Genomic DNA, 57671 nt, shown 5'->3' with positions numbered 1-57671 from the left:
GGGCGTCCCCGCGCCAGGCTCGGGGCGGCACGGTTGAATGCTTTTCCAGATGAGCCCCGGCAACACGGCACTTTCCAGCTCCAGCAACGCCAGTTGCAGCGTCGCCGGCAGGCTGCTGAACGCCGCTTCTTGCAGGTGGGGCTCAAGCCATCCGGCCAGGGTTGCGCTGTGGCACCGCCAGCGCAGTGCCAGGCCTTGCCAGTGAACATTCAACAGCACGTCCAGCGCGTCGGGTTGCGGCAGGATCGTCAGCCGGGCTTCACCGTTCGCGAGCGGGTAGCGACTGCGGCAACGACTGATTTTTTGTTGCAGGGCCAGTTCCGACGCCTCGACGCGGGGCAGCATCAGGCTGCTCATGAGTCTTGCTCCCACTCGTCATACACGTGCCGCCGCTGCCGTGAACCCTGGTCGCCCCCGTGTTGTTGCTGGGTAAAGGTCAATTGGATCGGTTGCCCGGGGTTCAGCCGTTGCAGGCGTTCCATCAGGTCGCCGCGGGCGAGTTGCAGTTGAAGCAGGCTGCCGGGGCTGGCCTGGATTTCGACGTGCAAGTGGCCGTGTGAATGGGCGAGCTGGACATCGACCTGGCCCAATTGCGCCAGGTTCACCTGAAGCAGCGTGGTGCTGCCATCGCGGGAAACGCCGGCCTGGATATGCAGTTGCAGCGTCTGCACCAGTTTGCCGAGGTCCTTGCTGAACGCCGGTTGCTCGGTGGTGTTCAACAGGCGTGCGAGCAGCTTGTCACCCGGGGTTTGGCCGGTGCTTGCCGACGGCTTCGGGTCTTCGACCAGTGAACCGAAGGGAGGCTGTTCGTCATGCTCGCCGGAGGAGTTGTGTTGGTCCGAGGGCGTTTCGGGGGCTAAACCGATGGCAGGCGCGCCCAGCATGATGGGCAGATGCTGTTCCGGGTTATTCACGGTCGCCGCGCTGCTGTCGCGGTGGCTTGTTCCGGGTTTTGGACGGTCGTTTGACGGCAGTGGCACCACGACAATGCCTGAGGGAGGTTGGGGCGTGGATGGTTGTTCGGGTGCCGGGCGTGTAGCGGGCTCATCGGGTTTGCCGGTCTCGGGCTGTTCGGCGGGCTCGTCGTTTGTGGCCTGTTCATCAGGCGTGGCGGTTTCTGGTGCGCTGCTGTCGCGGTGGCTTGTTCCGGGTTTTGGACGGTCGTTTGACGGCAGTGGCACCACGACAATGCCTGTGGGAGGTTGGGGCGTGGATGGTTGTTCGGGTGCCGGGCGTGCAACGGGCTCGTCGTTTGTGGCCTGCTCATCAGGCGTGGCGGTTTCTGGCGCGGTGCCAGGGAGGTGCGGCCTACGGATGGGTTCGCGGTCTGTGGCCGTGGAGGGTTCAGCCTGCTCGGCGTCATCGTCCAGTGGGCGCGAAGTGTCCCGAGGCGTTTTGCCCGGCTCACGGGTGTCGAGCTTGCGCCAAGCGTCGGTGCGGCGCTTCTCGCCCGCATCAGGTTTGCTGTTCAGCGCCCGTTCGAACTCAGCCTGGCTGGTTTTGTCGGCGGCCACGCGTGCCGGGGCTGGTGAACGTGCAAGGACATCTTGTGTGATGCCTGGTGGGGATATTCTGCTCATGAAACGGCCTCGACACGACGGAACTCTTCGAGCTCCTGTTCTTCTTTGAACTCAAGCAACATCCGCTCCTCGGCGAGGGCGTGACGGTTCAACTCGTTGAATTTTTCGACCTGCTGCTGAGCCTCCAGCAACTGACGCCGGTTCAGGCGAAGGCGTTCGCGCTCCTGGGTCAGGCTCTGGGCGTGTTCGGCAATGGTCTGTTCCAGCGCTGCTTCCTTTTCCCGCAGGCGGGCCACCTGTTGCTGCCATTGCTCAAGCTTTTTACGGTTCATGGGCTCAGCCTTGCAGAGGTCGAACAAACGGCTTTCTTCCGCCTGGCGCCACTGCCGGTACGCCTGGTGTTCAGCGCTCGCGGATTCATGGGCACGGTGTGCCTCGGCGACCCGCAGCTCCTGGCGTTGCAGCGCCTGTTCGGCGCGCTCCACGCGCAGGCTCTTGATGCGCAGCAAGGTGGGCAGGGTCATCGGGTCAGGCTCGCGAGTTGTTCAAGGCAGCGCGGCAGATCGCTGGGCTCATGCGTGCCCTGGCGCAACCAGGCACGGATCGCGTCCATTTTTTCGATGGCGCGGTCGGCCACGGGGTCCTGGCCTTTCTGGTATTCGCCGATCTTGAGCAGCAACTCGACTTCTTCGTACCGGGCCAGCCACTCGCGTAACTGGCCGGCGGCGTTGCGGTGTTCGGGGGTCACAATCTGGTTCATCACCCGGCTGACCGAACGCAGCACGTCAATGGCCGGGTAATGGTTGGACGCGGCCAGCTTGCGCGACAGGATGATGTGCCCGTCCAGGATCGAGCGGGTTTCATCCGCCACCGGCTCGGTCATGTCGTCGCCTTCGACCAGCACTGTGTACAGCGCGGTGATGGAGCCTTTGTCCGATTGGCCGGCGCGCTCCATCAACCGGGGCAGGGCGGCGAATACGGAGGGCGGATAGCCGCGTCGGGTCGGCGGTTCGCCCGCAGCCAGGCCAATCTCGCGCTGGGCCCTGGCAAACCGCGTGACGGAGTCCATCAGCAGCAGGACGCGTTTGCCCTGGTCGCGGAAGTACTCGGCAATCGTGGTGGCGACAAACCCGGCCTTGGCGCGCTCCATGGCCGGGCGGTCCGAAGTGGCGACCACCAGCACCGAGCGTTTGAGGCCTTGTTCCCCGAGGTCGGACTCGATGAACTCGCGGACTTCACGCCCCCGCTCACCCACCAGCGCCAGCACGATGACGTCGACGTCCGCACTGCGCATCAGGGTCGCCAGCAACGTACTTTTACCGCCGCCGGCCGCCGCGAATATCCCCATGCGCTGGCCTTCACCGCAGGTCAGCAGACCGTCGATGGTGCGCACGCCGAGGGAAATTGGCCGCTCGATCAGGTTACGGCTCATGGGGTCGGGTGCATCGCGGTACACCGGATACCAGGCCGCGGGTTCACCCAGGCTGATGCCGTTGAGCGGCTGGCCGAGGCCGTCAAGCACCTGGCCCAGCAAGTGATCGCCCACGCCGACCTGATGCATGGTGCCGGTCGGGCTGACTTCGGTGTTCGAGGAAATGCCGAGCATTTCACCCAGCGGGGTCAAGAGTGCCTGGTGCTGCTGAAAGCCAATGACTTCGGCCATCAGCGACAGCGAATGATCCGGGTTGCGCAGTTGGCACAGTTCACCCACGCGCACACCCGGCACCACCGCTTTGAGCAGTGTGCCGGTGACCTGGGTGACCCGGCCGCGAATCTGGATCAGCCGACATTTATCGATGGCCTGCTGCATCTGGCCGGTGATGTGTTCGAGTGAGAGGTGCATGGTCGGCTTGGGTATGGGACTGGTGGCCACTATAGATAAAGGCCCGCTTGGGTAATTTCAGTCCCGGTCGCAAGTTTTTAGAAATTGGTTGGCGCAAGGCCTAAAAAAATGCGACCGATTTTGGCAGAGCCCCCGGCGGACGAATTTCTACAATGGCCCCCACACCACCGTTGCCTGCAAGTGAGTGCCCCTATGGCCAATATTCAGAGTGTCGTCCCTGCGGCGTCGTTGCCGGATCGACAGACCGAACCGACCATTGCGCGCGACAGCCGGTTGACCGGCAGTTTCCAGGGCGAACGTGTGCAGTACATTTCCACCAGCCAGTCCATGGCTGACTCCGCTGAGGAGCTGACCTTCGTGTTCTCCGAGCGGGTCGAGAAGTCGCTGGCCAAGCGCAGTGTCAGCGATGGCCAGGCGCGGCTGAGTGAAATCCTCGAGATGCTGGAGGAGTACCTCAAGAAAGTCCCGGACCTGGAGTCCCAGCAAAAACTCGAAGCCCTGGTCGCGCACCTCGGCAGTGGACAGCTGAACAACCTGGCGCAGCTCAAGGCGTACCTCAAAGGGTTCTCCCGCGAGATCAGCCACCAGTTTGTTGCCCTCTCGCATGCGCGCCAGGAACTGGCCGGCAAGACCGACGCCCGGGCGATGGTCGAGCTGATTGACCAGGCGCTGCTGGAAATGGCCCAGGAACATGGCCACGCCATTGAACTGGGCTTGCAGATCGGGCCGCTGGCCAAGGAAGCGGCAGAGCAGGGAGTCGGCGACATCCAGTCACTGCGTGACACCTACCGCGATGCCGTCATGGACTATCGCGGCCTGGCCGCTGCCTGGAACGACATTCATGCGCGCTTCGGCAGTTCGACGCTTGAAGGCGTGACGGGATTCCTGATGAAAGCCTTGAGCGCCGACCTGGACAGTCAGCAGACCCGGCTCGACCCGATCAAGCTCGAAAGGGTCATGAGCGATATGCACAAGTTGCGCGTGCTGACGGGTATGTCGGACCAGGTCAATGCACTGTGGCAGGCGCTGGTAACGGGGGAACGAGGCCATGGCATACGGGCCTTCTGACCTGATGGGCGGGCTGATCGGCCTGATCGACAAACGCTGGGCGAATGTTCAGGACGTGCAGCGACTGATCGTGCCGCTGGCGATCAAGGACGCTGCGCGCCAGATCCATTTCTTTCGCGAGATCAAGCGTCTGATCCGGCTGATCCCCACGGAAATTTTCACCGATGAGGAGCAGCGTCAGAACCTGCTCAATGCCTGTCAGCTCGCGCTGGACCTGGCCATCGACCAGGAAGAAGACGAATGGCAAGCACAATGAGTAAACGACATGCACTGGATTGACCAAGCACTGGCTCAGTTTTGTCAGGACCTGGGGGTGGCCGTACCGGCTCCGGCCGGGGCGCTGATTCAGTTGGAGTTCGAGGAAACCGGCACGCTGCAACTCGAACAGCATGATCGCAAACTGACGCTTTGGCTGGCCGTGGACCTGGAATGGCACGAGATTCACCAAGGCGTGATTCGAGCCCTGGCGCTGACGTTCAGCCGCACCGGGCCGGAGTTGCCGTTGCGTTGCGGGTGGGCGGCCGACACGCGGCTGTTGCTGTTGATCACCCTGGATGAGCGGCGCGTCACCGCCCCGGTGTTGCACCAGGCGTTCCGTACCTTGAGCTCGGCGCGTCATGCGGTGCTTGAGCAGTGAGTCGGATCAGCGCCCCGCACATCGGCATCGAGCACCTGACCGAGGTCGGTGATCAGCATCAGGCATCGGGCTTGCCCGAGCGCTATGTGCTGCCGCCCGACGGCCACTCTATCGAGGCTCACCTCGACAATCTCTACCCGGCGGACCTCGCCGGGCGTCGGCTGCTGGCGTTTGCCTGTCCCCACGAGGGCTTTCACGAGTTGCTCCGGCCACAGGCATTTCGCCAGGCCCTGACAGACCTCAAGCAGCAGGTCTCTTCATCCGATGCGCCCGAGTTTCAGGCGGTATCGGCGCTGCTGCAAGCGCGCAGCGAAGATGAGTATCTGCTGCAGATGGCCCTCCATTTGCTGCACAAGGTATGACCCCCATGATGTTGAAACCGGTACAGCAAAGCCTGCTGCTACTGCTCGGCTGGCTACAGCTGCAGTGCGGCCAGCCAGGTCGTGCGCGGATATTCCTTGAAGCCCTGCTGGTCGTTGAACCGGCCCATCGCCAGGCGCGACGTGCGTTGGTGGTGGCGTTGTTGCAACTGGAAGAGGGCGAGCTGGCCGAGGGGCATTGCGACCGGTTGCTGGCTGAAGGCGAGGAAGACCTTGCGCTGTGGGGCTGTGTCAGCCGTGCGTGCCAGTTACAGGGGCGAATCGCTGATGCACGCGTTGCTTACGAACGATTTTTGAGCCAGCGGGAGTCCCATGAAGGAACTCTCTAGTTTTCTGAGGCGGGTGGGCGAACGCCAGGACATCATGCTGGCAGTGATGCTGCTGGCCGTTGTGTTCATGATGATCCTGCCGCTGCCGCCGTTCCTGCTGGACATCCTGATTGCGATCAACATCACGGTGTCGGTGGTGTTGATGATGATGTCGGTCTACATCAGTTCGCCGTTGCAGTTCTCGGTGTTCCCGGCGGTGTTGTTGATTACCACGTTGTTCCGGCTGGCGTTGTCGGTCAGTACCACGCGGATGATTTTGCTGGAGGCCGACGCCGGCCAGATCGTCTACACGTTCGGCAATTTTGTCGTGGGCGGTAATCTGGTGGTGGGTTGCATCATCTTCCTGATCATCACCATCGTGCAGTTCCTGGTGATCACCAAAGGCGCCGAGCGCGTCGCCGAAGTGAGTGCGCGGTTTTCCCTGGACGCCATGCCCGGCAAGCAGATGAGTATCGACGGCGACATGCGGGCCGGCGTCATCGACGTCAACGAGGCGCGCGACCGGCGGGCGGTGATCGAGAAAGAGAGCCAGATGTTCGGCTCGATGGACGGCGCGATGAAGTTCGTCAAAGGCGATGCGATCGCGGGCCTGATCATCATCTTCATCAACATTCTGGCGGGTATCACCATCGGCGTGACCCAGAAGGGCCTGAGCGCCGGCGATGCCTTGCAGCTCTATTCGGTGCTGACCATCGGCGATGGTATGGTCAGCCAGGTGCCGGCCCTGTTGATCGCCATCACGGCCGGTATCATCGTGACCCGGGACTCCTCGGATGGCACCTCGGACCTGGGCAATGACATCGGCGACCAAGTGGTGGCGCAGCCCAAGGCGTTGCTGATCGGTGGCGTGCTGCTGGTGTTGTTCGGGCTGATTCCGGGGTTTCCGACCGTGACCTTCATGCTGCTGGCGGCGCTGGTGGGCGGGGGTGGTTACTTCATGCTGTTGCGCCAGCGCGGGCTGGCAGCCGAGGACAACCCCAGGGATTTGCCGACCTTGTTGGCGCAAGGCGCCGGTGCTGCTTCTTCGGCCAAGCCCAAAGCCAAGCCATCGGGCGGCAAGCCCAAGGGCACGCGGCTGGGGGACAAGGAAGAGTTCGCCATGACCGTGCCCCTGCTGATCGATGTGGACGCGAGCATGCAGCAGGAGCTGGAGGCGTTTGCCCTCAATGATGAGCTGGTGCGGGTGCGGCGTGCTCTTTACCTGGACTTTGGCGTGCCGTTTCCGGGTATTCACCTGCGCTTTAATGAAGGTTTGAAGGACGGCGAGTACCTGATTCAGTTGCAAGAGGTACCGGTGGCCCGTGGGCGCCTGCGCAGTGCGCGGTTGCTGGTGCAGGAGCGGGCCAGCCAGCTGGAACTGATTGGTGTGCCATTCGAAGAAGGCGAGCCGGTGCTGCCGGGCCAACCGACGTTGTGGGTCGGCGCCGAGCACGAAGGGCGGCTGGAGCGATCCGGTTGTGCGTTCCTGAGCATGGACCAGGTGTTGACCTGGCACCTGTCCCACGTTCTGCGCGAGTACGCCGAGGATTTCATCGGCATCCAGGAAACCCGTTACCTGCTGGAGCAGATGGAGCACAGCTACTCGGAACTGGTGAAAGAAGCCCAGCGCATCATTCCGTTGCAGCGCATGACCGAAATTCTCCAGCGCCTGGTGGGCGAGGATATCTCGATCCGCAACCTGCGGGCGATTCTGGAGGCCATGGTGGAGTGGGGTCAGAAAGAGAAGGACGTGGTGCAACTGACCGAGTACATCCGCAGCAGCCTCAAGCGCTACATCTGCTACAAATATTCGAGCGGCAACAACATCCTGCCGGCCTATCTGCTGGACCAACTGGTGGAAGAGCAGATCCGTGGCGGGATTCGCCAGACCAGTGCCGGCAGCTATCTGGCGCTGGACCCGGCCGTCACCCAATCCTTTCTTGAACAAGTCCGGCAGACCGTCGGCGACCTCTCGCAGATGCAGAGCAAGCCGGTGCTGATCGTCTCGATGGACATCCGCCGCTACGTGCGCAAGCTGATCGAAGGCGACTACTACGGCTTGCCGGTGCTCTCGTATCAGGAGCTGACCCAGCAGATCAACATTCAGCCGTTGGGCCGGGTTTCGTTATGACTCGCGACCCATTGACCGATTGGCTGCAAGCGCGGGGTTATGACATCCATCCGCATTTTCTGCGCCAGAGCGCGTTGCCGCTGGGCTGGAAGTTCGTGCATGCCGGCTGCGAGCTGGCCTGGCGCTGTGAAGGCGCGCGGGTCTGGATCGTCATGCTGCGCCGTGCCGACGGGCGTCTTGGCCTGGGCAACTCCTTTGCGGCGCTGTATGTGCTGGCCGAGGCGGTCCTCGCAGTGCTGGGGCCGCAGGCCTGTTTGTACGGCAAGGTGCAGGCGATGGCGGGGAGCCCGCTGGAGGGCGCCCGGATGGAGCGATTCTATCGCCACTGGACCGGCGCCGCCGAACCGCAGTCCGGCTGGTTCGAGCTGGAGGCCGGGCGGGTGTGTTCGCTGCAATCAATGAGAAAACGACAAAAAATCGACCGTACCTGACAGGAAGCCAGGCGCCCTGTCCCTACTATAGGAGCCATGGACATGTACGACGAAACCTACGCCAAAACCCTCCAGGCTGCCGAGCAGGCCATTGAAGACAATGAGCATCGCGCGCGCTTGCTCACGGAAATGTGGGAGGGCCTGGGCTTGCCCGATGAGGTCTGTGACCAGGTCTTTCGGTCACGGGATCAGGCGCTGGTCCAGGTGGCGGAACAGGAACTGTTGCAGGAAGTGCAACGGATGCGGATCAACCGTCCACCGGTTGCCGATGAAGGAAAACGACTGCGTCGTCCGGCGTCAATGCGTGGACTTCTGGTGTAAGGAACCCTTATGGATATCAGGCTTTACCGGCAAGACTTGTCGGCTTTTCTGAACGAATTGCAGACGCTTCCCGAAGACCAGCTGCGCGGCAGCGGGACCCCTGCCCTGGCAGAACTTCAGGCGTTGATCAAAAAGCACAACATCACGTTTACCCATGGTACGCAGACCTTGTTGCCCGCCCAGGTCGAAAAGCTGCTGGCTTATTTTCTGCCGCCCACCCCGAACACCACGGGCGGGCTGTATGAGCTGCAGGTCAAGTCCGGGATCGAGTCAGCCAAACAACTGATCAGCCAGTACGCCGATGCGAAGCCGGGGCAGCCGTGGCCGTTGAAAGAGTTCCTGGCCAAGGCGCATTTCGGGCTGACCGGTGACCGGATCGACGATGACGTCCGGGGTATTTACGAAGAGGTCCTGTTGATCCAGGACGACAAGCGCACGGGGCTGCGCGACGACCTCAAGGCACTGACCGCCGAGCTCAACATCTACAGCAAGATCCAGTCGCAGATCAACGTGAAGCTGGCGGCTGAAAAAGAGATCGAGATCGAACCGGGGCTCAATCTGTTTGACCGCACCTTGTATGGCTACCCCGACGACAAGAGCTGGCAGGCCAGCTCGGAGTACAAGTTGTTGACCGGGCTCAACACCTACAGCGCGGGCAATCCGCTGAGCATCAAGGCGTTTTTGAAGGGGGCACCCAAGGAAAGCGGTGCGATGAAGGACAGCGACTTGCTCAACAAGTACGAGTTCAAGGACGAGAACAACCCCATCGCCAACTTCGCCACGACGGTGGGCGACCGCTCCCGTCCGATCAACGACAAAGTCAGTGAAAAAACCACGCTGTTGAACGATGTCAGCTCTCGCTACAACTCGGCCATCGAGGCCTTGAACCGCTTCGTTCAGAAGTACGACAGCATGATGCGCGACATTTTAAATGCCATATAGGAACGGTTGATGAGCCAGCAAGAACATGATGTGTCTGAGGAGTACGAGAAGGAACTGGAGGCGTTTTTGCGCGATGGCGGCACGCTGGCCATGCTCAAGAACATCTCCAGCGACAGCCTGGAGCAGCTCTATTCCCTGGCATTCAATCAATACCAGGCCGGCAAGTGGGATGACGCCCACAAGATTTTTCAATCGCTGTGCATGCTCGATCACTACGACGTTCGGTTCTTCCTGGGGTTGGGGGCGTGCCGGCAGTCCATGGGGCAGTTTGAGCAGGCATTGCAGAGCTTCAGTTATGGCGCGCTGATCGACATCAACGAGCCCAGGTTTCCGTTTCATGCTGGCGAGTGTCACCTGCAACTGGGTGATCTCGACGGGGCCGAGAGTGGCTTCTACTCGGCTCAGGCCTTGGCCGCAGCACAGCCGGCGCACTCGGTTTTGGCCGAACGTGCCGGCGCCATGTTGGAAGCCGTATTAGCAAGAAAGGATCAACACAATGAATCCGATAACGTTTGATCGCGTTGCGCTGACCACGGGGAACGTTTTTGCGAACGACCCGGTGGTCCGCCCACGCAATGACCGGGGGGACGCGCTCACGGTCACCCGGGTCGAGGCGGATGGCCGACCGGCCGCCCCGTCTCAGGGGGTGCAACTGACAGCGCCGCTGCCGGCCAGCCAGCAGCGTCTGGAGGCCAGCACTCGGGCAGACATCAACCGCCTGGTGCAGTCCGTGCGTCAGGACAGTGTGCTGGCCCAGCGTTTCATCGCCGAAACCACAAGGCTTGGGGTGGCGCGGCTCAGTTCGGTCGAGGATTTCGAGATCGAGTTGGCCAAGCTGACCGGCGAACTGGAGTCCACGCAGAAGAAGCTCAAGCTCGAAGAAATCACTCGGGCGCGTGAGCAAAACCTGCAAAAGATGGACGAAAACCAGAAGAAGATCAAAGAGTCGACCGAGGCTGCAAAAGAAGCCCAGAAGTCCGGTCTTGTGGGCAAGATTTTTGGCTGGGTCAGTGCCATTGCGTCGATCATCGTCGGCGCAATCATGGTTGCGACGGGCGTGGGTGCGGTCGCGGGTGCATTGATGATCGCCGGTGGTGTCATGGGTATCGTCTCCCAGTCGGTGCAACAAGCGGCGAAGGACGGATTGATCAGCAAAGAAGTCATGGAAAAGCTCGGACCGGCTCTGATGGGGATTGAAATCACCATCGCCGTGATCGCTGCGGTAGCCAGTTTTGGGGGGACTGCCGTAGGGGCGGTCGCCAAGTTGGGGGCGAAAATCGGTGGCAAGGCCGCCGAGCTCACCGCCAGTGTCGCCGCCAAGGTGACGGAGTTGGGCGCCAAGTTCGGTAGCGCAGCGAGCCAGTCGATCTCCCATGGCGTCAAGCTCGGGGTGCAGATTTCCGACGTGACTCTGGATGTCGCCAACGGTTTCGCCCAAACCGCGAACTCGGTGCTGCAAGCCAAGGCCGCGGACAAGCAGGCGGATGTCCTGGAGGCGCGTTCCGAGCTCACCCAGTTCCAGAATGTCCTGGACAAGCTCAAGGAAGAGCTCAGCCGCATGGTCGAGTCGTTTTTGCAGATCATGGAACTGATATTCCAGATGATCAATGCCAAGGGCGACAGCCTGCATAACCTATCCAGCCGTCCTGCGGCTATCTGAGGAGCACATCAATGATGATTGAAACAGGCTATGGCGCTCAGGGGCTGAGCCAGATCGGCAACACCCAGGCGCTGGAAAAAACCCAAACGACTGCGCGTACCGAAACGGTCCACAGCGCGGGTGCGGCGCCACTTGGCGAATCGAAAAAGAGCTCGGGTGTCGACCTGATTGAGCCAAGTCAGAGGTTCAAGCCGGAAGGCTTGAGCAAGGTCAGCAGTGAGCTCAATGGTAGCGTGGAGCTGATGGTGCTGCTGTTTCGCATCGCGCAGAAGGCTCGCGAGCTGGGCATCATGCAGCGTGACAGCGAGAACACTTCCGTCATCAGCGCGCAGAAATCCCAGGTGGACGAAATGCGCAGCGGCTCCAAGTTGATGATCGCCATGGCGGTGATTTCCGGGGCAATGGCCTTGGCTTCGGCCGTGACCGGTGCCATCGGCGCGATCAAGAACGGCAAGGCGGTCAAGCAGGAAAAACTGCTGGAAAACAACATCGCCGGGCGCAACGAACTGATCGACGCCAAGATGCAGTCGCTGGGCAAAACCTCCGGCGCGGACCGCACCGAAATCGGTAAGGTCTGGGCCTTGGATCAGTCTGCGGACAGCGGTGCGCTGAGCAAGATCGGGCGAGGGTTGGATAACCGTAATGCCAAGCTGCAAAGCATCAACGGTGTGAGTCAGGCACTTGGGCAAATGGCTAACACCTCGGTGCAAGTCAAGCAAACGGCGATCCAGGCCGATGCCAAGGAAGATGAAGTCAACGCGTCGGTTGCCCAGAGCGAAAAGCAAAAGGTTGAAGATCAGTTGAGCTACAACGCCAACTTCATGAAAGAGCTGTTGCAGTTGCTCCAGCAGTACACCCAGAACCACAACCAGGCGTGGCGTGCTGCCGCCGGCGTCGCCTGATGTGATTTTGTTGTAGGAAAAAAGCCGCAGCGATGTGGCTTTTTTCTTAAAAGAAAAGCCCGTCAGTGACAAAACCCCAGCATGGCCGGGTGCTAGCATTCGCCTAGCTCGAGGAGACATGCATGGATTTGAGTATCAGGGTCAATCGGCTGCTTGCCGAATTTGCCAATCGCAGTGGCCTTCCCGCTTTGTCGCTGGATGAAGAGGGGGTCGCAAGCCTGCTGTTTGATGATCAGTTGGGCGTGACGCTGGTATTGCTGGCCGGACGTGAGCGACTGGTCATGGAAGCGGATGTGGCGGGAATCGAAACCTTCGGTGACGGAATATTCCGGCAACTGGCGAGTTTTAATCGACGCTGGTATCGCTTCGACCTGCATTTTGGTTTTGACGAGGAATCGGGCCTGGTGCAGTTGTACGCGCAGATTCCAGCGGCCGAGTTGACCCTGGAAAGCTTCGAAACCACCTTGGCCAACTTGCTCGATCACGCCGAGTTCTGGCAGCAATTGCTGCCAGAACATGACAGTGCCGCCCAGGCGACATCCAGACCCGCCGGTATGAGGGTTTAAGCAGAGCCATGAAGATAGACAGCGCTGGCATTTCACCAGCAGCCACGATCGACCGTGAGCAAGTGCCTGGAAGTTTTGCCGGACGCTCGCTCAGTCAGGTGCCCAGTCGCCAGGAAGGGGTTGCCAGTGTCGCAGAGCTGGGTCGCTGGCTGGCGACGCAGGTCGGTGCGGATCAACAGAGTGAGCGACAGTTGCAGCGCTTGGTCGATGGCGACAGCGCGCCTCTTTATGAGCGTCAGGTTCGTCGACCATGATGAGAGCGCTGCTTTGCAGCGTTTTTTTGGCCGTGGTCGGCTGTGTCAGTGTGCCGCCAACGCCTGTAAACAAGATTGATGTCAGGGGGCTGGTGCGTACTCCATCGCCGGTCACGCGCCCTGCCTTTGTCAGTGTGCGGCTCTATGCCTTGACCGAGGGGCAGCCGCGGCTGGTTGCCCAGGCCCGCTATCGGGTGACGGCGTTGCCGTTGCACTTTGCTTTTCGTTTGACGCCAGTGCAGGTGGCTGGTGAGGGGCTGTTGCTGCGTAGCGAGTTGGCCTGGTCCGACAACGGTCCTGTCCAGGCTCGCAGTTGGCAACCTGCGGTACCCGGTAACGATATGAATGTGCGTCTGGGACAGTTGTCCTGTTATCCAAACTGCACTGTTTCGGCGACGTCGGAACACCTCTGAAATACTTTGTATCAATGTTGGGCTTACTGAATTCGGTGAGCGTTCCGATACTTGAACGGCTATATAAAAATATCGAGGGTTTCATTAAATAAGAGTAATTAACCTAATTTCGGGTCGATCATTCTCGTTCATGATAACTGTCATTGAATTAATCATCGTTCATAGCGTCACGTAGTAGTACGTAGAGGGTGCGTTTTCGTACGGTGCCTGCTTTGGCGGCGTACAAACGGTATGTGCAGGTTCGGGGTCACTATAATATGCAAGGTGCCAGCACACTTGGCCGGAAACAGATAAAGCTGTGCCGATGGTCTATCCCAACGTTTGAGTTTGTATCGAACTGCGAAGAAGGGATTTATATCCTTATCGAGGGACAGCTCACGGTTCAGGATTGTAATGCGACACTTTGTCTCATGCCGGGTGAACTAATGTTTGCTCGCAGAGGTAACTATGTCGTGAGTACGGGCGAACATGATTGTCGTTTGCTTTGGATCCCATTATCGGTTGGTTTTTTACAAAACTTCATTCAGCGTTTCGGTGCACTATTGAGCGAGGTGGAGCGTTGGGAGGAGCCTGGGGTCAGCCTCATCGCGTTCGCCAGTACGCCGTTGTTGGCCAGTTGCGTCAAGGGGCTCGAAGGGTTGCTGGTGCATGAGCACCCACCCATGCTGGCGTTGTTGCGGGTCGAAGAGTTGTTGATGTTGTTTGCCTTCAGCCCCCAGGGGCCGGCGCTGATGTCGGTGTTGCGCCAGCAGGGCAGCCGGCATGTCGAGCGATTGCAGGCGTTCATGGAGCAGCACTATCTCAAGGAATGGCGACTCAGCGAGTTTTCTCGAGAGTTCGGCATGGGATTGACGACGTTCAAAGAGTTGTTTGGCTCGGTCTACGGCGTTTCTCCCCGTGCGTGGATCAGCGAGCGGCGTATCCTGTATGCCCACCATTTACTGCTTAACAGTGAGATGAGCATCGTGGACATCGCGATGGAAAGCGGCTTTTCCAGTCAGTCCTACTTTACCCAGAGCTATCGTCGCCGTTTCGGGTGTACGCCCAGCCGTTCCAGACAAGGAAAAGAATAGCGTCGGACTAAAAAAAAATGACGTTTTTTGCAAGTTTGGTCCGTTGCCCCTCAGTAAGATTGGTCGCAGTGAAAGACGCTGACGGGTGTGCTACGAAACGAGATAGTCAAGGCAGAGAATGAGCCAGGAAGACCATAATCAAACCCCTCAAGCAGGCATTTTTGCTGGCCGTCGGGTGTCCGTAGTGGGTCAGGATGCCCGCTCTCGGGGCAGAGCCGCAGGGTGTATATCAGGCAGTTTGTATCGTGAATCGGGAATCATCAGCGCGCGACAGTTGACCTTGTTGCAGCGCCTGCTGCCGCGTGTGCAAGTGGAACAGCTGTTCCAGTCCAGCTGGCTGCAACAGCGCCTGGCTCGCGGAATGGCGCTTGAGCGCGGGGATCTTCAATTGGTGCTGCGCCAGGCCGCTGCCCAGGGCAACGACTGGTGCAACTGGCTGGGCGACCGAATCAACCTGGCCTCGCCCCAGGCCATGATCGACTGGGTCCTGCTGCCCGTTTACAGCTGGTGGGAAAGCCTGTTCGACGAAGCGATCCCCAACTGGCGTTCTGCGCTGATCGAGTACGAAACCCAGGCCCGCCAATTGCGGATCAAGGCCGAGTTCTGGCGCCAGGTGGGCGAAGCCGATTCGCAGTTGGTGCAGCAGGAGTTGGCCAACATCGCCAGCTGTCAGGCAAAGACTGAAGCGGACACCGCGCACATGGTCCGCAAACTGAGCGCCATCTCCGAGCAGGCCAGAGAAGCCTGGCCCAATTGGCATCAGGGCATGGCCGTGTTGCTGGCCGACGGCAAGCTCGACGGCTTTGCGCCTGTGCCGGTGGTGCTGGCCTCCCTGTGGGAGCCGCTGGCCAAACTTGACGAGGACGCGCACGCCGCGGACGCCGTACAACACTGGTTGCATGAACGCAGTCTGTGCCAGGCCCGCGACCACTTTTATTGGCAGAGTCCCTGACTGCCGGATACGCCGAGGAATCATGGAACATTTACTGACTGGATTGGCCGCACGAACGGGCCAAGGGCCTTTTGTGGCCGATCAAACAGGTCGCTATCACCTGTGGATCGACGGCCATAGCCTGTTTTTACAGCGCCAGGGTACTGACCTTGTGTTGTCCAGCCCGCTGAACTGGCAGGTTCAGGGCCAATCCTCGACGGATCGCGAAGTGTTGCTGAACCTGCTGGGCCAGGTCACCAGCTGGAGTCGGCGTCATCCCCAGGCGTTGGCGACGGATGAACAGTCAAACCTGGTACTTGAGGCGCGCCTGGAACTGGGCGCCCTTGAACTCGACGAACTTGAGCGGGCGCTGGCCGCTCAGGTCGGGATTCTGGAAACGATCAAGCCAGGGCTGCTGCGTGCAGGCCTGGAACCGCAGTGGAAACAAACTTTATGGCGTCCCTGAGTGTTTCGCGGTGCTTGAGCCTGGTCTTTGCGTTAGCGCTGACCGGGACCGCTCAAAGCCAGGATCTGGACTGGCCGACCATCCCCTACAACTACGTCGCCCAAGGCGAGAACCTGCGTGATGTGCTGGCCAATTTCGGTGCCAACTACGACGGCTCGGTGATTGTCAGTGACAAGGTCAATGACCAGGTCAGCGGGCGTTTCGACCTCAAGGACCCCCAGTCCTTTCTGCTACTGATGGCCTCGCTCTACAACCTCATCTGGTACTACGACGGTGCGGTTCTTTATGTGTTCAAGTCCACCGAAATGCAGTCGCGGCTGGTCAAGCTGGAGCAGGTCCGCGAAACCGAGTTGAGGCAGGCGCTGGAAGCGGCAGGTGTCTGGGAGCCGCGTTTTGGCTGGCGACCGGACATGAGCGGGCGGCTGGTGTATGTCTCCGGCCCTTCGCGCTACCTGGACCTGGTGGAGCAAACCGCCATGGCCCTTGAGCAGCAACACGCGCTGCGCAGTGAAAAGACCGGCGACCTGGCCGTGGAGATCTTTCCGCTCAAGTACGCGGTCGCCGAGGATCGGCGGATCAAGTACCGCGAAGACGACATCGACGCGCCGGGCGTGGCGACGATCCTGGCCCGGGTGCTGGGTGATGCCAATGTGGTGTCGGTCGATGGCGGGCAGGACAGTCCACGGCTACCGGCGCAGTCCGGGCGTGCGGTGGTCCAGGCAGAGCCCTCGCTCAATGCCATCATCGTGCGCGATACCAAGGACCGCATGCCGATGTACCGGCGCTTGATCACCGCGCTGGATCGTCCGTCGGCGCGGATCGAAGTCGGGTTGTCGATTGTGGACATCAACGCCGAAAACCTGGCCGAGCTGGGGGTGGATTGGCGCGTCGGCATCAGCGTCGGCCCGCGCCAGCTGATCGACATCCGCACCACCAGCCAGAACCTCGGTGGCCAGGGCAACTCCAGCCCCGGTACCACGCGAGAGGCCGGCGCCAGTCTGGTGGACAGTCGCGGCCTGGATTACCTGTTGGCCCGAATCACCTTGCTGCAGAGCCAGGGCCGCGCCCAGGTCGGCTCGCGGCCGACCGTGCTGACCCAGGAAAACACCCTCGCGGTGATCGACCACAGCGAAACCTATTACGTCAAAGTCGTCGGTGAGCGGGTGGCTGAACTCAAACCCATCACCTACGGCACCATGCTGAAACTGACGCCCCGTGTCATCCAGTTGGGCGACAAGCCGGAAATTAGCCTCAGCCTGCACATCGAGGACGGCAACCAGAAACCCAACAGCACCGGGGTGGACGGAATTCCCACCATCGCCCGCACCGTGGTCGATACCGTGGCGCGCGTGGGGCATGGCCAGAGCCTGTTGATCGGCGGTATCTACCGCGACGAACTCAACGAGTCCATGCGCAAGGTGCCGTTGCTCGGTGACATTCCGTACCTGGGCGCGCTGTTCCGGTTCAAGTCCAACTTCACCCGCCGCTCGGTGCGGCTGTTTCTGATCGAGCCGCGGCTGATCGACAACGGCGTCGGCCATTTCGTGGCGTTGGGCAGCAAGCGTGGCTACATGGATGGATTGCTCCAGGTGGATGAACTGTCGAACCAGAGCCTTTCATTGCAGAAAATGCTCGGCACTTCACAGTGCCAGGTGCTGGGCCAGGCCCGCGAGCTCCAGCAAATACTGGCGCAAACCGGCAAGGACTCTTCGCTGACTGCCTGCAGCCTGGGCAATGACACTAACGGCTGGCGCATTTCCGAAGGTGCCTGCGTCGAAGGCGTTGACCAGTGCGTTCGCGCGCCGAAGAAGCCCTGACATGAGTTGGAAAGTCCGCTTTTACAGTGGCCTCAATCAAGGGGTCGAAGTGCCGCTGGCCGAAGGGCGAGTGGTCATCGGCTGCGACCCGTTGCAAGCTGATCTGGTGCTGGTCGATGAAGGTATTGCGCCGGTTCACCTGGTGCTGGATGTCGACCCGCAGGGCGTGCGCCTGCTGGAATGGGCCGAGGGTAATCAGCCGCTGCAGGAAGGCCAGCCGCTGGCCGGCGGCAGCACGTTGCAGGCGCTGGTCCGGCAGGCTTGCGGGCCGTTGCTGTGGGCCTATTGTGCTCAGGAGCGACAGTTTTCCGAACAATTGCCGCTGGCCGCCAGCCCTCAGGAGCGTCGCACGGCGGTGCCCCGGGCCCATTGGGGTGGGCGACTGATGCTCGGGGTCAGCGTGCTGTTGCTGGTCGGTGTCGTCGGTTTGCTCGGCGCCCCTTGGTCGGGCGGCAGTGGCGGCATGACCGGCGAAGACCCGGTCGTGGCCTTGCGCAGTTTTCTGCGTGATCGTCAGTTCCAGTATGTGCAGGTCGGTGAGCGTCAGGCCAACGGCAATGTTCCGCTCACCGGTTACCTGGAAGACAACCGCACGCGGCTGGCGTTGCAGCAGTACCTGGAGCGCAGCGGCCTGACGTATCGGCTCGACGTTCGCAGCATGGAAGAGATTCGTCAGGGGGTGGAATTCATCCTGCAGAAATTCGGTTATCGCCAGGTGCGCACCGCCACTGCGGACCAACCCGGCTGGATTCGTCTCACCGGCGAACTGGCGCTGGAGGATGAACACTGGTTACAGATCGAAAGCCTGCTCAAGGCCGATGTGCCGGGGTTGCTGGGCGTGGAAAACCGCGTTCGGCTGGCCGGCTCGCACCTCAAGCGGCTCGACCAGATGCTCACCGATTTCGGGCTTGAAGCCGTGCTGGCCTACCAGGACAAAGGCGAGCGCATCGAGTTGCGCGGGCAACTGGATGAGGCTCAGCTCAACGAGTTCTACAAGTTACAGCGCGAATTCCGACAGGAGTTCGGCACTCGCCCGGCGCTGGATCTGGTGAGCCGCAACAAGCGCGGCAGCACCGATGACCTGGAGTTCGTGGTGCGTTCGGTGTCTTTGGGCAAGGTGCCTTATGTGGTGCTGGGCGACGGCCAGAAGTACCCGGTCGACGCTTCGACCCCGCAAGGCGTGAGGGTGCTGGCAATCAATGCCGACGCCGTGATCGTCAGCCGCGGAAAACAACAATTCATCATCAATCTCAAGGGAGAGCCACTCAATGATGACGGCTTTGGAGGAGCGTCTGTACGCCGCTGACGTTGACTTTGAACGGCAGCTGCGTGCGCAACTGGAACAGGCCCAGGCCAGCGGAAAACGCCGCTTGATGGGCGGCGGTGATCCGCAACAGTACCGGCAATGGCAGATGGAAGCCCAGGCAGTCGAGGCCTCCATCAGCATTCTCAACACCCTTAAGGGAGCTTCGTGATGGCATCGATTTTTACCAATGACAGCAGCGTCAACACCCTCGACAAAGTCGCGGAAAACCTCAAGGACCAAGCCAACAACGCCAACAAGGAAGTCGGTGACGCCATTGCGGCCCTCAAGGACTCCGCAGACAACCCGGCGCTGTTGGCCGAACTGCAACACAAGCTCAACAAGTGGTCGGTGATCTACAACATCAACTCGACTGTCACCCGCTCGATGAGAGACCTGATGCAGGGCATCCTGCAGAAAATCTGATGATGGACAGTTCATTGAAAGGGCTGATGGCAGAACTAGCCCTGGCCGGTAGCGGCCATCACTGCCACGAAGAAGCCCAGCAGATTGCGAACTGGCTTGAACAGGTCGAGGGTCAGGAGGAAGCCGCGTGCCTGATCCGGCTTTCCAGCCTGATGAACCAGGGGCATTACCAACAGGCGTTGGTGTTGGGTGAAGGCAAACCGTGGCCGGCACTTGCACCCTGGCTGGCGTTATGTGAATGGCGGCTGGGGCTCGGTACGGCGCTGGATCGGCGCCTGGCCGAACTGGCCGCGAGCGAGGACCCTCGGCTGGTGCAGTTTGCCCACGGCATGCGTGACCCGGAGGGGCCATGAACCGGATCGACTCGTCGCCTTCGCAGCTGCCGCTCCATCATGGACGGGATGCACGGCCCATGGCGCCGGTCGAGCCCGGTCAGGCGCAAGCCTTCGACGCGGCGATGAAAAGCCCTCCGGTGTCGTCCAAGTCGGCACCGACCGACGCACCGTTGCAGCTCTGGTTGCAAGGTGCGGACCTGACAACGGCCCTGGCGGGCATGGACCCGCGCCAACAGCGTGAAAACGTCTGGAAGTGGTATCGCCAGGACTTGCCGGATTCGGCCGAAGGGCGTCGTGACGAGTTGCGCAACTGGCTGATGCAAGGCCTGTCGGACCGCTTGCTGGTGCGCTTCCCGGAGCAACAGCTGGGGCTTGAGCCGGATCGTCTGGCGCTTAAGGACTTGCTCAGGGAGCAGGCACCGTTTGGCAAGCAACAGGAAACACTGTTGCTCAACGTGCTGGGCGAGATCAAAGGGGTTGAGGGCAGTGATTACCTGGCGAGCATCGTGCGCCGCGAGTTGCAGATCCTGATCCCCACGAACGCAATGATCGAAAACTTGATGCGCTTCACCCACTCACCCGATTTGGAGTCGTGATGGACGTTAGTCAGATAAGTCAGGCCGCTGTCACCAGTCTCGATGAGCTCAAGGCGCCCCAGGCCAGCGCCGGGCAAATCGCCGATTTCGAGCAGGCGATGGGCAAGGGTTCCGAGAGCCTTGGGGGCAACCTGCTCAATGAAATCGGACAGATCAAAGAACGTTTTTCCCAGGCCAAGCATGACCTTGAGGTCGAGCTTTCGACCCCCGGCGATGACCCCGGCAGCCTGATGCAGATGCAGTGGTCGTTGATGCGCATCAGCATGCAGGAGGAACTGATAGCCAAGACGGTCGGGCGCATGAGTCAGAACGTCGAAACGCTGATGAAAACCCAATAAGGTGCTGCGTGAAGAGACTCAATCGAATCCTGATGTTGTTGACCGTGTTGCTGCTCGCCGGTTGCAAGGTCGAACTCTATGCCGGCATCAGCCAGAAAGAAGGCAACGAAATGCTCGCGTTGCTGCGCACCGAAGGGATCTGGGCGGCCAAGCAGCCTGACAAGGACGGCAAGATCAAATTACTGGTCGAGGAATCTGATATCGCCGAGGCCATTGATGCGCTCAAGCGCAAAGGCTATCCGCGTGAAAGCTTTTCCACGCTCAAGGATGTGTTCCCCAAAGAAGGGTTGATCTCCTCGCCGGTGGAGGAGCGAGCCAGGCTCAATTACGCCAAGGCCCAGGAAATCTCCCGGACCCTGTCGGAAATCGACGGCGTGCTGGTGGCCCGCGTTCATGTGGTGTTGCCCGAAGACCGCGACGGTCTGGGCAAGAAATCTTCGCCGGCCTCGGCGTCGGTGTTTATCAAACACGCGGCGGATATCCAGCTCGACGCTTACATTCCGCAAATCAAGCAACTGGTGAACAACGGCATCGAAGGCCTGAGTTACGACCGCATCAGCGTGGTGCTGGTGCCTTCGGCGGATGTCCGGCAGGTCCCGCTGGCCCCGCGTTATGATACGGTGTTCTCGATTCAGGTGACCGAAGAATCCCGTGGCCGGTTGCTGGGGTTGTTCGGGTTGCTGTTCGCGTTGCTGTTGGTCAGCAACCTCGGCCAGTACTTGTGGCAGCGCAGCAGGCTTTCGTGATGACGTTGTTGCTGACGCCGTACCAATTGAGGTTTTGCCCGGCCCGTTACATTCACCCTACGCACGTCCCGCTCTCGCTGGCGGGGCTGGCCGACACGCTGGGCCATTGGCGTCGGCACAGCGGGATCAATGCCTGGCTGTTGGGTGAGTGCAAGCTGGACATCGAGTATGAGCTGCCGCCGACACTCGGTGGCTTGGCGTTCTTTGAGCAGGCCGCGCTGGAGAAGACACTCGGTTACCTGGGCGCGTTGCTGCATGGCCATGCCATTCGCCAGGTGCTGGACGCGACAAACCTGCGACGGGTTCACGCCGCGATTGGCGAGGCCGGGCATCGTTACTGCCTGGAACAACTGGAGCTGATCATCGGCGCCTGGCCGGACGGCTGGCAGCAACCGTTACCTGAGGGTGAACTCGTTGATTGCTTGCGCCAACGTGCGCTGGCGTTCTGGCTGCTGGCCTGCGGTGACACGCCATCGGGATTTGCCCGCCGCCTCGCCTTGCGCCTGGCGCTTTGCGAACCCCGGCTATCCGAGCCCCCGGCGCAGTGGACGGTCAGTAGCAGCCAGCGTCCATTGGCCCAGGCGTTGTGCCTGAAAATCGCCCGACAAGTGAGCCCGCAATGCTTCCATTTATTGAAATAAAAGCCTCCGACGTCCGATTGGCGCCGGACCAGGTCCTACTGCGCAGTGCCGACTATCAGGACTATCTGACGGCGGGAGAACTGGTCGAAGTAGCCCGCAAGCGTGCCGAGGAAATCGAGCAAGCCGCCCACGATGTCTACGAGCAACAGAAGGCGTTGGGCTGGCAGGCTGGCATCGAGGAGGCGCGCAAGCGTCAGGCCACGTTGATTCAGGAAACGCTGTTGCAGTGTCATCAGTATTACCGCGACGTCGAGCAGCAGATGAGCGACGTGGTGCTGCAAGCAGTGCGCAAAATTCTCCAGCACTACGACAACATCGAGCTGACGTTACAAGTGACGCAGCAGGCGCTGTCACTGGTCAGCAACCAGAAACAGGTGATCCTGCACGTGCAGCCGGATCAGGTGCTTGAGGTGCGCGAGCAGATTTCCCTGGTCCTCAAGGACTATCCGGAAGTGGGCTATATCGAGGTCATCGCCGATGCGCGGCTCGACCAGGGCGGCTGCATCCTGGAAACCGAGATCGGCATCATCGACGCGAGTGTCGACGGCCAGTTGGGCGCCCTGGAAGAGGCCCTGAAGCAAACATGGATGCAGGGTAGGGATGAACGAATACGACCAACTTATGTGAACTTCTGATAAACGCCGTCATCATTTACAAGCCAAATGTACTGATAGGCTTGAACCAAAACGGTACGCGGTAAGGTATGGCCTCTGTGAGCTGGGCCATCGTGGACAAAACACCGTCGGCGAATAGGAAGGGTCCGACTCGTTCTGAAATTCATTCGGAACAGGCTAAGCCCGTAGTGCTGCCGGCAACGGCAGGCGGACTGTAAGGAACGCTGTTGGTGCTGCGGGTATGGGCATCGAAGAGCATCTCGTGACCTTGGCTAGGGTACGCAACCAACCCGAATGCGCGACTGGCGCACAGCTTCATGTGTGAGACCTGGATGCGTCGAAACAGGCCTCCGATCAGCAGCCCTTCTTCGCTCCAGTCAAATTGAAAAGCTTCACCGAGCGCAAACGTCAGCGGTACAAAAGCGCGTAAAGACTTGCCTTGATCACCTCGCCACGAGCGTACAAACGCCGTGAGCTGGCTATAGCCGCCGTCATAACCCTCAGCCTTGATCTGCTCGAAAAGTGCTTTGGCGCTTCTGCGGTTGTGCTTTGCCCGGAACGAATCGGCTTTCAGCGCCTGTTCCAGCGTGTCGTGGAATGGGCTGAGTTTGTTGAAGGTCGCGCACCGCTGGTACGCCGGCTGATTGGCTTCGGGGGCTCTGACCCATTTGCGGATGGTGTTTCTCGACAGCCCGGTACGCTTGGCTATCTGGTGCAGCGAGAGCTTGTCGCGGAAGTACATCCGCCGGATTTTCCCCAATATTTCCATGCTGATCACCCTGTGTTCTCCTGCTCAAAAAGTGAGCAGAAGCAGTTGAACACCTGGGTCAGTTTTCAGTCGGCAGAACAGCCTTTACTGGGTCAGTTTTCGGTCAGAGACAACAGATATCTACAAAATCAGGTGCGTTTACTAAAAGTCAGGGTTTGGAGGCGATGATACGATTAGTTCTCTCAAATACTGACAAGCGAACGGGGAAGTGTGTGGTCATGAGTACCAGTTACGTAGATGCCTTGCTCCAGGAGTTGGGTGCTGTATTGGGTATCGCTGGGCTTGAATTCAATGATGAACGTTTGTGCACGCTGGTGGTGAGTCATCGGCAGGTGTTGTCGTTACGACACGCGTGTGCGTTTAACCAATTGATACTGTTTGGACCGCTCGGCTATGAGCTACCCGACAATCCTTCCCGGAAAACATTGAATATGTTGATGTCGACAGCACTCAATCCGCTGATGGGATCGGCTCCAGGTGTCGGGTGGGACCCTGATTTGGGGCTTATCGGATTTCAGGCATTCAGCCTGGAAGGGCTCAATGTTCACGAGTTAGAAACAAGCCTGGGTTCTTTTATCGAATGGGCTGACACTTTTTCGCAGCAGTTGGCGATGCCTGTTGATTCAGCATCCAGTTTTCAAGGGGTTAAGTATGATCACGTTTAACAACGTTGCCGCGTTGCAAAGAGCACCTGAATCCGTCAAAGACGCTATCCAGCAGCAAGGTGTGTTGAAAGTCGGTGGTCGTGAGTACCATATTCAAACCGATTTGCAGCAAGTTCTGCGTACTCAGCCTAAAGACAGCATAGTGGCTCGTTTTATTGAGGGCGTTAGCAAGCTGTTCACGACCGGTTCCAGCGCTTCCGTTGCCCAAGGGTTGACCCAGTCTTTGTTTACTTCACATGCTGGCGCGTTGCAGCAACGTCTGCAATCTATCTCATCGGTTGAGCATGCACGGATGCTGTTCAAAGATGCTGGCTTGCAAAGCCCCGAGCAAGTACTGGATCGCCTGGGTCGAACAGATGACAAGTCGTTGAATGGAGTTTCCAGTGGCGAAGTCAAACAACTCTTTGAGCGCGCGCTGGCGGAAGCGCTGGTTAATACTGCATCTGGCCAAGCCTTGGAGGCGCTAGTGGGACCGTCGGTCACCCGAGCGCTGGTGAACAAGCAACTGCCATTTGCCAGTCTCGAAAGTTTGCGTACTTCAGGTTCGTCCGCCTCGGTGGTGGGCGGCCTGGAGCCGATACTCATGGTCGAGCTGAAGAACCTGGGCCTGGCACAACAACATCAGCAATCAGTGTTGCAGCAAGATCTTGGCAGTGCGCCGTACAACAGTGTCCTAAGTGAATCGTTCTATAACCCGAAAGGTTACACCGAAGATGTGGATCGCGCGGCTGCCTGGATCCTTAAAGCGTCGACCTCGGGTGGCAATGAATGGGAAAACTTTACGGCGTTGCTGCGTGAGTACAGATCCAATGGCAAGGACCTGACAGACGCGACTGTTCTTAAAGAACTACATCAACGGCTGGTACCTGATATCGACAGGTCCTATCGTGGCCCGGCTATCAGCGGTGGCCGTTTGCTCTCCAGTATTACGGGGGCAGCAATGTTGGATCAGCACCTCAAAACACTGGACAAGGATCATGAGCAAGTTGGCAAGCAGTTGTTCGCAGCTGTGGTGGGCTTCCATGGGTTTATCGATGGCAATGGTCGTATGGGGAGGTTGCTGTATGCCCTTACTGAGCTGCGTGCGCAACAATTTACACCGATGGCTGTTGAGACAGAGAACTTGCTTAGCGGTTTAAGCTGATTTAGACGTGCGTGAGCATGGGGGATCTTCGTCGTAGGTAACGAACAGCGTCAGATTGCGCATTCCACGCCATCCGGCCGGGCAGTCGGAGCGCAGCGACGCAGGTTTGCATTGTAAGTCTGGGGTTGTACGCCCAAACCCCAGATTTTTTTGTCGGATGCTGAAAAACGGAGCCCCCCGCTAATCGCTTGATGGGGGGAATGTAGTGGTCAACTGATCCCGGACACGACGTTAAGTTTTTTCTCGGCCTGAGCCGGTGGCAGCCCACCATTAAATTGGTGCGGTCGAATCCAGTTGTACCGGTGCATCAAAAAATGGCTGATATCCCGCTGAGCTTGTTGGACCGTCGTGTAGCCCATGGTCGGTATCCACTCGGTTTTCAGGCTCCTGAACACCCGCTCCATCGGCGCATTATCCCAACAATTTCCTCGCCGGCTCATGCTCTGACGCATGCGATATCGCCAAAGGCGCTGGCGAAAACTCCGGCTTCCATATTGCGAGCCTTGATCGGAGTGGAATAGCAATCCTTGAGGCTTCCCTCGTTGCTCGTAAGCCATGTCCAAGGCCTTGATGACCAAGTCGGCATCCGGCTTTCCCGACAACGCCCAGCCCACAACACGGCGGGCAAAAAGATCTAGCACAACCGCCAGATACTGCCATTTCCCTTGAGCCCAGATGTAAGTGATATCGCCACACCAGACGTGGTCAGGAGCGGGCACTTCAAACTCCCGGTTCAAAATATTAGGGATGTCGGGCCGCTCGACCGTCGCCTTTTTGTAAGCATGCGATCCCGGTTGTTTGCTGACCAACTCCAGCTCGCGCATCAGGCTGCGCACCTTGAATCGCCCGATCTGCTCGCCGTCGTCCTGCATCATAGCCATGATGCTACGGCTACCTGGAGCACTGCGGCCGTGGGTGAACAACTCGTTCACCCGACTGCGCAATCGAAGGCGTTCTACATCCGGTGTGCGGCGCCTGAGATGCCGAGCGTATTAGCACGAGCGGGTCACTTCAAACACCTTGCACAGCCAATCAACCGGCTCGTGGATGCTCAACTGGTCAATCAGCGCGAACGCTCGAGATCTTCCGACATCAAGAGCGCGGTAGCCTTTTTTAAGATCGATTTTTCCCGCTCAAGGCGAGCAATTCGGGCTTCCAGCTCTTGGATTTTCTGCTGCTCCGGGGTCAGCGCTTTGCTCTGCGGGGTGACGCCCGTGCGTTCTTGCTGCACCTGGTCAACCCAGCGGCGCAAAGCCGACTCGCCGACACTAAGCGAGCGGCTGGCCTCAATGAAGCTGTAATCCTGCTTGAGAACGAGGTCGGCAGCCTCGCGTTTGAATTCAGGGGAAAAGGTACGGCGTTGTTTGGTCATCTGACACCTCGTTCTGGCGAGCATTCTCGCCTAAATGGGTGTCCGGTTTCATTAGACCACTACACTCCGATTTCCATAGTGTTCAGAAAATTTCCTTTGGGGGATTATCGCTTTCCATACCTGATGGACGAACACTGAGCAAAAAGCGCAGTTATAGGTGGAAATCGCCCGCAGCCTCCGGTTGGTAAAGCACTTTCCTGATCTCAATCCGGCGGGTCCGATCAGAAATTCGCCAGTCGATGGTGTCCCCCTCCTGATAGCCCAGGATGGCGGCGCCGATGTCGGAATACACGGAATGCTTCCCTGCGTTGCTGTCCGCGTCTTCAGGGTAAACCAAGGCCACTTCGATCTCTTCGTCGTCCAACTGCAGCAAGGCCCTAGAGTTCATCGTGACGACATTGCACGCCACCTGCTGCGGCTTGACGACAATGGCTCGCTCAAGCTCATGTTCGAGTTCAACAATGGCCGGGCCTTGCTCGAGCACGATTAGACTCTCGAGCCTGGCCTTGTCGATTTCAGTGATGTAGATCCTAGTGGAGTCGCCAACGGTACCTTCGCGTAAGAACTGGAGATAGCGCCCTGCCGTTATGGAAAATGACTTCAATGTCGGCGTTTCGTTCTCAAGCAGAAAGCCGCTGCGCAGAAAGGCTTTCAGCGAGCGCGCGTTGTCCGGGTGGATCTTGGCGATGAGCTTATTGGCCCGCATGTCGAGGAAGGCCAGTTTCATGCCTTCGCGGAGCGTGCGGGCGCCAAGGTTTCGGCCCCATTTGTCGCTGTCGCCGATGACCAAGACTATCTCGCAATTTGAGCCGGTCTTGATTAGACGAACAAAACCCACCGGAGCGTCATGCCGGTCATGGGCCATGAAGAATCGGCCGCCCTGGTTGAAAAGATGGGTCAGGATCGGCAATTGAGTCCTATCGATGGCCTGCTCGATGGAGCGTGAGACATGGCGCGAATCGCTCAGATAGCAGGTGACGCGCTCATCCTCCAACCAATCCATCAGCGTCTGCGCGTGCGCCCGAGTAATCTCAGGGCACAGCGAAATGAAAGGCTTGTTCATCTTCACTACACTTATTTATAAAGAATGTAAGCCCGTCATGGCTATGGCCATGACGGTTCTTTCGGTAACCGGCTATTTTAAGACATAACGCGAGCAATGCCGAACAGCCTGGAGAGTTCAAGAAAACTATCGTTTTGCCGAACCCGAACTGGTCAAGCGCCCAAGCACTCGATGAAGCCGACTATCAGTGAGGATGATCAGCGCTGCATTGTTCTGCCCCTTGATCCGACCCAAATGCTCGCTGCAGGCGTTTCCATCCAATTTGCGTGGATGTCGTTTCATTACTGGGTGCAACAGTTCTAACTCTCTAAATTCAGCGCTAAAAATCCTCGATAATCAAGGGTTTTTTATTTGCGCAAAGAAATCTCGAACAGTGATCGCGTATTGATGCTCGGTCACACATTAGTATTTCACTCGGGATCCTTGGCAAAGCAAGACGCTACTTTTTAATAGTTCGCGCACTTCTTTCTGGCACCACTTTTGGTTTCGAGTAGTTCGCTGGCCTATTTTTGAGTTTTATCAGTCGTCATAGGCTTAATCCATTTTCAAAGCGATGGGTGATACACCGAGGCGCTTGGCTATTTTCGCAACAGCGTTTTCGTGGTCAATAACTTACCTGACCGCATCTGCCTTTAATGACGACATGAACTGTTGGGTGCTCAAGGCTTCCTTCTACGCCAAAATCATAGGCTGAAGATCCCTACGGTGCGGAGAGAAGTCCATCTAAGGCATAGAGCTATCTACGAACCTCGGGACGATTCATGGCTGATTCTCGCCGTGTCAACGGGCGTAAGCTTTACACGTAAGGGATACAGAAATAAGCAATCTAGGAATCCTCCCATAGGCTTCTGCCCCTCCAAACTGCATCCTGTATGTGCCTGCCGCGGCAAACCGTGAACAGGGGCAATAAAATAGTTGCACATCACTTATTTAGAGAAGGAATTTCTCATGTTTAACAAAATGGGTAAATACAGCGCACTGTGTGGTTCATCGCTGCTGATTTTGATGGCTGCTGCTAACGTTCAAGCGGCTGATGGCGAAGTTGAATTCACCGGTTCCATCACCGATGGTGCCTGTACCATTACTGGCTCAAGCGTGAAGCAAGCAGTCAAGCTGCCGCAGGTTCGTGTCGCGGACTTTGCGAACACTGTAGGCGCAACTACAGGTAAAACACCGTTCTCTATTTCGTTGGAAGACTGCAGTACTGAAACCAAGAAAAACGCTTCGATCACGTTCAGCGGTGTGGCAGCAGCTACTGATCCAGACGTACTGGGGATGACGGGTGAAAACCGCGTCGGTGGGGTCGGTATTCAAATCGGCAATAAAGCCGGTGAGAAATTGGCCCTGAATACTGCCTCCGTCGACCACTTGATGACCGTAGGATCCAACACCTTCGATTTTAGTGCAGCCTATGTTCGATTGGTCGCGGACGTTCCAGCTAGTGACGGAGTGCCAGCCCAAGTCAATATGGGTACCGGTATCGTGAACGCACTGGCAACCTTTGACGTCAGCTACAAGTAACTCATGTTTTTAATGATAGAGTTCGCGGCTAGCCGTGAACTCTCTCATTAGCCAGAGGAGATTATTCATGCGTTTAAAAGTTGCAGCCTTTTGGGCGCTTGCGGCGGTTTTTTGGTTGCCTCAAATTCAAGCTGGCGTCAACGTAGGCGCCACCCGCGTCGTTTACCAAAGCAATGAAAAGGACGCCACCCTTGCAGTTTCAAATAGCGGCGACGATGGCGTCCCCTATTTGGTTCAGTCCTGGGTCAGCTATTATGATAAGCAGAATGAGAGTGCGGATGAATTTCTCATCACTCCGCCGCTTTTCCGCCTAGACCCAAATAGTCGGAACACACTGAGGATTATTTCCACCCAGGCGCAGAACTTGCCGACCGATAAAGAAAGTTTGTTTCTGCTTAACGTTAAAGCGATCCCTTCCATGAGTGCCGAGCAGCGCAGTCAGAACGTGTTACAGATTGCACTCAAGACCACGATCAAGCTGTTTTATCGCCCCGAAAACTTGAAAGGTTCTCTAATAGATGCAGTGAAAAAACTTCAATGGCGTGTTGACGGCGGAAAACTGACTGTGCATAACCCATCGGGTTTTAATGTTGTGCTCACGGAGCTGCTGATTAATAACACGGTCAGCAAAGACTTGCCGGAAGTAATCAAGCCTGGCAGTACTGCCACTACGAACATACCGCTTAAACACAGCGACACGCTTGTATTCAGTTACATCAACGAATACGGCAGTACGATCAAGTCTGCTCCTGTTACTCCATCATCAATAATTGAATAATTAGTAGGCTGAAAAGGATTACCTCATGCTGCGAATGCGCACGTGCGTCCGCGGGCGCCGACTGAAGTATTGGAGCCAGTTCGCCGTCAGTGCCGTCAGTGTAACGACGACTGCCGCTCAGGCGGACTACAGCTTCGATTCTTCCTTTCTGGAAATTGGTGGAGGTAGCAGTTCAGCAGAAGTTATCGAACAAGTCAAAGCCATGAGCCAAGGTCAGCTTCCAGGAATATATCGTATTGACCTGTCAACCAATGACCGCGTCATCGATCAACGCGATATGCACTTTCTGCGCGAAGTAGTAGGTCAACCCTCGACCCCTGCCGGCTTGTTTCCGTGTTTCAGTGCTCAGTCCTTGATGGATTTGGGTATTGATTCCATGCGACTAGAAAACGCAGATATCAGCACTGACGGTTGCGTGTACTTTAACCGTGAGCTTAGTGGTGTTACGTATAGCTACGATTTCAGTAAACAGCAACTGGAACTGCACGTTCCTCAGGCTTTTATTGGCAGTGTGCCATTTGCAACCCGCCGTAAAAGCTGGAGTAATGGCGAGCCAGTAGCCTTTGCCAACTACAGTTTTTCAGGCGGCCGCTACGAGAACCTGTCCGGTAACCGGCAATCCCAGTTTGCCAATATGTACAGTGGAATAAACAGCGGCGCCTGGCGCTTTCGCAATTTCTCTACGTGGCAAAAGGGCACTAACGTCGAAGGTCGCTGGAAATCGGTGGATTCCTATGTCCAGCGCGATCTTGGCAATTTGATGGCCATTGCCACTGTCGGTGATAGCTCCACTGACAGTGATTTGTTTGACAGCATTTCTTATCGCGGCGTGGGCATTGCTTCTGACTTGGACATGTTGCCCGATGAGGCGCGTAACTTCGCCCCCGTGGTGCGTGGCGTAGCCAACGGTCGCTCAAAAGTGACATTACGCCAACGCGGGTATGTCATCAGCGAGCAGTGGTTTCCATCTGGTCCGTTTGCAATCAAGGATCTGTATTCGACCTCGGGCAACGGCGATATCGAAGTCACCGTCGAAGGTCCTGATGGCGAGCGTCAGGTGTACACCCAGTCATTTTCCTCTGTGCCTTACATGTTGCGAGAAGGTCAGCAGAGCTACGCTTTGACTGCGGGGCAGTATCGCCCGGCAGAAGGTTCGCGGAATTCGCAGAAGCCCGGTTTTGTTCAAGGGACCTTGCGCCGAGGACTGACCGAAGGCACTACGCTGTTTGGCGGTACCGTCATCAGTGAGCAATACACATCGGCGTTACTGGGGGTTGCCCATGACTTCGCAGGTTTCGGTGCCATTTCACTGGACGTGTCCCATGCCAACAGCGGCGATATGGGGGCCGAATCGAAAACCTTGTCGGGCCAGTCGTATCGGTTTCGGTACTCCAAGTCCTTCGCCCTGACGGACACCAACTTCAGCCTGATTGGCTATCGCTATTCCACCAGCGGTTATTACAGCTTTAACGAGGCGATCAACGCGCGAGCCAATAACTCGTTCGAACCCTACCTGGATGAGGCGCTGAACAGCAGCGGAGCGTTTTCTGCGTATTTGAGCGGCCATCTGAAAAGTAGCTTTTCCGCCAACCTATCGCAGCAATTTGGCACCTATGGCGGTGTGTACGGCAGCCTGACTAAAACCGATTACTGGAACATGTCTAAGAGCAACACCGCCATTCAACTGGGGTACAGCTTCAGTGTCCGCAACGCCACTTACAACGTGGGCCTGGCGCAGCATAGCGGTGCTCGCGATGATACTCGCACGGTGTCGTTAAGCGTGAGTTTTCCACTTGGCGCGCCGGGTAGTAGCTCTCGCATTGGCCTGAGCACTAACCAGGACTCGAACGGTAACGCGCACCGCTCGGCCACGTTCAGCGGTTCTCAATTGCAGGACGATGCCCTGTCCTACAACGTGGGCGTTAATCAGCAAGTCAGTGACGATGAGCGTGTACTCGGCGGCTCGATGGCTGCCCGCTACAGTGCGGCGAGTGCCGTTTGGCAGGGGTCTTATAACGAAGATCAAAACATACGCCAGATGGACTTCGGCGTGAGAGGCGGGGTCGTTGCCGCCCGCGACGCACTGATGTTCACGCAGCCGTTGGGTGAAACCAACATCATCGTGGCGACACCTGGGGCCGCAGGCGTCGGGGTGTTGACCAGAAGTGGGATTGAAACCAACAGCGGTGGTTATACGATTATTCCTTCGGCTCAGCCGTACCGAAAAAACCGAGTGGCACTCGATACCAACTCGTTATCGGACACCACGGATATCGCGCAGTTGGTCCAGGACGTGACGCCTAATCGCGGCGCCTTTGTGCTGGCCAGTTTTGAAACCCAAAACGGCCGCCGTTTGTTGGTGAGCATCAGCTCAAACAAGGGCAAGCCTGCACCTTTTGCCGCAGAGGCCCAACTCTATGACATTGATGGCCGATTGCTGAGCAGCACCATGGTGGCTGACAAGGGACGGGTATTTCTGACAGGCGTACCGGACAAGTCGCGTCTGCTGATAAACGTCAACGGCAAGACGTGGTGCGCCAAAGAATTGGACTTGAACACGTTCGCTCTGCCAGAGACCGGTATCGGACAACTGAAGATCAGTTGTGATGCCGAGACGGTTTCACCTGAGGATACTAAAGGTACTCCCGATGCGTAATCCAAGCACTAAAAAAGCTTCCTTGAATTGGGTAAAGGGTGGCTTGTTGCTACTTTGCCTGCTATTCAACTTTGCCAGCCAAAAGGCATTTTCGGCGACTGCGGGTAGTTTAAGCTGCAGTGCATCAGGCGCCAGTGCGGTGATCGATATTGAGCCTGGTACGACGCACAAAATGCCTGTAAGTGTATCGTGCACAGTCTTACGCGATTTTCCGACCGGTGGGTCACTTGGGTTTGAGACGGGGACACAACTCAACGGCATCAGCGTGAAAATTTTGAACGTTGGCGGAAGTTCTTGGGTTCCTCAGGTGAGTAACGGCTCGTCATCAACTTATTGTGTGCCCAACGGTGGACTCTGCACTACGTTGAAAAAAGGCACCAATTTTAGAGTCAATCTGGAGGTTCAAATTACCGTCGCAGCCAATGCGACGGGCATGGGCTCAGTACTCATTGCAGTGGGAGTAACCAACAGAAGTGATGAAAGGTATGCCGAAGATATTTTTACCAAGACGCAGCCTATCCGTGTGCTCACCCCCACCTGCTACATATCCACGGGGCCAGTCTCATTTCACGACTTTGGCAGCATCACCACCCTCGACTTTGAGGAGTCGCCGTTCTTCGCCAATATCCAGACGAAGTGTTCCGCAGCTGTGAGCGCGAGCATGATTTTGGTACCCGGGCAAGCCGCCGTCGCCGGTAGCCCGGGGTATTCATCCACCGATTTGGAAGGTGTGTCAATTCTCGTCACCAGAGACAATAGGCACGTCGAGTTCAACATCGCTCAAGATATACAGCTGCGTAAAGGAACCGACAAGATTCCCTTGGCTTTCAAGCTACAAAAGAATATCGGCGCTGATAACCCGGCTGGGAATTTCAATGCCACATTTACCCTAAGTATCACTTATCCCTGATCGGGTGTAGGAGGTCAATCATGAAGTTGATGTTATTATTGCCCACTATACTTTTCGTTGGTCTGGCCTGCACACCTGCCTACGCGGCAACCGAACACGTCAAAATAATATTGTCGGGTAATGTGGTGGCGCAACCTTGTATATTGAAAAGTAATAAATTAATCAGTGCCGACTTTGGTAGAGTGGGCATTGACGCGATTGAAACTGCTCCCGCTATAATTATCCCTATAAAGCTGGACTGTCCAAAGTATTCAAGTTTGAAGATAAGTGTTAAGGCTGAATCTGTTTACGAAAATTCATCGACACTTGGTGTTACAGGTATAGAGAACCTGGCATATTCCTTAGTTTTGAGCGCTAATTCTAGGCCGATAAACCTTACAGGTGTGGGTAGCTATTATAAAAAGCTAGCCGGCGACGTCGACCGGAGCATGGTGGTAAAGTTGAGTACGTTAGGTCCAGTAACTGACTCGGGCGCATTCCAGGCATCGGCCGTCATCACCCTTGAGTACAACTAGCATGCCCATTCTCACCCGTTTAAGCCCGCGAGAGGCGCTGTTGGCTGTCGTTCCGCTGTGCTTCAGCGCGGCCTGTTGGGCAGATAAAAACACCGCTGAACTTAGTGTCTCGGGCACCATGATTAATCCAGCCTGCACAGCCAGTTTCCCTGCGTCGCAGACGGTTGATATCCCCAAGGCAAATCTAAATTCCCTGAAATCGCATATCACCGATTGGAGCGATGTTGCACTGAGTTTTCGATGCTCCATAGGTAGCCAGGTCAAGATACGGTTAACCCCGTTCAATGGTTCGTTTAACACCACCACGCTGCCTACTACACTAGACAAACTAGGGCTGAATAAAGGAGTCACCAACATTCGCGCAGGTTTTTTGCCAGGTGTGAATCAAGGCGCTAATCCGACGGGGTTCTTCCTCAGCCAATACAGCCTAACCATTACTTATTCCTGATCACGCGTAGGATATCGACCATGAAATTGACGTTATTGTTGCGCACTGTACTTTTCTCTGGCCTGGTCTGCACAGCTTCCTATGCAGTAGCCACGCCCGATGAGATCCAACTCACCGTGAAAGGTTTCCTGGTACAGGTACCTTGCACCTTGAACAGTAGCAAAATTATCGATGCCAACTTCGGTAGCTTACGCATTGACGAGATTGACACTGCTCCCATGGTCGACATTCCTATAAAGTTGACCTGTCCAAGGTATTCATCGTTGAACATCAGTGTCCAGGCTGAATTTGTTCATCTAACGTCTGACGTACTAGGTGTTGCAGGCATAGGCAACTTAGCGTACTCATTGTTTTGGAAGCATGACGATCAGCCGGTGAGTCTTAGAGGTGGAAAACGCAGATTTAACGTACTATTCGACGAGGTCGACCGGAGTATGAAGGTGAAGTTGATTAGGTTAGGTCCAATAGTTGACTCGGGCGATTTTAGCGCATCGGCGGTCATCACTATCGAGTACTTATAGCATGCCCATTCTCACCCGTTTAAGCCTCCGGGAGGCGCTGTTGGCTGTCGTTCCGCTGTGCTTCAGCGCGGCCTGTTGGGCAGATAAAGACATCGCTGAACTTAGTGTCTCGGGCACCCTGATTAGTCCGCCCTGCACGGCCAGTTTCCCAGCGTCGCAGACGGTTAATATCCCCAAGGTAAATCTAAATTCCCTGAGATTGGATATCACCGATTGGAGCGATGTTGCATTGAGCTTTCAATGCGTAAAAGGCAGCCAGGTCAAGATAAAGTTTACCCCGGGCAATGGTTCGTTTAACAGCACCACGCTACTTACTACTCTAGAAAAACTAGGGCTGAAGACACGCCTGAGCGACATGACCAGTATGGGGAGGGAGGTCGATCTGAAGCTGGGTGAACAACTGAGCTTTCCCATTGAAGACATATTGTTGGAGCTTAAGCTGTCAGTCAGACCGGTGAAAATCGAGGATGAACTACCTTCTATAGGTAGTTACCGCTCAGTGCTAATGATGGAAATTATTTATCTGTAAATCGAGGTTGAGGTCATTAGCTAGATTGACAGGCTCTGATCGGGCAGTCTTTTTCGGTAATTCCCTAACGTATATCTGCAGCTACCCCTCAAGCCGATTAAGAATATTCCTAACGTATGAGCCATTAGGAATTTTCTTAGAGGGGTGGTAGACGATTTTCTTTAACATAGGCCGATGCAAAAAAATAATCACTCAAGACTGATCATCAATTCCTTTTTCGGCATCCAAATTCCTGTGGTTTTATTGCGCTTGTTCATATTCAGCCTGCTGCTTTGTATTTTGATCATCGCAGGCTTTATCATCTATTGGGCGCTTGATGAAACGTTATCACACAACCGTCGCCAGATGAATGCGGCAGCATTCAACGCCCAGCAGCTATTTATCCAAAGGGAAAGTCTGCTCAATTCCATCACGTATTCGGCCGTACGGAACATTGATGACACCGTTACCTCAGCTACACCCGAGTACTTGGATGGTAATAACCAGCTACGTACATTCCCGTTAAGCAATAACGATGAGCACTACCGTTGGGCGTTAATCTTGACCGAGCGGGACTTAGCCGAGATCGGCAATACGGGTGCCCACTTGATCTATCTTTCACTAAACGGGGGGGGCAGTCGTGCACTCCATGGGGCAGGCAGCATTTGTCACGCTAAAACACAAAGTGCGGCGCAGCGGGAACGGCTGAAGGGCTTAGAGCGGAGCCTGGCGCAACAACTTCTTGAACAGCCTCCGGTGGATCGCGCCTTCTGGGCGTGGGTACCGAACGGTTCATTGAAACAGGTTTATCTTCTGCGTTCTATCGAGCAGAACGGCCCCAAGCAAGATTGGCTAGGACTGGAACTGAGCGAGCTAGGCCTGATCCTTGAACCCCAGCAGATGCACGAAGGCAAATTCGTGCTCTATGACGCTGACGGCGATGTCGTGCTGCACAGTTCATCCTGGGATTTCCCATCGTCGTTGGCGCGCTTGCAGGCTGCCGAAGATTCCTTCGGTCTGCACTGGCAGGGAGGCCTGCCTGACTACATCATGCTCAACAAATCGGTGGGCAACGCTGGATGGCGGTTGGTGTACTACGCCCCGGTCACTCAATTGCTGCAAGACACATCATTTGTTATCTACGCCACTGCGCTGGTCACTCTGTTGCTGTTTGCCTTGATCCTTTTCGGCGCACGCTACATTCGCCTTCGCCTGGTGGAGCCCGCAGCACGTCATTACAGCGCGCTGGCAGATAGCGTCTCACTTAACCAACTGTTCATCGAGGTGGCCCCGGTGGGGCTGTGCTTGATTCGTTGCGATGATGGTTCGTTGATCCTTTCCAATACGTTGGCCAAGCGCTTTCTTGCATCGCTACCTGAGTTGCGAGAGACGATCCTGCAAGACATCCCTGAGCATAGCCACTCAGTCGAGTATCAATTGCCGGACGGCACGTTCATTCAACTGACTCGCGCCCCCACCACCTACAACGATGCGGCGGCATTGCTGTGCTGTATGAATGACGTGACAGAGTTCAAGCTGGCTGAGCAGTCACTGCTTCAGGCTAAAGACCTCTCGGACCAGTCCAACCGAGAGAAGACACTGTTCCTGAGCACGCTGAGCCATGAGATCCGTACTCCGATGTACGGCATCCTCGGTTCTTTGGAAATGCTGCGCAGCGCCGAGTTGAGCGCGGAGCAGGTCTATTACTTGGAAGCTACCCAGCAAGCTTCTTCGGTATTGATGCAAACCATTGATGATACGCTCGAGATGTCACTCATCGAATCTGGCCGACTGCGACTGAGCATCGCCCCCTTCTCGCCTGTGCGCCTGGTAGAAGAGGTCGCTTCCAGCTACTCGGCACGTGCTCGTAGTAAAGGTCTGCTTCTATACGTGACCCTTGACCCGTTAACCCCTGAAGCGGTTATCGGTGACGGTGGGCGTATTCGCCAAATTCTCAACAACCTGGTGAGTAACGCGATCAAGTTTACCGATTCCGGTCATGTGATCCTGCGTCTGTACTATGTACAGGGCCATGAACAGAAAGCACAATTGCGTTTCCAGGTGGTCGATTCCGGCCCAGGCATCGCCCCTGAACTTCATGCGAATTTATTCAAACCCTACTATCGCGCGCCCGGCTGGCTCAGCCAGAACACCTCGGGGACTGGATTGGGCTTGTCCATCTGTGAACGGCTGTCGTTCATGATGAACGGGCACCTGTCGACCACCAGCGAACCGGGGTTGGGTTCCAGTTTCAGTTTGAGCCTGGCGCTGGAACTCAGCGACCCCACCCCATCGCCGCAAATGCCGACGCTGGACGTCACGCCTGTGTATGTACGTGGCGATGTCCCTGAGGTGGTCCAGAACCTATGCCAATGGCTACGCCAATGGGGTGCCCAGGCCTTCCCTTACACGACGGCTGACAACAATAGTTTGCCTTCGCGTAAATCCGTGCTGGTGGAAGCATTCCTCGGTACGTTGCGCCCCATCACCTGGAACGGCCCAAGAGTGATCATGCACGCTCCTGGAATGGGGCCGTCTCCCATGGTCAGCAATAGCTGGATCGCCCGTAGCTTCAGCTTCAACAACTTGCGCGAGGTCGTAGCCCAGGCACAGAGCGGCATTGCTAGCGAAATGCGCTTGGCCCCCTCCGTCAGGCGTGCTTCGACCCTGCAGCTCAAGCTGCTGGCCGTGGATGACAGCCCCTTGGCTCTGCAAGTGATTGATCAGCAGTGCACGTACCTGGGCAACCAGATAGTCACTAGCTCCAGTGCGGTCGATGCCCTTAAACGTGCAGATCTGCTGACCTTCGATGCGATCCTGACCGACGTGCAGATGGAGGACATGAACGGTCTGGCGTTTGCCCGAAACCTGCGTGAGCACGGTTTTGAAGGGCCGATCATCGGCATCACCGGAGAGCTTTCTTCAACGCTACGCAACCACTGCAAGTTGGAGGGCATTCGTCATTTGCTTATCAAGCCAGTACCTCTAGATGCACTTTACGAGGTCCTTCAATCTGTTCAGGGGAAAGTGATTTGAGCCTGCCCAATAAATCCAGAATTCTGATGGTGGATGATCACCCGATCCAATGTTTAAGAGTCAAACAGATGCTCGAGGACGCGGGGCTTGGCCCCGTGGATACGACTCTCGGTGCGCGCCAGGCACTGGCCATGCTGCGCCATCAAACCTACGACTTGGTTCTGGTTGACCTGCATATGCCGGGAATGGACGGTGTGCAGTTCATTAATGCTTTGAGCGGAGTGCAGTGGGTGCCGCTACTGGCCATTGTATCGTCCTGCTCCCGACGGTTGATGAACTGCGTGAGCCTGATGGCCAAGGAAAAGGGCATCGCGGTAATCGGCACTTTTCCCAAACCGTTGGGCGTCGAGCATGTGCTTGAGATAGCTGGGGCTCTCGGTGCCAGTCAAGACTCGCCCCTTCAGCTCAAACCGGAGAGCGAGCCGGTATTTGATCGCCTGGAGTTGGAGCAGGCCATTGCCCAACGCGAGTTGAAAGCCCGCTTTCAGCCGCGCAAATCACTCGCGAGCGGCAAGATCGTCGGGGCTGAAGCCTTGGTACGTTGGCACAGCCCATCCTTCGGGTTATTAATGCCGGTCTCGTTCCTGGCGTCTATTACTCAGCACAAGTTGGATCGCGACCTATTGTTCCTGATGCTTGACGACGCTATCCAGGCGCAAAAGCACTGGCAAGCGCTGGGCCATCGAATCACCGTATCGGTCAATTTACCGACGGCCTTGCTGGAAGACCCCGACCTGCCAGACCAGTTGCACCAGATCACTTCACGCGCAGGCCTGGCGGCCAGCGATATCTGCTTTGAACTGCTGGAAACCGAGCGGCCGGAGTCGGCAGGTCGTTACCATATGGGCGCTAGCCGCCTGCGCTTGAAGGGCTTCGGTCTGGCCCAGGATGACTTCGGCATGGGCTACAGCTCAATGTACAGTCTGATCTCAACCCCCTTCACAGAAGTAAAAATTGACCGCAACTTCGTTAACGGTGCCGCAGCCGATGAATTCCGAGCTGCTGCTCTGGTGGCGGCGGTGCAGCTAGGTCGACAATTGGGACTCGAAGTGGTCGCAGAAGGCGTAGAATCTCTCGATGACCTAGAATTTCTGCGCCGGATAGGCTGCGATAGCGTCCAGGGCTATCTTATTTCTGCCGCATTGGAGCTGGATGCATTCTCTCAATTTTTGGGATGCAGTGTGGTGACATCCTTTTCTTCACCTACCGGGCCTGTCTTCTCCCACCCATGCCAGATATCTCCTTACGACGCATCGCGCGAAACTTCCGTCGACTGAACGTCATTATCTTCGGCTTTCTTCCTTTACTGCTGATTATGGGGGGCGCTCTGTTCTGGGGCGGCCAGCGGATCATCAGTCAGGAACAGGAGCGAATTTCCGTCGATTTTTCACTGCTTACGCAGTACATGGGCGAACAGCAGGCGCTGCTCAAACGCCTCGGTAAAGAGCCAGTTCTCGAATCCGGCGACACCGTTAAAGGCTCACCTCGGGTCTTTGGTGCCATGGACCACCAGCACGCACGAGGCGCCACTCTCTTTCAAGGTATCTCGTCTCGCGTGGAGACGCCCTTTACCATGATTTGTGAAGACTTGTCCCATTGCCCATTCGAGTCTCTCGAGGCGGGGAGTTTCGGCCGTTATCTTGCAGATCTCTATACCACCTTCTGGGTGCAGTCGAGCTTTCCGGCCTCGACCTTGTTGGTCATTGACAGCAACCTGGGCCCCACCTACACCGTGCCGACTGTGGGCAGCCTGCAACCTAAACTGTCCGCGCCATTGGTAATGGCAGCTATCGCGGCGATACGGTCCAGCGCGATGGGGGGCGACGAGATTCGATGGATCCAGCTGAAAAATTTCCCTGAGTTCATGATTGCATTCACCCCCTTGTACAACGTCTCCCCACGCGAAGTGAGCAAGCCTGGCGAAGTCTACGCGGCGACAATTACCCATCGTGACCGCATCAATGTGTTCTCCCATGCACCACATCGGCGCTTCTACGACGCCTATTGGCTGGAGAGCCGGCACGATGGCCTGCTGCTAGGGGAAAGGCCCCAACCCCATGAAGAAGCCGATGGCATCTACTATCGCATGGAAGGTTTAGTGTTCCGCGTCAGCGATGGGCGCGGTGTCTGGACCGGGTATTACATGCAGTCTTACCAAACGCTCTTTCTCGGCCACTCTTGGTTGCTGATCTGGGTCCTCCTCCTGATGTTGCTCACCCCGTTGGCTGGCTGGAGCTATATGCGCTGGTATCATCGGCGAGTGATTGCACCGGCACAAATCTCCCATAGGCAGATCGTGCAAAGCGACCAATTCAGTCGCACCCTGCTGGAAACCTCCCCCGTCGCTCTTTGTGTATTCAGTCGTGAGGACGTCCGAGTCGTCTTTGCCAATACCCTGGCGCTAAAGTGGTTTGGAACCCAGGTAGGGCAGCCAGTCGATAACAGCGGGCTGGATCACCCTCTGGTCGACACGATCTTGCATGCAACAGAACCTGGAGAGATCGAGAGCTACCAGAGCATCGATGGCCGCTCGTTCTACATCGCCTACGCGCCGACCCATTACCATAATGACGAGGTGGTGATCTGCGCCTTCGCCGACCTGAGCGCACGGGCCGAGATGGAACAAGAACTCACGCTGGCGAAGCAGGCTGCCGACAAGGCTAACGGGGCAAAATCGATATTCCTCGCGACCATGAGCCACGAAATTCGCACGCCGCTCTATGGTGTCCTTGGTTCCCTGGAAATCTTGGGGTTGACTGACCTGGACCCCGAGCAACGGCAGTTGCACGAACGTATCCAGGTCTCATCCGCACTGCTGCTGCAAATCATCAGCGACATTCTCGACATTACCAAGATCGAGTCCGGCCAATTATCCCTCGCTAGACAAGCTTTCGACCCTAGGGCACTCGTCCAGAGCTGCACCGCGACTTATGCCGATATCGCCAGTCAAAAAAACGTGCTGCTGTTCTCCTGCATCGATCCGACGCTCCCTCCCTTGCTGCTGGGAGATCCCGTGCGGATCAGCCAGGTTCTCACCAACCTGATCGGCAATGCTGTCAAATTCACCCATTCCGGGCACATTACCGTCCGTGCTCGTGCCGAACCCGGGCCCGATGGCCAGATTCAGCTATTGTTGCAAGTGACCGACACCGGCATGGGGATAGGCAAAGAAGAACAGAAGCAGCTGTTTACACCGTTCTATCAGATCGATGCTCACTCCCACACCGTGCACGGCGCGGGTCTGGGCCTGTCGATCTGTGCCAAGCTGGCGGCACTTATGGGCAGCGAGTTACGTTTGACCAGCGAGTTGGGGCTGGGTAGCAGCTTCTCCATGAGTTTGGAACTGCCGATTGCCACGGGCGCCGTACCCGCCCGCCAGCCTGAACTCGGCAACGCCCAGGTGTATGTGCGCAGCCCGCACCACGAGCTCACCGACAATCTATGTCAATGGCTGAAAAAGTGGGGCGCGCGCGCTCAGGCATTTGACGATTCGGCAGATATTCCAGAGCGCAGCGGCATCCTTCTAAACCTATTTGATAATAATCCGGGAGCGATCAAGTCGGTTGGTCCATACCTTACTGAGATCGCTCTAGGCGGCCTCTATGGAGACCAAGCTGACGCCTGTGATTTTCGCGCCATCGGCTTTCTAGTCCAGCGCAGCCTTCGTGGCGAGTTGTATAGCAGCGCTGTTAGCAAGGCATTGGCTCTACAAGACAACAGCACGCTGCCGCTTTTACGACTGAACGTACTGATCGCCGAGGATAACCAGATCAACCAGGCAACCTTGAGCCATCAGCTCAAGCAGTTGGGTTGCCAGAGCACCCTCGCCGCAGATGGCGCAGAAGCCCTCGAGCTATGGAAAGCCGGCGACTTTGACGTATTGCTGACCGACGTCAACATGCCACGTATGAACGGTTATGAGCTCACCAGTATCCTTCGTGCCTCGGGGGACGACCGCACGATCATCGGTGTCACCGCGAACGCCATGCACGACGAAGAAGAACGTTGTAAAGCGGTAGGGATGGATGCCTGGCTGGTTAAGCCGGTTCAGTTGCGAACTCTGTGGAACAGCCTTTCAGAGCTGTCCAGCCTGGACCCCCAGGAGAGCTCGACGCAGTTACATGAATCGCTGCCGGGCAACTTCCGAGAGATATTCGTCAGCACCATGACGGTGGACATTGACCAACTGCGAGAGGCCATTGATGGCGAACACTACGACCGCATCTTCTATCTGCTGCATCGGATTCGCGGTTCTCTGGCGGTGTCCGGCTATGATTCTCTGATTGAGCAGGTCGAAGCGCTCGGACAAAGCCTGCGTCAGGTTGGCTTGACCGCCATCGCGCGCACAAACTCCCTCGCATTGATGCATGCTTTGCAGCGTGTTAGTCAGCCCGACTGATATACCGACCCACTACTTTGTATATCCTTGAAAATGGATCGTGCTCAAATGAAAAAAATCCGCGTAGCGCTGGTCGACGATCATCCGCTTGTACTTGTCGCAGTCAGCGAGTTACTCAACAGAACCCAAAAGTACGAAGTGGTCGCGGCCTTGAGCACCCCCAGCGCACTGGTCCAGCACTTATCCAACGGCACCAGGACCGACCTGGTGGTCACAGACTACTTCATGGGAGGCGACGACCAGTTCGGTGACGGTATGCGTTTGGTGACCTACCTGACCCGTAATTTCCCGCAGACCCAAATAGTCGTGTTGACCATGATGTCCAACCCGATGATTGTCGCTGCACTCTACGACATCGGGGTCCGCTCGGTATTACCCAAGCGTTACGACATGAGCGAGTTGCTGAACGCACTCAACAATGTGAGCCAGGGACGCATCTACTATCCTGCCGACCTCGAGTACAACGAGGAGCACGACGGCACGACGTGCTCTATGAGCGCCAGGCTCAGTAGCCTTACGCCCAAGGAGTACGAGGTTCTACGCCACTTTGTGCGCGGGGAATCAATGACGCAGATTGCTGCCAACCTCAAGCGCAGCGTCAAGACCATCAGCACACATAAGACTTCGGCAATGAGTAAGTTGAACCTAGACAGTAATCAGGCGTTAGTGGCGTTCTGCCTGGAGTCCGGCGAGTTCAGTTGAGAAAATATTGTCTTGCGATGTGCCGATGTTCTAAGTGTCTATCGAACGGGTTGAAGCTTCCACGGGCTACGTAGACCCCCCACTGAAGGCGCCCTGATCGGCGGCGCTGGCTGACTCTTGCCCGGAGCGATTTTGTGGGTCACTGTTAAGCCATCGATTGTGGATATGTCGATATCGAGTATCACAGCACACAGCTGCATCGTTTCCAGTAGCTACAATGCATCTATTCCGTCATCTGTCTGGGTGACGACGTCCTGGCCCTCAGCCGCAACAAGTGGGCACCCGTAATACGCACTGCGGGATGATCGTCTACAGAAGTACTTGATCAAACGTGGTGTAGTCCACTGAGTCGAAGAGATAAAAAACCTTAATGTATTTCTGACTGTTCTGTCTAGAAACTCACCCTCTGAAAAAATTCTAAGACAATTCTTAGGTTGTTTTTTCGGGACTTTTTCCAATATAACCCTCTATATGATCAGAGGCTCAGCTCGAAACGGTGAGTCGTGTAAAGGTAACCGTGATGCTGGGTAAACATATTAGAATTTTAATTATTGATCCTGTTCATGCACAGGTATATTCAATAGAAAAGATGCTGAATGTAATGGGTTACTTTTGCGTCGCAACTACGGCGGATATGGAAGATGGGTTGTTATTAAGCCGTTTCGGAGGGAAAACCTTTGACGTGCTTATTGCCTCCCTACCCGTGTTGGGCAATAAATACTGTCAGGAGAACTGCTCCGATGGCTTTAAAGTTAGAAACATCTTCTTGTACAGTTGCTCACGCCGTGACAGTGATATCCCAATATTGGTGAAGGGAGAGGCGCGTTTCAAAAGTGGTTTGCCAGAGTACGAAGTGTTGCAGGAGTTTATGGCGATGCTCCCCAGACCACTACAGAAACACCGGTGCAGATGCTCATGCCGGGAACAAAGAAAACTCACCGTTCCTATGTGTGGGCCTACGCCACCAGCCAGTTCTCGGACTTGGCAGCGGTGGTTTATGACTTCAGTCCCAGCCGTGCCGGTGAGCATGCTCGCAACTTCCTGCAAGACTGGAGGGGCAAGCTGGTCTGCGACGATTTTGGCGGCTACAAGGCCAGCTTTTAACTCGGCGTGACCGAGATTGGGTGCATGGCCCATGCACGGCGCAAGTTCTTCGAACTGCACGCTGCGAATAGAAGCACGCTCGCCGAGCAAGCACTGCGCTATATCCAGTTGTTGTACGAAATCGAAAGAGAAGTCCGCGACCTGGAGCCGGATTTACGGCGCCGAATACGGCAAGAAAAAGCCGTCCCAGTGATGAATATGCTGCATGCCTGGATGATCGCCCAGCGTGACCTCGTGCCCGAAGGCTCGGCCATCAGCGGAGCACTCGATTACAGCCTGAAACGCTGGGCAGCTCTGTCGCGCTACCTTGATGACTGGGCCGTACGCATAGATAACAACTGGTGTGAGAACCAGATTTGTCCTTGGGCTCTTGGACGTAAAAACTGGCTCTTCGCAGGGTCGCTACGCAGCGGAAAACGTGCGGCAGCGATCATGAGTTTGATCCAGTCTGCGCGGCTGAATGGGGATGATCTGTATACTTACTTGAAAGATGTACTCACACGCCTGCCGACGCAGCGGGCGAATGAAATCGATCAGTTGTTGCCGCATAAGTGGCAACCGGTTTAATCACGCAAGGCGTGATGGCCGGACGCATACGTGTAAGCTTGGCTTCTAAAGTATCAGCGAGTGTTCTAAATGCAATCGATGCGACGCTTCATGACTATTACGTTTGGTCTGATGCTTTGTGCAAGCCAAACTCATGCAGACACGCGGGTACGCGAAGAACGGCTCTTATTGCCGATCCAGATCGACTCCCATATTGAGAAAATCGAAGCATTGATCGTCCGTCCCGTAAAAGAGGGGAATTTCCCCATCGCACTGATTGTTAACGGCTCGGCGGCAACATCTCCGTCTGCCGCACATGCCGATTGGCTTGCTCATATCGCTCACGACTTTGCGCACCGTGGCTGGCTTGCCGCATCAATTGTATGGCCCGGCTATGGCCGTTCGACCGGAACCTTCATGAATGAAGGGGGAACCTGCACCGATCCCAATGTGGCTCGATTTCTTGATGCGCATGGCAAAGAGCTTGGCGCCGCATTGGCGGCTGTGCGTGAGCGTCCAGACGTAGATCCATCCTTGGCAGTAGGTGTTGGTATCTCTATCGGCGGAGCTTCAATGCTAGACCTGGCGGCTCAACCAGATCGTCCATTGGCAGCGGTAATCAACATCTCTGGCGGCGTTTACCACTACACAAATGTGGGCTCTGCCGACTCTAATTGCTCGTCATATCAAACTGATCTTGTGCGAAACCTCACGAAGTTCGGCAAAGACAACCCAACGCCAACGCTCTGGATTTACGCCGAGAATGATCCGTTTTTCAGCCCAGATCTTGTCGCTCGGATGATCGCGGGTTATCGCTCGGGGGGCGGTAACGCTGAGCTGGCGTCGCTACCCCCATTTGGTAAGGATGGGCACACGCTTTACAAACAAGAGGCCAATATACTTTTAAAGCCTTATATCGAAGATTTTCTCAGGAGCAACCGGTTTCCTGCCATGGACGACAGCGCATTAATACCGCTGCTTTCGAAGCTGGTGCCCGAAGAACGTACGGGCGCTGAGGCTTATCTTCAAAGTGTTACCGAGAAAGCCATGGCAATGTCCAAGGAGAGTAGCAGCATTTATTGGTACTACGGCGCGCGCTCACTCAAGACAGCGCGACAGCAGGCCCTTAGCAATTGTCGCAAGGCAACGGGCAAGCCCTGCCGGCTCGTTGCGCAAAATATGGAATTGATAGATGGCTGGCAAGATGTGGTTTCCCCATCTAGGAAATGACGAGCTGTTTGGCGCAGCGACTAGATCTCAACCCATGTCTTGACTGCGGGTCTGGATAGATGACTTGGCGGGACGCTTACTAATAGTGTTTCAGCCAGACGTTTCCAGATACCCCCCATCAACAAACAGCGGGCTGACGCCCGCTGTGCCCGAGGAAAGACTTAACCTGACCACTACAATAGCTCGGCGGCTGATGAGCCGCTGGCTGCGGAAAAATACCTGAAAGCCGCGTCGTTTCACGTTGCGACAGTTTTATGCTTTCTGCCGAAGACTCTGCAGGCCACGAAATGCGCAGCCCTTCCGCGACAGTTTTAATTCTCAAAATCCACCTTCAGGGTCTCTAGGCTCCAACAAAAGGACGCGACTTTATGCAAACCTCGTCCCATCTCCACGAGCGATTGAACAATCGCCGATTCACCGTAGTCGCCAATACCCAAGGGCTGTCCGGTTCAGGCACGGTATTTCATTACCAGGTCGACGGCGATTCGATCTCGGGCACCTACCAAGGCGGCCGTATCCGCATGGGCCAGCAGGTCGGCCGGGTAACGGGCTCCAACACTATCGAGCTTCTTTATCAGTGCCTGACCACCGACGGTGAGTTGCTGGCCGGCTGGTCTCGCGGCACCGTAGGTGTTGACCTTGGCGGGCGTACCACCTTGAGTTTCGTGTGGGGTTGGCTGTCAGGCGCTACAGGCGGCGGGGAGTCCCACTACATTGAGCTTCCCCTATAAAGGCAGAAAAAATCAGGCAAAAGATCCGAAAAAAATCGGAAAAGGTGATGTAAATGACGCAGCAGTTTATTTCCTGAAACCACTGGCTGGAGCCTGTCTGGCTATCCCCAGGTTTCCCTGCGTCGATTTTGCGTATGGGAGAGAAGCTGTCGTTTCGCGCGGGCAAACTCACAGGCTTGCTCCCCGAACATACTGCTACCCGCATCGGCGGCCTGATGCGAATCACCAATAGCTATTACAGCAACCTGATCGAAGGCCAATACACCGAGCCTGCGAGCTTGTCGGCGCGAGTGCCGAGACGCCCTTCCAAAGCGCTGCGCGAGCTGGCGCAAAGCCAAATCGGCGCTCAAGAGTTGCTCGAGCGAGCGGTGCGTCGGTCTCAATCAATTGAGGCACCTTGGGGCGCGTTCTTTGCTCCAGAACTTATATCTGTCATTCATCGCCGCCTTTTTGCGGGGGCCGGCGAAGCGGACTTGCGACTCAGTGATGGGTGTTTACTTGTACCGGGCCAACTGCGCGATACAGCCCAGCGCAATGTTTTGGTCGGTGACCATGCTGCGCGTGCGTGGGCGTCGGTTAATCCCATGCTTAAACGCTTACAGCATGTCTATGGCCGCCAACCTGACCTGACATCCCGCATTCTCAGCTCACTTGCCTATCACCATCGCCTTGCGTTTGTTCACCCATTTGAAGATGGCAATGGCCGAGTGGTGCGCATGATTACGCATCTGCAACTAATGCGACTCGGGCTTGCCTCCCCGCTGTGGTCGCTTTCCCGAGGTTTGGCGCGAAAGCAGGACGAATAATAATACGGGCGTTTGCGCGCAGCCGATCAGCCGCGTAGAGGCGATCTCGATGGTCGTGGGCAGCTCACTCAAGGCGGGTTGTTCGAGTTTGTAGAGTTCATGCTGCCAGTCTGCGTGGACCAGATGGAATATGTAGAACAAGCGATGGACCTTGTCAGCCTACGCCTGCGGCTGGAGAGAGTGATTGGGCTTGAAGGACGATTCGTAGAGTCGGGTGTGAAACAGGAAATGGCCAGGGCAATCCATACCGTGCTGACTCAGGGTGAGATTGCTCGAGCGGACTTTAAAATTTTCTCGGGCCAGCATGATCGCGTGGCGAGCGATCAGCTTAAGAAATTGATCGATTTGGGGGTAGTTGAAGCACCGTCAGCAAAATCGCGCTCAATCTTCCTTGGGCTTCCTGTCTGGTTTGCGCAGATGATATTTCCGGATCTTCATCGACGTTTTTACTGAGCTGTGCGAAAGGGATGTCTGATCACGGCACAAACTCCACCTTCAACCCCCGGCTCGCACTACGCCCCTGATCATCACTGACCCGCAACCGGTATTCCCCCGACTTGCCCGGCCGCCAGTTCAGCGTGGTTTGCGGCGGGCCTTGGCCGATCAACGTTTGGTCGGCAAACCAATACAGCATCGTCGCATCGCTGGCCGCGTTGGCATTCAGCGGGATGCTTTCCTGCGGCTGGGACAGGCGCAACTGATAGCTCACTTGAGTCAGCGGCGAGCGAATCTGCGGCGCTTCGCTCTGATCGCTGATGCGGTTGGGTTGGCAGTTCTTCATCACATTGGGCGGCGTGCGCCGGGGCAGGCCTGCCGCTCGGTACAGGCGCTGTACGTCGCTGGGCCAGAATTCGAAGACTTCTTCGCGGGTGTATTGCGCATCGAAGGGCGGGCACGCGGCTTTGCCGGTACGCGTATCGATCAGCACTGGGCGGTGCAGGTTGGACACACGAATCGGCGAGACGCCCGGCACATACCAGGTCTTGCGGGTTTGCGGGCACCAGCGGTTGGGCAACTCGCCCGAGGCGGCGCAGACGTCGATGCGCACCAGCCCGGCGGGTGGCTTGTCGGGTTTGATCACCACCGTGGGCAGTGCCAGGGGCAGGGCGTCGGCGATGCGGAAGAACAACGGCGCGGCGGTCTTGGCGCCGATAAACGCGGGGTTCGGTCGACCATCAAAGTTACCGACCCACACTACCAGCACGTAGGGGCCGACCAGGCCTGCGCTCCAGGCATCGTGAAAGCCCCAGGAGGTGCCGGTTTTCCACGCGGTGCGCCAATGGCGGCCCGGCAAACCATCCGGCCGTGGGTTGCGGCGCAGCATGTCGCGCACCATAAACGCGGCTTGCGGTGTGAGCAGTTGGGGGCCGGTAGATTGCGGCTGTTCCTGCAAGTAGCGCAGTGGCCGCAAATGCCCGTCGCCAGCCAGCATCACATACAGCCGCGCCAGCTCCTCCGGCGTCATCTCGCCGCCGCCCAGCGCCAAGGCCAGGCCGTAATGGCTCTCGCCGCGCAGGCCTTTGATGCCGGCGCGTTGCAGTAAGCCGTACAGCGAAGGCGACTTGACCTGGCTGGCGAGCCACACCGCCGGGATATTGCGACTCCGGATCAAGGCATCCCGCGCCGTCAGCGGGCCGATAAAACTGCCTTCGAAATTTTCCGGCTGGAAGTAGCCGAAGTTACTCGGCAAATCCTTGAGGATGCTCATGGGGTGAATCACACCCTGATCAAGCGCCAGCCCATACAGAAACGGTTTTAGGGTCGACCCCGGCGAGCGCCGCGCCAACACTCCATTGACCTGCCCGTGAATGCTTGTGGATAAGTAATCCGCCGAGCCCACCAGCGCCTTGACGCTCTGGTCGCGGCTGTCGATCAGGATCGCCGTGGCGTTTTCCACACCGGTGCTGCGCCGCTCGGCGATAAAGCCGGTAATCAAGCGCTCCAGCAGTTGCTGAAGTGGCAGGTTGAGGGTGGTGTTGAGCTCGTTACCTGCCTGGGCCGCGAGCAACTGTTCGCTCAGGTGCGGCGCCAGAAACGGGATCTGCTGACGGTTGCGCGCTTCCAGCGGCAAGTCGAGCAAACTGTCGTTGCGCGGGTCTTGTGGATAAGTTTCACGCCAGTCGGCCATCAAGCGCAGCCGCGCGTTTTGCAGCGACGGCCCAAAGCGCGCGCGTCGCCCCGGCTGCTGTGGAATCACCGCCAGCGCCAGCGCTTCAGACAACGACAACTGCGCCGCCGACTTGCCAAAGTAAATGCGGCTGGCCGCTTCGGCGCCTTCGATGTTGCCGCCCATGGGCGCCAGGTTCAGGTAGGCCTCAAGGATGTCGTGCTTGCTGTAACGCGCCTCCAGCCACAGCGCCAAGGCCATCTGCTGCAACTTGCCCGGCACCTGGCGGGTGTTCAAGTCCCACAAGCGTCGCGCCAGTTGCATGCTCAAGGTTGAGCCGCCCTGGCGCTGGCCGCCGCTGTAGGTGGCCATGGCCGCCCGCAGTAACGCCGGGGGGTTGATCCCCGGATGCCAGTAGAAGTTGCGGTCTTCCTTGAGCAACAACGCTTCGACCAGTGAAGGCGACATGCGCGCAAGCGGCAGCCATAAACGGTATTGGCCGTCAGTTGCCAACGTCATGCGCAGCAGCGCGCCGTCGTCGGCCAGCACCACCCGCGACGAGGTCACGGCCTGTTCCAGCGGGGCATGTGGCCATAGCCGCAACCCCACCAGCACCGCCGCCGTTGCCAGCAGCGGCGTCAGGCGTTTAAGGCTTGGTAATTTCAAGCTGGCCTACTTTGCCGCGCCCTTGCAGGGTGGTTTCGTACATCCCTTCGGCGTAGGCCGGTGGCGTGTTGAAGGTGCCGGCGTTGGTGGCGCGCACGCGGTAGACGAAAGTACTTACATCGCGCAGCGCGGTGCCGTACAACACCACTCGATCATCCCGCACATCCACGTAGTCCGGCTGCCAGTTGCTCAGCTCGGTTTCGCCGATGGGCGCCTGCCAGGCGTCAGTTTCATCACCGTCGGCGGTTTCCACGTACTCCGAATCGTCGCCTTCACTTTCATCGGCGCTTGCGGCCTCTGGTTCCGGCGGCAAGTTATACACAGGCTCGACGCCGCCGGGCAGCAGGTCGACCACGGCCACTTGCTGCACTTGGTCGCGGTCGGTGGCGCGCAGACGCAGGCGCACCAGGAACTCATCGCCCACCGCCACTTTGCTCACCGGCTCGCCCTTGAGGTCGAGGTATTCGTGGATGATTTCCAGGCCATTGTTGATCGGCTTGAGCTTGGCGCCCTTGTCGAAACCGGCTTCGCTGAGCATGTAGAACGCGGCCGGGCCGTCGGTTTTTTCCATCACCAGCTTCTGCGTGGCACCCGGCACGGCGGCGCGCGGTGGCTGGCCGGCCATCTCCAGCAATTGCTGCTGCTTGTCGCCCAGCCAGGCGGTGGCCTTGAGGGTCATGTCGCTCTGCGCGCGCTGGCCATAGTTGTCCAGGGCACGCAGCAGCAAGGCGGCCGACAGCGAGTTGTAGCGTTGCTCGTTAAGGCGTTTGCCGAGTTTATCCAGCAGCGCTGTCGGTACATCGTCGAGCAACTCTGGGAAATGCCGCGCCAGCAGGTGCAAGTGTTCGGCGTCGTGCACCAGCGGGTCGTAATACAGGCCGTCGCTGACCCACTTATCCACAAGGGAGCGCCATGGGATTTTGCGGAACAGCGTATCGGCCTGGCGATCCTGCTTGAGCAGTTTGTAGCTGGCGGCCAGGTAAGCGGCGCCCAGGTCGTTCTGCCAGGTGTCTTTGAAGTAGCTCTCGTAGCGCTCGCGGATATCGCTCAAGGCGCCGCTCACGAGAATCCCCTGACGGCTCAGCAGGTAACTGGCGTAGGCACGGTTGCGCAATTCCGACAGCCCTTCGCTCGGGCCGTTGGCCAGGTCCGTCAGATACGCATTGGAGCGCACCAGCAAATCTTCCGGCACTGGCAGCCCGCGTTCCTTGGCTTCGATCAGGAAGTCGGTGGCGTACAGGCTGGCATACGGCGCCACATCCGGGTTGGCCGCCCACAAACCGAAGCCGCCGGCTTGGTTCTGGCGTTGACGCAACATGCGCACCGCGCTGCTGAACGCTTGCTCGGCTTCTGGCGCCGTGCCGCCCCAGATCAACGCCGGCATGGCCTTGGACACCAACTGCTCGGTGCAGGCGTAGCCATAGTCATCCAGGTAATGCTTGAGGCCGTTGGCCCACACCAGCGGCGAGGCCGCCACGCCCAGCTGCACATCACGCAGTTGGCTGAACAGTTCGCGCGTTGGCTTGAGCTCTTTGCTGGCGCTGTCGAAACGACCCAGGCTCAGGGCCACGCGGTGTTCGCTCAGCGGGCGGATCGAGGTGGTTTCCCCGACCTGGATGCGTTTGCCATCGGGCAGCACGGCGATAAAACGCAGGTCCGCCGAGCCGAGGGTTTCGCCGACCTTGATTTTGAACTCAGCGGTGCCTTCCTTGCGCGGTTGCAACGACAAGGTGCTGCCTTTGTTGCCTTGCACGTTGAGGCCGTCGCTGGTCTGCAGTTCAAACTTCACGTCCGCCGCTGCGTCGAGGTTGCTGAACACCCCGGCGCTCACATTGAACACATCCCCCGGCGCGACAAAGGCCGGCACGTTCGGCGTGATCACGATCGGCCCACGCACGTCGGTGCTGGCCTCGCTGACACCCACGCTGTCGGCATCCACTGCCACCGCAAACAGGTGCAGCTTGCCGTTGAAGCTGTCCGGCACTTGGTAATGCAGCACGGTTTCACCGGCCGGCAGGTCCACCAGCCCGGACCACCACGCCACCGGTGGCTGATGTTTACGCTTGAATGGGTTGAGGTGGTTGGCCAGGGCGCCTTCGGTATCGCCACCGGGCGCTGCCCCACTGAGCAGGCGGCTGAATTCCGGTAGGATCAGGTCAAGAATCTGACTGGTGCCGACTTCCAATGCGCGCTTCTGGAAGAAGAAGCCCAATGGGTCCGGCGTCTGGTAGCGCGCCACTTGCAAGATGCCTTCGTCAACCGCGTAAACCACCGCGCGGCCTGGGCGGTCGGCCGTGACCTTGATGTCCAGGGTTTGTCCCGGTTCGATCTTCGCCGGGCCTTCGACCTTCAGCGCCATGCGCCGCGCATCCAGGTTGATGCTGAACGGCACCACGCCGTAGGACAGCGGGCTCATGTAGACCTCGGACGAGCCGATGTCCCGCACAAACTGCACGTTGACGTAGGCATTGCCCTCAAGGCCTGCCGGCACGCGGATATGTTGCACGCTGTTGGTGCTGTCGGCCTTGAACCACTGCTGGGTGTAGACCTTATCGCGCTCGATGGTGATCAAGCCGGCGCCGGTGTAAGGCGCGCGAATGCTGATCGCAATTTCATCACCGGTGGCATAGCTGCGTTTATCCAGGCGCAGTTGCAACTCGGCGTTACGCTCCAGGGAGCGCGAAGTGTTGCCACGCCCGGCTACGCTGTAGTCGATTTGGTTGAGCAGGTTGCCGTTGGCATCCTTGAGTTGCAGGGTGAAGTCGCCCGGCGTGCCGGTGTTCAGGGTCTGCTTGGCGCCGTCCTTGGTCATCGTCAGCGGTGAGGCCGGCTGGCTGATGTTTTTGATGCGCGATTCGTACTTGTAGGTGCCGTTGGATTGTTTCACCAGCACCGACACATAACGGTGCTCGACCACTTCGCTGGTCAGGCCATCCACTGCCACTGGCGTAAGGTCCGGCGCGACGGCCAGCCACTGCACCTGACGCGGGGCGTCCTTGGCCACGTATGAGAGCGAATCCTGACTTTTCACACCCACCAGATACGGCGCGGACGACACCAGCAGCGCACTTTGCGCCGCTACGTTACGGCCACCTTCGGCCTCGAATACCTGGGTCATGACCTGCAGGCGATAGGTGCTGTTGGCGAAGCGTTGCAGGTTGAGGTCAAGCACGGCCTGGCCGTTGTCATCGACGGTGGTTTCGGCGAGGTCTTCGGTGCTGGCGTCTTCCAATGAGTCGTTGAGGCGGAAGCGGTAATCGGGATAACGGTCGAAGGCCGCGAGCGTCGGGCTCAGGGACATCTTCGCCGTGACCCGGCGGCCGGACGCCGGGGCGCCGAACAGGTGCATCGCGGTGACTTTAGCCACCACTTGGTCCGGTGGGATCCAGCCCGGCACCGGCGTTTCGTGCAGGCTCAGGCTGACCTTCATGCGGTCCGGCTCGAAATCTCGGACCTTGAAGCTGACACTGCCCAGGTCGGTGCGGGTGTTTTTCTCGCCAATCAATTGCAAGGTGGCGGTGTAATCGCCAGCCGGGGCGACTTCACTGCTGGGGAAATCAAAGGTTTCAAAACCGCTGGTGGACAACTTCAGTGGCTGGCGAATTACCTCCAGGCCGCGTGGGTCGGTGATTTGCAGCTCCACCGGCAGGCCCTGCAGGGCGCCTTTCCAGTTGCCACTGCGTACGATCATGCCCACGTGCGCCGTCTCGCCCGGGCGATACAGGCCACGGTCGGTAAACAGGTACGCGCTGAGGCGATCAATCGCACCGTCTTCTTCCAAACCGCCTACGTCGAAACGCGACAAATCCAGCTGCTGAGACTGACGGGCAATCGGCAGGAAGGACTGGTCATTGCCGCGAGTGACCACGTACATCAGCGGCGTTTTCTCACGGCGCAATTCATCCAGCTTGGCGAAATGCACATGGCCTTCGGCGTCGGTGCGGCCACTGCTGACCGCCAGACCGTTGCGGCCGATGATGTCGACTTGCGCATCCGCCACCGGCGAACCATTGCCGATCGACTGCACGTACACATCATGGCTGCCGTCGCTTGCGCGCTTGGCGATGATGCCGAGGTCGGTGACCACGATGAAACGCAGATCGCTGGTGCTGCTGCGGTCGTATTCAAACGTGCGCTCGGCCGGGTCGTCCTGAGGGCTCAGCTTGAGTACGAAAATGCCGCGACGCCCGCCGTTGGCGGTGAGGTAGTGGCTCAGATCGACGTTGTCATAAACGGTTTTCGCCGGGTCATTAGACGACAGCGGAATATCCAGCGACTGACGCTCGACCATCCGATCAAAGTATTCGTTGCCGAAGTTCGGCCGAGCGAAGCTGCCGCTGCTCTGGTCCACCAGGTGCTGCAACTGGTTGGGCAGCAGGCGAGCGATTTCGACGTGGGCGCCGGGCACGCCACGGGCCATGAAGCCCAGGCGTTTTTCGCCGTTGAGGCTGAGCAGTGCGCCGTCAGACAAGAACTGCAAGGTACGCGGATACGCGGGCATGCTGATCAAGGAGGCCGTAGGGTTTTTCGCCAGGTAGCCGCCAATGGCTTCCAGGTTCGCGGGCACGCGCACATACAGCGCGCGGCCAGCCGGGGCCTTGAACTTGAAGGCGTGCAGGGTGTTCAGCGGCTCGACGCTGGGCACGTGGGTCAAGTTGACCTTGGTGCTGCGGGCGAGCAGGGTGTCGTCGATGTCGTTGCTGGTGTAGGGGCGGGTGTCGTCCTGGGCTTTTTCCGGCAGCAGCCAAGCCTGCACCTTACCGGCGATGGTGTCATCGGCTACGGCGCTGGAACTGCTGAACATCAGCACCGGCTCCGGCTCGCCGCGTTCGTTGTCGACAAAACTGACGTCGGCGCCGGTAAAGGTCAGGCGATAGCGACCGGGCACAGTGACTTCCGCCACCAGCGGCGCGTTGTTGGCATTGCCGCCATCACGGGCCTTGATGCCTTCGTCGAGCTTGGCGCTGACCGGTGTGCTTTCCAGCGGCGTGGCCAGGGCGGCGGAGCGTACGTAGGCGTTGAGCTTGGTGTCGTCGAAGGTGATTTCCGGGCGGTTAGGCAGCTGCGCATCACGGTAAGCCAGGCCTTTGCCGAGGGTCACGGACACGCGCTTACGCAGGTTGTCTTCGTCCACCGGGTGGGAAAAGTGGAAGGTCGCCACCAGCTGTTTCAGCGTTGGGTTGGACGGGTCTTGGTACAGCTCGTTATGGGCCAGGGTGGCGCGGAACGGCTGGGTAGAAAACTGGCTGCTGTACTGGCTGAGCAGCACGCCGTCGGCCAGGAGATTTTTCTTGGTCAGGTCGAGGGTGTAATGGGTGTCGATGGGCCAATCTTTTTCCGGCACGAACAGTAAGGTGCGGTCGTCGGACCAGCGCCAGGCGCCCGCCACAGTGGGCTTGAGCGTGATGCCTTCGGTAACCGGTTTACCAATCGCCGCCAACGGGGCCACGGATTCAGCGAAACGCACCTGCAAGTTATCCACAACCGGCGGCTGCTGGGTGTAATCCGTCAGGTTAGGTTTGTGCAGCGAATAACCCACGGTGTGCGGCTGCGGCAGGTTTGAATACCAATGCCAGCCATAGAAGCCGGCGGCGGCCAGCAACACCAGCCCCAACACCCCAGCGCCAGCCTGACGCGGGTAAGCGCGAGCCTTGCGGCCCAGGTTCGCCAGGCCATGGCCGATGGCGCGCAGCCAGGATGGCGGTTGCCATTGGCCGAACAGGGCACTCACCACAGTGGTTAACAGGCTGAGAAAACGGCGGCTGATCGCTTTCAACGTATCGAACATGGTGAGCATCCCTGGCTAAGTGCGGCGTATCTTACAGCGTCTTTGATACAAAAGATGACGTGGATACACCGCAGGGCTCAGGCGTGCTGCACAAAAGTGAGACGCAGCGCAAAACCGATCAACAGACTGCCGAATAACCACTGCTGCATACGTTGTGCCGAGCGATTACGTGCCAGCCAGCGGCCGATGCGTGCGCCGGCCAGGGCGTAGCAACAATCGAAGACGAAACCGACACTCACCAGGATCACGCCCAGCAACGCAAATTGCGCCGCCACCGGGCCGCTTTGCGGGTTGATGAATTGCGGCAGCAGCACCGAGCAGAACAACAGGGCCTTGGGGTTGAGCAGATTGGTCAGCAGGCCGCGTTGAAAGGCCGCGCGCCAGGCATGGGCTGGCGGGGCGCCGTGAGAGGCTTCGAGCGCTGGCAGCATATTGGTGCGCAGGCATTGCACGCCCAGCCATAACAGATAGGCCGCGCCACCCAGGCGCACCACATCAAAGGTCCATGGCGCCACCTTGAACAAGGTCGCCAGCCCCATGCCTGCCAACGCCACGTGGCACGCCCGCGCTAGTCCCAAACCGATTGCCGTGGTCAGCGCCAATGCCTTGCCCTGGCGCGCGCCGGTTTGCAGCAACAAGATCATGTCCGGCCCCGGCAGCAGATACACCACCGACAGCGCCACCAAAAATAACCAGAGCTGCGCCATGTTTCACCCCCTTCAATTGTCGGCTAATTCTAGGGCGTGAGGGCGAGGCAGGTGCTTGCGTAGTCAGCTAGAAAAGCGTCTAGTCTTGGCACTATCTGCCACTTATAAAGCCAGCGACCATTCATTTATGCCAAATCTAAAACTCGATGCCTTTGACCGCAAGATTCTTGAAGCCCTGCAACGGGACGGGCGCCTGAGCAATGTGCAACTGGCTGATGAGATCGGCCTGTCTGCCTCACCTTGCTTGCGGCGCGTGCGGCTGTTGGAAGAGGCCGGGGTGATTCGCGGCTATCAGGCGACGCTGGATCGCGATGAAG

At 57.7% G+C, this 57671-nt stretch carries 54 protein-coding genes and 3 pseudogenes (2 of these 57 running past the window's edge); 47 read left to right on the top strand and 10 right to left on the bottom strand.

All coding sequences use genetic code 11. From position 1 onward, the window contains the following. From sctQ to sctN, 4 genes are all read right to left on the bottom strand, one after another. Positions 1–357, bottom strand: the start of a protein-coding gene (sctQ, locus tag K0P33_RS01045; RefSeq protein WP_094949079.1) for a type III secretion system cytoplasmic ring protein SctQ. It extends 576 nt beyond the left edge of the window; the window shows 357 of its 933 coding nt (coding positions 1–357); its start codon is at positions 355–357; its stop codon lies off the left edge, out of view. Beyond that, on the bottom strand, positions 354–1514 hold the full coding sequence (locus K0P33_RS01040) for a type III secretion system needle length determinant (RefSeq protein WP_242153654.1): 1161 nt from the start codon (positions 1512–1514) through the stop codon (positions 354–356). Before K0P33_RS01040 ends, sctQ begins: the two co-directional genes overlap by 4 nt. A gap of 62 nt (positions 1515–1576) precedes the next feature. Then, complete coding sequence (locus K0P33_RS01035; protein WP_242153652.1) at positions 1577–2044, bottom strand: YscO family type III secretion system apparatus protein; 468 nt, start codon at positions 2042–2044, stop codon at positions 1577–1579. Then, a complete protein-coding gene (gene sctN / locus K0P33_RS01030; protein ID WP_094949077.1) occupies positions 2041–3363 on the bottom strand; it encodes a type III secretion system ATPase SctN in 1323 nt (440 codons plus the stop codon). Before sctN ends, K0P33_RS01035 begins: the two co-directional genes overlap by 4 nt. A gap of 192 nt (positions 3364–3555) precedes the next feature. Here sctN and sctW point away from each other — a divergent pair, with 192 nt between their 5' ends. From sctW to K0P33_RS00890, 28 genes are all read left to right on the top strand, one after another. Next, complete coding sequence (gene sctW / locus K0P33_RS01025) at positions 3556–4431, top strand: type III secretion system gatekeeper subunit SctW (RefSeq protein ID WP_242153650.1); 876 nt, start codon at positions 3556–3558, stop codon at positions 4429–4431. After that, the gene (locus K0P33_RS01020) at positions 4412–4687 is read left to right on the top strand and encodes a TyeA family type III secretion system gatekeeper subunit (protein ID WP_094949075.1); all 276 of its coding nucleotides are present in this window, start codon (positions 4412–4414) and stop codon (positions 4685–4687) included. The genes sctW and K0P33_RS01020 overlap by 20 nt, the downstream gene beginning before the upstream one ends. A 9-nt stretch (positions 4688–4696) precedes the next feature. After that, positions 4697–5068 (top strand): type III secretion chaperone SycN, encoded by a 372-nt coding sequence (gene sycN / locus K0P33_RS01015; protein WP_094949074.1) that lies wholly within the window; start codon positions 4697–4699, stop codon positions 5066–5068. Then, positions 5065–5430 carry a YscX family type III secretion protein gene (locus K0P33_RS01010; RefSeq protein WP_094949073.1) on the top strand — a complete coding sequence of 122 codons (366 nt, stop codon included), beginning with the start codon at positions 5065–5067 and terminating at the stop codon, positions 5428–5430. The genes sycN and K0P33_RS01010 overlap by 4 nt, the downstream gene beginning before the upstream one ends. A 5-nt stretch (positions 5431–5435) precedes the next feature. Beyond that, a complete protein-coding gene (locus tag K0P33_RS01005) occupies positions 5436–5777 on the top strand; it encodes a type III secretion protein (RefSeq protein WP_094949072.1) in 342 nt (113 codons plus the stop codon). Beyond that, positions 5761–7887, top strand: coding sequence for a type III secretion system export apparatus subunit SctV (gene sctV, locus K0P33_RS01000; protein WP_242153648.1), 2127 nt, complete (start codon positions 5761–5763; stop codon positions 7885–7887). Before K0P33_RS01005 ends, sctV begins: the two co-directional genes overlap by 17 nt. Then, complete coding sequence (locus K0P33_RS00995; RefSeq protein WP_242153635.1) at positions 7884–8318, top strand: LcrR family type III secretion system chaperone; 435 nt, start codon at positions 7884–7886, stop codon at positions 8316–8318. The genes sctV and K0P33_RS00995 overlap by 4 nt, the downstream gene beginning before the upstream one ends. A gap of 42 nt (positions 8319–8360) precedes the next feature. Beyond that, entirely contained in the window at positions 8361–8639 is a 279-nt protein-coding gene (locus K0P33_RS00990; protein ID WP_094949069.1) for an LcrG family type III secretion system chaperone, read from the top strand. A 9-nt stretch (positions 8640–8648) separates the two neighbouring features. Then, on the top strand, positions 8649–9581 hold the full coding sequence (locus K0P33_RS00985; protein WP_094949068.1) for a virulence-associated V antigen: 933 nt from the start codon (positions 8649–8651) through the stop codon (positions 9579–9581). A gap of 9 nt (positions 9582–9590) precedes the next feature. Beyond that, positions 9591–10097: a SycD/LcrH family type III secretion system chaperone gene (locus K0P33_RS00980; protein WP_242153633.1), complete on the top strand. Its 507-nt coding sequence runs from the start codon at positions 9591–9593 to the stop codon at positions 10095–10097. Then, the gene (gene sctE, locus K0P33_RS00975; protein ID WP_094949066.1) at positions 10078–11241 is read left to right on the top strand and encodes a type III secretion system translocon subunit SctE; all 1164 of its coding nucleotides are present in this window, start codon (positions 10078–10080) and stop codon (positions 11239–11241) included. Before K0P33_RS00980 ends, sctE begins: the two co-directional genes overlap by 20 nt. Before the next feature lie 11 nt (positions 11242–11252). Further along, positions 11253–12143 carry a YopD family type III secretion system translocon subunit gene (locus K0P33_RS00970; protein WP_277933786.1) on the top strand — a complete coding sequence of 297 codons (891 nt, stop codon included), beginning with the start codon at positions 11253–11255 and terminating at the stop codon, positions 12141–12143. 122 nt (positions 12144–12265) lie between these two features. Further along, positions 12266–12709 carry a type III secretion system chaperone gene (locus K0P33_RS00965; protein ID WP_242153631.1) on the top strand — a complete coding sequence of 148 codons (444 nt, stop codon included), beginning with the start codon at positions 12266–12268 and terminating at the stop codon, positions 12707–12709. A gap of 8 nt (positions 12710–12717) precedes the next feature. Then, positions 12718–12963 (top strand): T3SS regulon translocated regulator ExsE family protein, encoded by a 246-nt coding sequence (locus K0P33_RS00960; RefSeq protein WP_094949064.1) that lies wholly within the window; start codon positions 12718–12720, stop codon positions 12961–12963. After that, positions 12960–13376, top strand: a complete 417-nt coding sequence (locus K0P33_RS00955; protein WP_094949063.1) for a YscW family type III secretion system pilotin — start codon at positions 12960–12962, stop codon at positions 13374–13376. The genes K0P33_RS00960 and K0P33_RS00955 overlap by 4 nt, the downstream gene beginning before the upstream one ends. Positions 13377–13633: 257 nt before the next feature. Beyond that, positions 13634–14449, top strand: coding sequence for an AraC family transcriptional regulator (locus K0P33_RS00950; protein ID WP_094949062.1), 816 nt, complete (start codon positions 13634–13636; stop codon positions 14447–14449). 118 nt (positions 14450–14567) lie between these two features. After that, on the top strand, positions 14568–15401 hold the full coding sequence (locus tag K0P33_RS00945) for a T3SS regulon anti-activator ExsD domain-containing protein (protein WP_094949061.1): 834 nt from the start codon (positions 14568–14570) through the stop codon (positions 15399–15401). 22 nt (positions 15402–15423) lie between these two features. Further along, a complete protein-coding gene (locus tag K0P33_RS00940; protein ID WP_263274221.1) occupies positions 15424–15846 on the top strand; it encodes a YscB family type III secretion system chaperone in 423 nt (140 codons plus the stop codon). After that, positions 15834–17663, top strand: a complete 1830-nt coding sequence (gene sctC, locus K0P33_RS00935) for a type III secretion system outer membrane ring subunit SctC (protein ID WP_242153627.1) — start codon at positions 15834–15836, stop codon at positions 17661–17663. Before K0P33_RS00940 ends, sctC begins: the two co-directional genes overlap by 13 nt. A 1-nt stretch (position 17664) precedes the next feature. Then, positions 17665–18969 (top strand): type III secretion system inner membrane ring subunit SctD, encoded by a 1305-nt coding sequence (gene sctD / locus K0P33_RS00930; RefSeq protein WP_242153624.1) that lies wholly within the window; start codon positions 17665–17667, stop codon positions 18967–18969. Next, positions 18932–19138 carry an EscE/YscE/SsaE family type III secretion system needle protein co-chaperone gene (locus K0P33_RS00925; RefSeq protein ID WP_094949057.1) on the top strand — a complete coding sequence of 69 codons (207 nt, stop codon included), beginning with the start codon at positions 18932–18934 and terminating at the stop codon, positions 19136–19138. Before sctD ends, K0P33_RS00925 begins: the two co-directional genes overlap by 38 nt. After that, positions 19138–19392, top strand: a complete 255-nt coding sequence (gene sctF, locus K0P33_RS00920) for a type III secretion system needle filament subunit SctF (RefSeq protein ID WP_076963238.1) — start codon at positions 19138–19140, stop codon at positions 19390–19392. The genes K0P33_RS00925 and sctF overlap by 1 nt, the downstream gene beginning before the upstream one ends. Next, positions 19392–19745 (top strand): YscG family type III secretion system chaperone, encoded by a 354-nt coding sequence (locus K0P33_RS00915; protein WP_317988375.1) that lies wholly within the window; start codon positions 19392–19394, stop codon positions 19743–19745. Before sctF ends, K0P33_RS00915 begins: the two co-directional genes overlap by 1 nt. After that, positions 19742–20323: a YopR/YscH family type III secretion effector gene (locus K0P33_RS00910; protein ID WP_094949055.1), complete on the top strand. Its 582-nt coding sequence runs from the start codon at positions 19742–19744 to the stop codon at positions 20321–20323. Before K0P33_RS00915 ends, K0P33_RS00910 begins: the two co-directional genes overlap by 4 nt. Then, positions 20323–20661 carry a type III secretion system inner rod subunit SctI gene (sctI, locus tag K0P33_RS00905; RefSeq protein WP_094949054.1) on the top strand — a complete coding sequence of 113 codons (339 nt, stop codon included), beginning with the start codon at positions 20323–20325 and terminating at the stop codon, positions 20659–20661. The genes K0P33_RS00910 and sctI overlap by 1 nt, the downstream gene beginning before the upstream one ends. Next, positions 20658–21407: a type III secretion inner membrane ring lipoprotein SctJ gene (gene sctJ, locus K0P33_RS00900; protein ID WP_094949095.1), complete on the top strand. Its 750-nt coding sequence runs from the start codon at positions 20658–20660 to the stop codon at positions 21405–21407. Before sctI ends, sctJ begins: the two co-directional genes overlap by 4 nt. Next, complete coding sequence (locus K0P33_RS00895; protein ID WP_094949053.1) at positions 21407–22048, top strand: Yop proteins translocation protein K; 642 nt, start codon at positions 21407–21409, stop codon at positions 22046–22048. The genes sctJ and K0P33_RS00895 overlap by 1 nt, the downstream gene beginning before the upstream one ends. Beyond that, positions 22027–22683 carry an HrpE/YscL family type III secretion apparatus protein gene (locus tag K0P33_RS00890; protein ID WP_094949052.1) on the top strand — a complete coding sequence of 219 codons (657 nt, stop codon included), beginning with the start codon at positions 22027–22029 and terminating at the stop codon, positions 22681–22683. Before K0P33_RS00895 ends, K0P33_RS00890 begins: the two co-directional genes overlap by 22 nt. A gap of 211 nt (positions 22684–22894) precedes the next feature. Here K0P33_RS00890 and K0P33_RS00885 read toward each other — a convergent pair. Continuing rightward, a pseudogene (locus K0P33_RS00885) lies at positions 22895–23431 on the bottom strand (IS21 family transposase); the annotation flags it as partial. A gap of 218 nt (positions 23432–23649) precedes the next feature. Between K0P33_RS00885 and K0P33_RS00880 the strand changes: the two are divergent. Continuing rightward, complete coding sequence (locus K0P33_RS00880) at positions 23650–24096, top strand: CesT family type III secretion system chaperone (RefSeq protein ID WP_176462887.1); 447 nt, start codon at positions 23650–23652, stop codon at positions 24094–24096. Beyond that, on the top strand, positions 24083–25240 hold the full coding sequence (locus K0P33_RS00875) for a VopS family T3SS effector adenosine monophosphate-protein transferase (RefSeq protein ID WP_094949050.1): 1158 nt from the start codon (positions 24083–24085) through the stop codon (positions 25238–25240). The genes K0P33_RS00880 and K0P33_RS00875 overlap by 14 nt, the downstream gene beginning before the upstream one ends. Positions 25241–25449: 209 nt before the next feature. Here K0P33_RS00875 and K0P33_RS00870 read toward each other — a convergent pair. Then, positions 25450–26612, bottom strand: a pseudogene (locus tag K0P33_RS00870) (IS3 family transposase). Between the two features lie 151 nt (positions 26613–26763). Beyond that, the gene (locus tag K0P33_RS00865) at positions 26764–27675 is read right to left on the bottom strand and encodes a bifunctional GNAT family N-acetyltransferase/nucleoside diphosphate kinase regulator (protein ID WP_242153622.1); all 912 of its coding nucleotides are present in this window, start codon (positions 27673–27675) and stop codon (positions 26764–26766) included. 948 nt (positions 27676–28623) lie between these two features. On the opposite strand from K0P33_RS00865, the gene K0P33_RS00860 reads away from it, so the two are divergent. The 16 genes and pseudogenes from K0P33_RS00860 to K0P33_RS00785 all read left to right on the top strand — a co-directional run bounded on the left by K0P33_RS00860 (position 28624) and on the right by K0P33_RS00785 (position 48539). Beyond that, positions 28624–29196, top strand: coding sequence for a fimbrial protein (locus tag K0P33_RS00860; protein ID WP_242153620.1), 573 nt, complete (start codon positions 28624–28626; stop codon positions 29194–29196). Positions 29197–29263: 67 nt separating this feature from the next. After that, complete coding sequence (locus K0P33_RS00855; RefSeq protein WP_242153618.1) at positions 29264–29974, top strand: molecular chaperone; 711 nt, start codon at positions 29264–29266, stop codon at positions 29972–29974. A 25-nt stretch (positions 29975–29999) separates the two neighbouring features. Beyond that, on the top strand, positions 30000–32630 hold the full coding sequence (locus K0P33_RS00850) for a fimbria/pilus outer membrane usher protein (protein ID WP_242153615.1): 2631 nt from the start codon (positions 30000–30002) through the stop codon (positions 32628–32630). Then, complete coding sequence (locus K0P33_RS00845) at positions 32623–33540, top strand: fimbrial protein (protein ID WP_242153613.1); 918 nt, start codon at positions 32623–32625, stop codon at positions 33538–33540. Before K0P33_RS00850 ends, K0P33_RS00845 begins: the two co-directional genes overlap by 8 nt. A gap of 20 nt (positions 33541–33560) precedes the next feature. Next, entirely contained in the window at positions 33561–34055 is a 495-nt protein-coding gene (locus K0P33_RS00840; RefSeq protein ID WP_242153612.1) for a type 1 fimbrial protein, read from the top strand. A gap of 1 nt (position 34056) precedes the next feature. Further along, positions 34057–34503: a hypothetical protein gene (locus K0P33_RS00835; RefSeq protein ID WP_242153610.1), complete on the top strand. Its 447-nt coding sequence runs from the start codon at positions 34057–34059 to the stop codon at positions 34501–34503. Positions 34504–35025: 522 nt separating this feature from the next. Continuing rightward, the gene (locus tag K0P33_RS00830) at positions 35026–35553 is read left to right on the top strand and encodes a fimbrial protein (RefSeq protein WP_242153608.1); all 528 of its coding nucleotides are present in this window, start codon (positions 35026–35028) and stop codon (positions 35551–35553) included. 174 nt (positions 35554–35727) lie between these two features. Then, on the top strand, positions 35728–38568 hold the full coding sequence (locus K0P33_RS00825; protein ID WP_242153606.1) for an ATP-binding protein: 2841 nt from the start codon (positions 35728–35730) through the stop codon (positions 38566–38568). Continuing rightward, a complete protein-coding gene (locus K0P33_RS00820) occupies positions 38565–39845 on the top strand; it encodes an EAL domain-containing response regulator (protein ID WP_242153604.1) in 1281 nt (426 codons plus the stop codon). Before K0P33_RS00825 ends, K0P33_RS00820 begins: the two co-directional genes overlap by 4 nt. After that, complete coding sequence (locus K0P33_RS00815; protein WP_242153602.1) at positions 39797–42967, top strand: hybrid sensor histidine kinase/response regulator; 3171 nt, start codon at positions 39797–39799, stop codon at positions 42965–42967. Before K0P33_RS00820 ends, K0P33_RS00815 begins: the two co-directional genes overlap by 49 nt. A gap of 48 nt (positions 42968–43015) precedes the next feature. Further along, a complete protein-coding gene (locus K0P33_RS00810) occupies positions 43016–43669 on the top strand; it encodes a response regulator transcription factor (RefSeq protein WP_242153599.1) in 654 nt (217 codons plus the stop codon). Between the two features lie 894 nt (positions 43670–44563). After that, positions 44564–45340, top strand: a pseudogene (locus tag K0P33_RS00805) (IS66 family transposase); the annotation flags it as partial. A gap of 90 nt (positions 45341–45430) precedes the next feature. Then, entirely contained in the window at positions 45431–46549 is a 1119-nt protein-coding gene (locus K0P33_RS00800; protein ID WP_242153598.1) for a hypothetical protein, read from the top strand. A gap of 368 nt (positions 46550–46917) precedes the next feature. Next, positions 46918–47280, top strand: coding sequence for a hypothetical protein (locus K0P33_RS00795; RefSeq protein WP_242153595.1), 363 nt, complete (start codon positions 46918–46920; stop codon positions 47278–47280). Between the two features lie 134 nt (positions 47281–47414). Next, positions 47415–48086 (top strand): Fic family protein, encoded by a 672-nt coding sequence (locus K0P33_RS00790; RefSeq protein WP_242153593.1) that lies wholly within the window; start codon positions 47415–47417, stop codon positions 48084–48086. A gap of 12 nt (positions 48087–48098) precedes the next feature. Beyond that, positions 48099–48539 (top strand): hypothetical protein, encoded by a 441-nt coding sequence (locus tag K0P33_RS00785; protein WP_242153590.1) that lies wholly within the window; start codon positions 48099–48101, stop codon positions 48537–48539. A gap of 22 nt (positions 48540–48561) precedes the next feature. On the opposite strand, the gene pbpC is transcribed toward K0P33_RS00785, so the two are convergent. The 3 genes from pbpC to K0P33_RS00770 all read right to left on the bottom strand — a co-directional run bounded on the left by pbpC (position 48562) and on the right by K0P33_RS00770 (position 57354). Next, a complete protein-coding gene (gene pbpC, locus K0P33_RS00780) occupies positions 48562–50859 on the bottom strand; it encodes a penicillin-binding protein 1C (protein WP_242153588.1) in 2298 nt (765 codons plus the stop codon). Beyond that, entirely contained in the window at positions 50840–56647 is a 5808-nt protein-coding gene (locus tag K0P33_RS00775) for an alpha-2-macroglobulin (protein ID WP_242153586.1), read from the bottom strand. Before K0P33_RS00775 ends, pbpC begins: the two co-directional genes overlap by 20 nt. Positions 56648–56724: 77 nt before the next feature. Beyond that, on the bottom strand, positions 56725–57354 hold the full coding sequence (locus K0P33_RS00770) for a LysE family translocator (RefSeq protein ID WP_094949047.1): 630 nt from the start codon (positions 57352–57354) through the stop codon (positions 56725–56727). A gap of 127 nt (positions 57355–57481) precedes the next feature. Here K0P33_RS00770 and K0P33_RS00765 point away from each other — a divergent pair, with 127 nt between their 5' ends. Further along, positions 57482–57671 carry the 5' end (the start) of an Lrp/AsnC family transcriptional regulator gene (locus tag K0P33_RS00765; RefSeq protein ID WP_016978705.1) on the top strand. It continues 293 nt past the right edge of the window, so 190 of the gene's 483 nt are visible here — the first part of the coding sequence; the start codon lies at positions 57482–57484; its stop codon lies beyond the right edge, outside the window.

The organism is Pseudomonas sp. ArH3a (genome assembly GCF_022648765.1).
Classification (GTDB): Bacteria; Pseudomonadota; Gammaproteobacteria; order Pseudomonadales; family Pseudomonadaceae; genus Aquipseudomonas.
The sequence above is the reverse complement of the archived record's forward strand: the minus strand, read 5'-3'. Positions and strand labels throughout refer to the sequence as shown.

Coding starts and splice junctions, on each gene's coding strand:
- K0P33_RS01035 (WP_242153652.1), bottom strand. CDS start 2,044: ATGACCCTGCCCACCTTGCTGCGCATCAAGAGCCTGCGCGTGGAGCGC.
- sctN (WP_094949077.1), bottom strand. CDS start 3,363: ATGCACCTCTCACTCGAACACATCACCGGCCAGATGCAGCAGGCCATC.
- sctW (WP_242153650.1), top strand. CDS start 3,556: ATGGCCAATATTCAGAGTGTCGTCCCTGCGGCGTCGTTGCCGGATCGA.
- K0P33_RS01020 (WP_094949075.1), top strand. CDS start 4,412: ATGGCATACGGGCCTTCTGACCTGATGGGCGGGCTGATCGGCCTGATC.
- sycN (WP_094949074.1), top strand. CDS start 4,697: ATGCACTGGATTGACCAAGCACTGGCTCAGTTTTGTCAGGACCTGGGG.
- K0P33_RS01005 (WP_094949072.1), top strand. CDS start 5,436: ATGATGTTGAAACCGGTACAGCAAAGCCTGCTGCTACTGCTCGGCTGG.
- sctV (WP_242153648.1), top strand. CDS start 5,761: ATGAAGGAACTCTCTAGTTTTCTGAGGCGGGTGGGCGAACGCCAGGAC.
- K0P33_RS00995 (WP_242153635.1), top strand. CDS start 7,884: ATGACTCGCGACCCATTGACCGATTGGCTGCAAGCGCGGGGTTATGAC.
- K0P33_RS00990 (WP_094949069.1), top strand. CDS start 8,361: ATGTACGACGAAACCTACGCCAAAACCCTCCAGGCTGCCGAGCAGGCC.
- K0P33_RS00985 (WP_094949068.1), top strand. CDS start 8,649: ATGGATATCAGGCTTTACCGGCAAGACTTGTCGGCTTTTCTGAACGAA.
- K0P33_RS00980 (WP_242153633.1), top strand. CDS start 9,591: ATGAGCCAGCAAGAACATGATGTGTCTGAGGAGTACGAGAAGGAACTG.
- sctE (WP_094949066.1), top strand. CDS start 10,078: ATGAATCCGATAACGTTTGATCGCGTTGCGCTGACCACGGGGAACGTT.
- K0P33_RS00970 (WP_277933786.1), top strand. CDS start 11,253: ATGATGATTGAAACAGGCTATGGCGCTCAGGGGCTGAGCCAGATCGGC.
- K0P33_RS00965 (WP_242153631.1), top strand. CDS start 12,266: ATGGATTTGAGTATCAGGGTCAATCGGCTGCTTGCCGAATTTGCCAAT.
- K0P33_RS00960 (WP_094949064.1), top strand. CDS start 12,718: ATGAAGATAGACAGCGCTGGCATTTCACCAGCAGCCACGATCGACCGT.
- K0P33_RS00955 (WP_094949063.1), top strand. CDS start 12,960: ATGATGAGAGCGCTGCTTTGCAGCGTTTTTTTGGCCGTGGTCGGCTGT.
- K0P33_RS00950 (WP_094949062.1), top strand. CDS start 13,634: ATGCAAGGTGCCAGCACACTTGGCCGGAAACAGATAAAGCTGTGCCGA.
- K0P33_RS00945 (WP_094949061.1), top strand. CDS start 14,568: ATGAGCCAGGAAGACCATAATCAAACCCCTCAAGCAGGCATTTTTGCT.
- K0P33_RS00940 (WP_263274221.1), top strand. CDS start 15,424: ATGGAACATTTACTGACTGGATTGGCCGCACGAACGGGCCAAGGGCCT.
- sctC (WP_242153627.1), top strand. CDS start 15,834: ATGGCGTCCCTGAGTGTTTCGCGGTGCTTGAGCCTGGTCTTTGCGTTA.
- sctD (WP_242153624.1), top strand. CDS start 17,665: ATGAGTTGGAAAGTCCGCTTTTACAGTGGCCTCAATCAAGGGGTCGAA.
- K0P33_RS00925 (WP_094949057.1), top strand. CDS start 18,932: ATGATGACGGCTTTGGAGGAGCGTCTGTACGCCGCTGACGTTGACTTT.
- sctF (WP_076963238.1), top strand. CDS start 19,138: ATGGCATCGATTTTTACCAATGACAGCAGCGTCAACACCCTCGACAAA.
- K0P33_RS00915 (WP_317988375.1), top strand. CDS start 19,392: ATGATGGACAGTTCATTGAAAGGGCTGATGGCAGAACTAGCCCTGGCC.
- K0P33_RS00910 (WP_094949055.1), top strand. CDS start 19,742: ATGAACCGGATCGACTCGTCGCCTTCGCAGCTGCCGCTCCATCATGGA.
- sctI (WP_094949054.1), top strand. CDS start 20,323: ATGGACGTTAGTCAGATAAGTCAGGCCGCTGTCACCAGTCTCGATGAG.
- K0P33_RS00895 (WP_094949053.1), top strand. CDS start 21,407: ATGACGTTGTTGCTGACGCCGTACCAATTGAGGTTTTGCCCGGCCCGT.
- K0P33_RS00890 (WP_094949052.1), top strand. CDS start 22,027: ATGCTTCCATTTATTGAAATAAAAGCCTCCGACGTCCGATTGGCGCCG.
- K0P33_RS00880 (WP_176462887.1), top strand. CDS start 23,650: ATGAGTACCAGTTACGTAGATGCCTTGCTCCAGGAGTTGGGTGCTGTA.
- K0P33_RS00875 (WP_094949050.1), top strand. CDS start 24,083: ATGATCACGTTTAACAACGTTGCCGCGTTGCAAAGAGCACCTGAATCC.
- K0P33_RS00865 (WP_242153622.1), bottom strand. CDS start 27,675: ATGAACAAGCCTTTCATTTCGCTGTGCCCTGAGATTACTCGGGCGCAC.
- K0P33_RS00860 (WP_242153620.1), top strand. CDS start 28,624: ATGTTTAACAAAATGGGTAAATACAGCGCACTGTGTGGTTCATCGCTG.
- K0P33_RS00855 (WP_242153618.1), top strand. CDS start 29,264: ATGCGTTTAAAAGTTGCAGCCTTTTGGGCGCTTGCGGCGGTTTTTTGG.
- K0P33_RS00850 (WP_242153615.1), top strand. CDS start 30,000: ATGCTGCGAATGCGCACGTGCGTCCGCGGGCGCCGACTGAAGTATTGG.
- K0P33_RS00845 (WP_242153613.1), top strand. CDS start 32,623: ATGCGTAATCCAAGCACTAAAAAAGCTTCCTTGAATTGGGTAAAGGGT.
- K0P33_RS00840 (WP_242153612.1), top strand. CDS start 33,561: ATGAAGTTGATGTTATTATTGCCCACTATACTTTTCGTTGGTCTGGCC.
- K0P33_RS00835 (WP_242153610.1), top strand. CDS start 34,057: ATGCCCATTCTCACCCGTTTAAGCCCGCGAGAGGCGCTGTTGGCTGTC.
- K0P33_RS00830 (WP_242153608.1), top strand. CDS start 35,026: ATGCCCATTCTCACCCGTTTAAGCCTCCGGGAGGCGCTGTTGGCTGTC.
- K0P33_RS00825 (WP_242153606.1), top strand. CDS start 35,728: ATGCAAAAAAATAATCACTCAAGACTGATCATCAATTCCTTTTTCGGC.
- K0P33_RS00815 (WP_242153602.1), top strand. CDS start 39,797: ATGCCAGATATCTCCTTACGACGCATCGCGCGAAACTTCCGTCGACTG.
- K0P33_RS00810 (WP_242153599.1), top strand. CDS start 43,016: ATGAAAAAAATCCGCGTAGCGCTGGTCGACGATCATCCGCTTGTACTT.
- K0P33_RS00800 (WP_242153598.1), top strand. CDS start 45,431: ATGACTATTACGTTTGGTCTGATGCTTTGTGCAAGCCAAACTCATGCA.
- K0P33_RS00795 (WP_242153595.1), top strand. CDS start 46,918: ATGCAAACCTCGTCCCATCTCCACGAGCGATTGAACAATCGCCGATTC.
- K0P33_RS00790 (WP_242153593.1), top strand. CDS start 47,415: ATGGGAGAGAAGCTGTCGTTTCGCGCGGGCAAACTCACAGGCTTGCTC.
- K0P33_RS00775 (WP_242153586.1), bottom strand. CDS start 56,647: ATGTTCGATACGTTGAAAGCGATCAGCCGCCGTTTTCTCAGCCTGTTA.
- K0P33_RS00770 (WP_094949047.1), bottom strand. CDS start 57,354: ATGGCGCAGCTCTGGTTATTTTTGGTGGCGCTGTCGGTGGTGTATCTG.